At 65.5% G+C, this 54,268-nt stretch carries 60 protein-coding genes, 1 tRNA gene and 1 pseudogene (2 of these 62 running past the window's edge); 13 read left to right on the forward strand and 49 right to left on the reverse strand.

What is annotated here, in order from left to right; all coding sequences use genetic code 11:
* The 3 genes from SCLO_RS15235 to SCLO_RS15245 all read left to right on the forward strand — a co-directional run.
* Positions 1-2,166, forward strand: partial view of a TonB-dependent receptor gene (locus tag SCLO_RS15235; protein WP_066520298.1) — the 3' portion only. It extends 639 nt beyond the left edge of the window; the window shows 2,166 of its 2,805 coding nt (coding positions 640-2,805); the start codon falls outside the window, past its left edge; it ends in the stop codon at positions 2,164-2,166.
* Positions 2,167-2,399: 233 nt separating this feature from the next.
* Positions 2,400-5,174: a TonB-dependent receptor gene (locus SCLO_RS23595; RefSeq protein WP_231923253.1), complete on the forward strand. Its 2,775-nt coding sequence runs from the start codon at positions 2,400-2,402 to the stop codon at positions 5,172-5,174.
* Between the two features lie 231 nt (positions 5,175-5,405).
* Positions 5,406-5,732 (forward strand): antibiotic biosynthesis monooxygenase family protein, encoded by a 327-nt coding sequence (locus SCLO_RS15245; RefSeq protein WP_066520302.1) that lies wholly within the window; start codon positions 5,406-5,408, stop codon positions 5,730-5,732.
* Between the two features lie 3 nt (positions 5,733-5,735).
* Here the strand turns inward: SCLO_RS15245 and SCLO_RS15250 are convergent, their stop codons facing one another.
* The gene (locus SCLO_RS15250) at positions 5,736-6,413 is read right to left on the reverse strand and encodes a spermine/spermidine synthase domain-containing protein (protein WP_066520305.1); all 678 of its coding nucleotides are present in this window, start codon (positions 6,411-6,413) and stop codon (positions 5,736-5,738) included.
* Between the two features lie 152 nt (positions 6,414-6,565).
* On the opposite strand from SCLO_RS15250, the gene SCLO_RS15255 reads away from it, so the two are divergent.
* Entirely contained in the window at positions 6,566-7,018 is a 453-nt protein-coding gene (locus tag SCLO_RS15255) for a 3'-5' exoribonuclease (RefSeq protein ID WP_066520308.1), read from the forward strand.
* 10 nt (positions 7,019-7,028) lie between these two features.
* Here the strand turns inward: SCLO_RS15255 and SCLO_RS15260 are convergent, their stop codons facing one another.
* From SCLO_RS15260 to SCLO_RS15430, 34 genes are all read right to left on the reverse strand, one after another.
* Positions 7,029-8,351 (reverse strand): glycoside hydrolase family protein, encoded by a 1,323-nt coding sequence (locus SCLO_RS15260; RefSeq protein WP_231923254.1) that lies wholly within the window; start codon positions 8,349-8,351, stop codon positions 7,029-7,031.
* 101 nt (positions 8,352-8,452) lie between these two features.
* A complete protein-coding gene (locus SCLO_RS15265; RefSeq protein ID WP_066520313.1) occupies positions 8,453-11,209 on the reverse strand; it encodes a TonB-dependent receptor in 2,757 nt (918 codons plus the stop codon).
* Positions 11,210-11,340: 131 nt separating this feature from the next.
* Positions 11,341-12,501 carry a glycoside hydrolase family 32 protein gene (locus SCLO_RS15270; protein ID WP_231923255.1) on the reverse strand — a complete coding sequence of 387 codons (1,161 nt, stop codon included), beginning with the start codon at positions 12,499-12,501 and terminating at the stop codon, positions 11,341-11,343.
* Between the two features lie 170 nt (positions 12,502-12,671).
* Entirely contained in the window at positions 12,672-13,400 is a 729-nt protein-coding gene (istB, locus tag SCLO_RS15275; protein WP_096362194.1) for an IS21-like element helper ATPase IstB, read from the reverse strand.
* Positions 13,387-14,901 (reverse strand): IS21 family transposase, encoded by a 1,515-nt coding sequence (gene istA / locus SCLO_RS15280; protein WP_096362065.1) that lies wholly within the window; start codon positions 14,899-14,901, stop codon positions 13,387-13,389. The genes istB and istA overlap by 14 nt, the downstream gene beginning before the upstream one ends.
* 336 nt (positions 14,902-15,237) lie before the next feature.
* Positions 15,238-16,245, reverse strand: a complete 1,008-nt coding sequence (locus SCLO_RS15285; protein WP_096362169.1) for a contractile injection system protein, VgrG/Pvc8 family — start codon at positions 16,243-16,245, stop codon at positions 15,238-15,240.
* On the reverse strand, positions 16,242-16,652 hold the full coding sequence (locus SCLO_RS15290; protein WP_066519771.1) for a phage tail protein: 411 nt from the start codon (positions 16,650-16,652) through the stop codon (positions 16,242-16,244). Before SCLO_RS15290 ends, SCLO_RS15285 begins: the two co-directional genes overlap by 4 nt.
* A gap of 8 nt (positions 16,653-16,660) precedes the next feature.
* Positions 16,661-16,846, reverse strand: a complete 186-nt coding sequence (locus SCLO_RS15295) for a hypothetical protein (RefSeq protein WP_066519770.1) — start codon at positions 16,844-16,846, stop codon at positions 16,661-16,663.
* Between the two features lie 11 nt (positions 16,847-16,857).
* A complete protein-coding gene (locus SCLO_RS15300) occupies positions 16,858-19,311 on the reverse strand; it encodes a phage tail tape measure protein (protein WP_066519767.1) in 2,454 nt (817 codons plus the stop codon).
* Positions 19,311-19,451 carry a GpE family phage tail protein gene (locus SCLO_RS15305; protein ID WP_066519765.1) on the reverse strand — a complete coding sequence of 47 codons (141 nt, stop codon included), beginning with the start codon at positions 19,449-19,451 and terminating at the stop codon, positions 19,311-19,313. Before SCLO_RS15305 ends, SCLO_RS15300 begins: the two co-directional genes overlap by 1 nt.
* A gap of 8 nt (positions 19,452-19,459) precedes the next feature.
* Positions 19,460-19,765: a phage tail assembly protein gene (locus SCLO_RS15310; RefSeq protein ID WP_066519762.1), complete on the reverse strand. Its 306-nt coding sequence runs from the start codon at positions 19,763-19,765 to the stop codon at positions 19,460-19,462.
* 65 nt (positions 19,766-19,830) lie between these two features.
* Positions 19,831-20,346: a phage major tail tube protein gene (locus SCLO_RS15315; RefSeq protein WP_066519757.1), complete on the reverse strand. Its 516-nt coding sequence runs from the start codon at positions 20,344-20,346 to the stop codon at positions 19,831-19,833.
* Positions 20,347-20,376: 30 nt separating this feature from the next.
* A complete protein-coding gene (locus tag SCLO_RS15320; protein ID WP_066519751.1) occupies positions 20,377-21,546 on the reverse strand; it encodes a phage tail sheath subtilisin-like domain-containing protein in 1,170 nt (389 codons plus the stop codon).
* A gap of 15 nt (positions 21,547-21,561) precedes the next feature.
* Positions 21,562-21,909 (reverse strand): GPW/gp25 family protein, encoded by a 348-nt coding sequence (locus tag SCLO_RS15325; RefSeq protein WP_066519749.1) that lies wholly within the window; start codon positions 21,907-21,909, stop codon positions 21,562-21,564.
* On the reverse strand, positions 21,897-22,424 hold the full coding sequence (locus SCLO_RS15330; protein WP_231923256.1) for a phage baseplate assembly protein V: 528 nt from the start codon (positions 22,422-22,424) through the stop codon (positions 21,897-21,899). Before SCLO_RS15330 ends, SCLO_RS15325 begins: the two co-directional genes overlap by 13 nt.
* A gap of 61 nt (positions 22,425-22,485) precedes the next feature.
* Positions 22,486-22,767 (reverse strand): hypothetical protein, encoded by a 282-nt coding sequence (locus tag SCLO_RS15335; RefSeq protein ID WP_066519744.1) that lies wholly within the window; start codon positions 22,765-22,767, stop codon positions 22,486-22,488.
* Positions 22,764-23,393: a hypothetical protein gene (locus SCLO_RS23450; RefSeq protein ID WP_066519741.1), complete on the reverse strand. Its 630-nt coding sequence runs from the start codon at positions 23,391-23,393 to the stop codon at positions 22,764-22,766. Before SCLO_RS23450 ends, SCLO_RS15335 begins: the two co-directional genes overlap by 4 nt.
* Positions 23,390-24,049 (reverse strand): hypothetical protein, encoded by a 660-nt coding sequence (locus tag SCLO_RS15345; protein ID WP_123905529.1) that lies wholly within the window; start codon positions 24,047-24,049, stop codon positions 23,390-23,392. Before SCLO_RS15345 ends, SCLO_RS23450 begins: the two co-directional genes overlap by 4 nt.
* 9 nt (positions 24,050-24,058) lie before the next feature.
* Positions 24,059-24,874 carry a hypothetical protein gene (locus tag SCLO_RS15350; RefSeq protein ID WP_066519737.1) on the reverse strand — a complete coding sequence of 272 codons (816 nt, stop codon included), beginning with the start codon at positions 24,872-24,874 and terminating at the stop codon, positions 24,059-24,061.
* Positions 24,855-25,052 (reverse strand): hypothetical protein, encoded by a 198-nt coding sequence (locus tag SCLO_RS15355; protein WP_066519729.1) that lies wholly within the window; start codon positions 25,050-25,052, stop codon positions 24,855-24,857. Before SCLO_RS15355 ends, SCLO_RS15350 begins: the two co-directional genes overlap by 20 nt.
* A 15-nt stretch (positions 25,053-25,067) precedes the next feature.
* Complete coding sequence (locus SCLO_RS15360) at positions 25,068-27,323, reverse strand: hypothetical protein (protein ID WP_066519723.1); 2,256 nt, start codon at positions 27,321-27,323, stop codon at positions 25,068-25,070.
* Complete coding sequence (locus SCLO_RS15365) at positions 27,323-28,510, reverse strand: phage tail protein I (RefSeq protein ID WP_066519720.1); 1,188 nt, start codon at positions 28,508-28,510, stop codon at positions 27,323-27,325. The genes SCLO_RS15360 and SCLO_RS15365 overlap by 1 nt, the downstream gene beginning before the upstream one ends.
* On the reverse strand, positions 28,507-29,391 hold the full coding sequence (locus tag SCLO_RS15370; protein WP_066519718.1) for a baseplate assembly protein: 885 nt from the start codon (positions 29,389-29,391) through the stop codon (positions 28,507-28,509). The genes SCLO_RS15365 and SCLO_RS15370 overlap by 4 nt, the downstream gene beginning before the upstream one ends.
* A gap of 86 nt (positions 29,392-29,477) precedes the next feature.
* Positions 29,478-30,155, reverse strand: coding sequence for a phage virion morphogenesis protein (locus tag SCLO_RS15375; RefSeq protein WP_066519711.1), 678 nt, complete (start codon positions 30,153-30,155; stop codon positions 29,478-29,480).
* Positions 30,156-30,164: 9 nt separating this feature from the next.
* On the reverse strand, positions 30,165-30,683 hold the full coding sequence (locus SCLO_RS15380) for a phage tail protein (RefSeq protein WP_066519708.1): 519 nt from the start codon (positions 30,681-30,683) through the stop codon (positions 30,165-30,167).
* Between the two features lie 126 nt (positions 30,684-30,809).
* On the reverse strand, positions 30,810-31,208 hold the full coding sequence (locus SCLO_RS15390) for a hypothetical protein (protein ID WP_066519705.1): 399 nt from the start codon (positions 31,206-31,208) through the stop codon (positions 30,810-30,812).
* On the reverse strand, positions 31,205-31,657 hold the full coding sequence (locus tag SCLO_RS15395) for a D-Ala-D-Ala carboxypeptidase family metallohydrolase (RefSeq protein WP_066519702.1): 453 nt from the start codon (positions 31,655-31,657) through the stop codon (positions 31,205-31,207). The genes SCLO_RS15390 and SCLO_RS15395 overlap by 4 nt, the downstream gene beginning before the upstream one ends.
* A gap of 5 nt (positions 31,658-31,662) precedes the next feature.
* On the reverse strand, positions 31,663-31,995 hold the full coding sequence (locus SCLO_RS15400) for a hypothetical protein (protein ID WP_066519700.1): 333 nt from the start codon (positions 31,993-31,995) through the stop codon (positions 31,663-31,665).
* 3 nt (positions 31,996-31,998) lie between these two features.
* Complete coding sequence (locus SCLO_RS15405) at positions 31,999-32,211, reverse strand: tail protein X (RefSeq protein ID WP_231923257.1); 213 nt, start codon at positions 32,209-32,211, stop codon at positions 31,999-32,001.
* Between the two features lie 11 nt (positions 32,212-32,222).
* Positions 32,223-32,705: a head completion/stabilization protein gene (locus SCLO_RS15410; RefSeq protein ID WP_066519695.1), complete on the reverse strand. Its 483-nt coding sequence runs from the start codon at positions 32,703-32,705 to the stop codon at positions 32,223-32,225.
* Positions 32,702-32,962: a hypothetical protein gene (locus SCLO_RS15415; protein WP_066519693.1), complete on the reverse strand. Its 261-nt coding sequence runs from the start codon at positions 32,960-32,962 to the stop codon at positions 32,702-32,704. Before SCLO_RS15415 ends, SCLO_RS15410 begins: the two co-directional genes overlap by 4 nt.
* A 119-nt stretch (positions 32,963-33,081) precedes the next feature.
* Entirely contained in the window at positions 33,082-33,873 is a 792-nt protein-coding gene (gpM, locus tag SCLO_RS15420) for a phage terminase small subunit (protein ID WP_066519691.1), read from the reverse strand.
* A gap of 52 nt (positions 33,874-33,925) precedes the next feature.
* Positions 33,926-34,978, reverse strand: a complete 1,053-nt coding sequence (locus SCLO_RS15425) for a phage major capsid protein, P2 family (protein ID WP_066519689.1) — start codon at positions 34,976-34,978, stop codon at positions 33,926-33,928.
* Between the two features lie 39 nt (positions 34,979-35,017).
* Positions 35,018-35,860 (reverse strand): GPO family capsid scaffolding protein, encoded by an 843-nt coding sequence (locus SCLO_RS15430; protein ID WP_066519686.1) that lies wholly within the window; start codon positions 35,858-35,860, stop codon positions 35,018-35,020.
* Positions 35,861-36,021: 161 nt separating this feature from the next.
* Between SCLO_RS15430 and SCLO_RS15435 the strand changes: the two genes are divergently transcribed.
* The 3 genes from SCLO_RS15435 (at position 36,022) to SCLO_RS15445 (ending at position 39,880) form a co-directional block, all read left to right on the forward strand.
* Positions 36,022-37,875, forward strand: coding sequence for a terminase large subunit domain-containing protein (locus SCLO_RS15435; RefSeq protein ID WP_083949142.1), 1,854 nt, complete (start codon positions 36,022-36,024; stop codon positions 37,873-37,875).
* On the forward strand, positions 37,872-38,921 hold the full coding sequence (locus SCLO_RS15440) for a phage portal protein (protein ID WP_066519682.1): 1,050 nt from the start codon (positions 37,872-37,874) through the stop codon (positions 38,919-38,921). The genes SCLO_RS15435 and SCLO_RS15440 overlap by 4 nt, the downstream gene beginning before the upstream one ends.
* Positions 38,922-39,079: 158 nt before the next feature.
* Positions 39,080-39,880, forward strand: coding sequence for a DNA adenine methylase (locus tag SCLO_RS15445; RefSeq protein WP_083949141.1), 801 nt, complete (start codon positions 39,080-39,082; stop codon positions 39,878-39,880).
* A 19-nt stretch (positions 39,881-39,899) separates the two neighbouring features.
* Here the strand turns inward: SCLO_RS15445 and SCLO_RS15450 are convergent, their stop codons facing one another.
* From SCLO_RS15450 to SCLO_RS15470, 6 genes are all read right to left on the reverse strand, one after another.
* Positions 39,900-40,187, reverse strand: a complete 288-nt coding sequence (locus SCLO_RS15450) for an addiction module antidote protein (protein WP_066519673.1) — start codon at positions 40,185-40,187, stop codon at positions 39,900-39,902.
* 25 nt (positions 40,188-40,212) lie between these two features.
* Positions 40,213-40,503: a type II toxin-antitoxin system RelE/ParE family toxin gene (locus SCLO_RS15455; RefSeq protein WP_066519793.1), complete on the reverse strand. Its 291-nt coding sequence runs from the start codon at positions 40,501-40,503 to the stop codon at positions 40,213-40,215.
* 70 nt (positions 40,504-40,573) lie between these two features.
* A complete protein-coding gene (locus SCLO_RS15460) occupies positions 40,574-40,879 on the reverse strand; it encodes a hypothetical protein (protein WP_066519670.1) in 306 nt (101 codons plus the stop codon).
* On the reverse strand, positions 40,876-41,043 hold the full coding sequence (locus SCLO_RS23455; protein WP_169800571.1) for a hypothetical protein: 168 nt from the start codon (positions 41,041-41,043) through the stop codon (positions 40,876-40,878). The genes SCLO_RS15460 and SCLO_RS23455 overlap by 4 nt, the downstream gene beginning before the upstream one ends.
* Positions 41,044-41,595: 552 nt before the next feature.
* Positions 41,596-42,279, reverse strand: coding sequence for a hypothetical protein (locus tag SCLO_RS15465; protein ID WP_066519668.1), 684 nt, complete (start codon positions 42,277-42,279; stop codon positions 41,596-41,598).
* 103 nt (positions 42,280-42,382) lie between these two features.
* Positions 42,383-42,459 (reverse strand) — tRNA-Arg (locus SCLO_RS15470).
* Between the two features lie 86 nt (positions 42,460-42,545).
* On the opposite strand from SCLO_RS15470, the gene SCLO_RS15475 reads away from it, so the two are divergent.
* Positions 42,546-43,262, forward strand: a complete 717-nt coding sequence (locus SCLO_RS15475; protein ID WP_066519667.1) for a queuosine precursor transporter — start codon at positions 42,546-42,548, stop codon at positions 43,260-43,262.
* On the opposite strand, the gene truA is transcribed toward SCLO_RS15475, so the two are convergent.
* The 4 genes from truA to SCLO_RS15495 form a co-directional block, all read right to left on the reverse strand.
* Positions 43,259-43,999, reverse strand: a complete 741-nt coding sequence (gene truA / locus SCLO_RS15480) for a tRNA pseudouridine(38-40) synthase TruA (RefSeq protein ID WP_066519663.1) — start codon at positions 43,997-43,999, stop codon at positions 43,259-43,261. The two genes, SCLO_RS15475 and truA, sit on opposite strands and share 4 nt — an antisense overlap.
* Positions 43,996-44,913: a methionyl-tRNA formyltransferase gene (fmt, locus tag SCLO_RS15485; RefSeq protein ID WP_066519656.1), complete on the reverse strand. Its 918-nt coding sequence runs from the start codon at positions 44,911-44,913 to the stop codon at positions 43,996-43,998. The genes truA and fmt overlap by 4 nt, the downstream gene beginning before the upstream one ends.
* Positions 44,914-45,076: 163 nt before the next feature.
* Entirely contained in the window at positions 45,077-46,177 is a 1,101-nt protein-coding gene (gene lptG / locus SCLO_RS15490) for an LPS export ABC transporter permease LptG (RefSeq protein ID WP_083949140.1), read from the reverse strand.
* Complete coding sequence (locus SCLO_RS15495) at positions 46,174-47,358, reverse strand: LptF/LptG family permease (protein WP_066519784.1); 1,185 nt, start codon at positions 47,356-47,358, stop codon at positions 46,174-46,176. The genes lptG and SCLO_RS15495 overlap by 4 nt, the downstream gene beginning before the upstream one ends.
* A 180-nt stretch (positions 47,359-47,538) precedes the next feature.
* Here SCLO_RS15495 and SCLO_RS15500 point away from each other — a divergent pair, with 180 nt between their 5' ends.
* The 4 genes and pseudogenes from SCLO_RS15500 (at position 47,539) to SCLO_RS15515 (ending at position 51,195) form a co-directional block, all read left to right on the forward strand.
* Positions 47,539-48,027: a DUF2141 domain-containing protein gene (locus SCLO_RS15500; RefSeq protein ID WP_174521977.1), complete on the forward strand. Its 489-nt coding sequence runs from the start codon at positions 47,539-47,541 to the stop codon at positions 48,025-48,027.
* Positions 48,028-48,037: 10 nt separating this feature from the next.
* Positions 48,038-49,007, forward strand: a pseudogene (locus tag SCLO_RS15505) (diacylglycerol/lipid kinase family protein).
* Positions 49,008-49,285: 278 nt separating this feature from the next.
* Entirely contained in the window at positions 49,286-50,635 is a 1,350-nt protein-coding gene (locus SCLO_RS15510; RefSeq protein ID WP_066519643.1) for an amidohydrolase, read from the forward strand.
* A 134-nt stretch (positions 50,636-50,769) separates the two neighbouring features.
* Positions 50,770-51,195, forward strand: coding sequence for a UrcA family protein (locus SCLO_RS15515; protein WP_083949138.1), 426 nt, complete (start codon positions 50,770-50,772; stop codon positions 51,193-51,195).
* A gap of 71 nt (positions 51,196-51,266) precedes the next feature.
* On the opposite strand, the gene SCLO_RS15520 is transcribed toward SCLO_RS15515, so the two are convergent.
* The 4 genes from SCLO_RS15520 to SCLO_RS15535 form a co-directional block, all read right to left on the reverse strand.
* Positions 51,267-52,259 carry a nucleotidyltransferase domain-containing protein gene (locus SCLO_RS15520; RefSeq protein ID WP_066519637.1) on the reverse strand — a complete coding sequence of 331 codons (993 nt, stop codon included), beginning with the start codon at positions 52,257-52,259 and terminating at the stop codon, positions 51,267-51,269.
* Positions 52,256-53,119 carry an HprK-related kinase A gene (locus SCLO_RS15525; RefSeq protein ID WP_066519632.1) on the reverse strand — a complete coding sequence of 288 codons (864 nt, stop codon included), beginning with the start codon at positions 53,117-53,119 and terminating at the stop codon, positions 52,256-52,258. Before SCLO_RS15525 ends, SCLO_RS15520 begins: the two co-directional genes overlap by 4 nt.
* Positions 53,116-53,406 carry an HPr-rel-A system PqqD family peptide chaperone gene (locus SCLO_RS15530; RefSeq protein ID WP_066519630.1) on the reverse strand — a complete coding sequence of 97 codons (291 nt, stop codon included), beginning with the start codon at positions 53,404-53,406 and terminating at the stop codon, positions 53,116-53,118. The genes SCLO_RS15525 and SCLO_RS15530 overlap by 4 nt, the downstream gene beginning before the upstream one ends.
* A gap of 71 nt (positions 53,407-53,477) precedes the next feature.
* Positions 53,478-53,906: a hypothetical protein gene (locus SCLO_RS15535; protein WP_066519627.1), complete on the reverse strand. Its 429-nt coding sequence runs from the start codon at positions 53,904-53,906 to the stop codon at positions 53,478-53,480.
* A gap of 96 nt (positions 53,907-54,002) precedes the next feature.
* On the opposite strand from SCLO_RS15535, the gene SCLO_RS15540 reads away from it, so the two are divergent.
* Positions 54,003-54,268, forward strand: the beginning of a protein-coding gene (locus tag SCLO_RS15540; protein ID WP_066519625.1) for an ATP-binding protein. 997 nt of this gene lie beyond the right edge of the window; 266 of the gene's 1,263 nt are visible here — the first part of the coding sequence; the start codon lies at positions 54,003-54,005; the stop codon falls past the right edge of the window.

The following is a 54,268-nucleotide window of genomic DNA, read 5'->3' on the forward strand; positions in this document are numbered from 1 at the left end:
GGCTTCTACAAGCTGGTCGACGCGGCCGGGAACAAGGTGGGCGACACCAATGACCGCGACCGCTGGTTCCTGCGCGGGCAGGCATTGATCGAACCGAACGACGCGCTCTCCATCCGGCTGATCGGCGATTATACGAACCGCGACGAAAGCTGCTGCGGCGCGGCCACTATCGAAACGCGCGAGCGGGTGCCGCTGCCCGGCGGCGGATATGGGACCAACGATTTCAACCGCATCGCCGCCATCATGCAGGGGCAGGGCGCGGTGTTCCACGACGATCCCTATGACCGCAAGCTGACGATCAACCAGAACCGCAACTATGTCAGCAAGCTCAAGGACTGGGGCGTTTCGGGCGAGATCAACTATGATTTCGGCGGCGCGAAGCTGACCAGCATCACCGCCTATCGCGACTACAAGTCGAAGGATTATGGCGATTACGATTATAGCGCCGCCGACCTGCTCTATCGCGATCCGGGCACCTTCCGCCAGTTCAAGACCTTCACGCAGGAATTGCGCTTGCAGGGGTCGGCCTTCAACGACCGGCTCGACTGGCTGGTCGGCGGCTATTACGCCAATGAAAAGCTGACCTTGCAAGACAATATCCGCTTCGGCGCGGACTATGGCCGCTTCGCCGCCTGCCGCCTGATGGCGGGCGCGGGGCCGACCAGCAACCTGACGCAAGCGCAACTGATGGCGTGCGGCGCCAATCCGCTCGCCACCTCCGCGCTGATCGGGGGCACGCAGGCGCAGCTTAACGCGGGCCTGACCAGCGCCTTCATCAATGCGGGCATGGACCCCGCCATGGCGGCGGCGCAGGCGGGCGCGATCTCCACCGGCCTCGGCAACGGTCTGGGCGCGCTGGCTTCCATTCCCGAGGGAACGGGGGACGTGGCTTCCCGCTATTATCAGAAGAGCCGGAACTGGGCGCTCTTCACCCATAATATCGTGCACATCACGCCGCAGCTCGACCTGACGCTGGGCCTGCGCTACACGCATGAACGCAAGCGTTTCTCGGCGGATTTCAACAACAACAACGCCATCTGCTCCGCCTTGCAGGCGTCGGGGCTGCGCAACATCGCGATCAACCCGCAACTGGGCAGCGCCGCGGCGCTGGCGGGCGGCATCCTGACGCTGGGCTGCCTTGGCAACGGGTCCACGGGCCTCAACGCGCTGGACCTGCGCGACCGGATCAGCGACGGCGAGTTTTCCGGCACGGCCGTGCTGTCGTGGAAGCCGGTCGACGCACTGCTGGTCTATGGCAGCTATTCGCGCGGCTACAAGGCGGGCGGCTATAATCTGGACCGCTTCCAATTGGGATCGACCGGGCTCAATCCGGTTCCGGCGGTCTTTTCGCCGCGCAGCAACGCGGACGTGACATCGCTGCGCTTCGCGGCGGAGAAGGTGGACGCGTTCGAGGTGGGCCTGAAATACAGCCAGCCCAAATGGAGCGCGAACATCGCCGCCTTCCGGCAGGAGTTCAAGAATTTCCAGTTGAACACCTTCAACGGCACCAGCTTCATCGTCCAGAACATCAATGGCTGTGACGGGGACCTGTCCGCCGCCCGCACCTGCGACAAGGGCGACGTGTCGCCGGGCCTGGTCAGCCAGGGCGTCGAGCTGGAGCTGACGGCATCGCCGGTGCGCAATGTGCGTCTTTCGGGCGGCATGACCTATGCCCGCGCGAAGTTCGCCAACCGGCTGGTCGGCAGCAGCGACGGCAGCGTGCCGCTCGACCCGGCGCTGTTCCTGCTGCCCGGATCGATCAATTCGCAGGCGCCCAAGCTGGTGACGACCGCCAGCGCGGCCTGGACGCCGGCGATCGGCTCCGGCGGGATGTCGGCGCTCTTCTATGTCGACGCGCGCATGACAGGCGACTTCAACACCGGGTCGGACCTGTTCCCCGAAAAGCGGCAGGATGGCTTTTCGGTCGTGAACGCCCGCATCGGCCTGCGCGGGCCGCAGCAGAAATGGGCGATCGAATTCTGGGGCCAGAATGTCTTCAACGCGAAATATACGCAGGTGGCCTTCAGCAGCCCGCTCCAGTCGAGCAGCCCGGCGACATCGACGACCGGGCAATTCGCATCGGGCGGCGTGATGGCGAACCAGTTGATTTCCGCCTATCTGGCGGAACCGCGCACCTACGGCATCACGCTGCGCGGGTCTTTCTGATCCGGGGCGTCGGCCCGCGATCCGGCCGGGATGCCGGGTCGCGGGATCAGCCCGCTTCCCCGATCATTGCGATGTATCTGTAGCGAGCGCGGCCTTGCCCGGCCGGGACTGTCCGGCGCCGAAAATACAATTTGCGACAAATCTCCCTTTCCCCTGCGAGAGATTTGCGACAACTGGCCGCTAGGGAGAGGCCTGTCGAGGGTCTGTCCTGGGGGTTTTCCGTGCGTCGTTCCATGTCCTTTGCCTTGTTCGTCCTGCTGTCCGGCGCCGCGCCCGGCGCGCTGATGGCGCAGGAGGTCGAGCGCCGTCCGCCCGTGGAGATGGAGGAAGGGGACGAGATCGTCGTCACCGGCCAGCCCGAACGCGGGGCGGTGCCGGGCGATGTCCGGCCCGAACAGCAATTCCGCGCCGCCGACATCCGCGCGCTGGGTGTCGCGTCGATTTCGGAAATGGTGTCGGAACTGTCGGCGGAAACCAACGGCACGCCCATCATCCTGCTGAACGGCAAGCGCATCTCCAGTTTCTCGGAGATTCAGGACCTGCCCGCCGAAGCGGTGGCGCGGGTGGACGTGCTGCCCGAACAGGTGGCTTCATCCTATGGCTATGCGCCGACGCAGAAGGTCATGAACATCGTGCTGCGCCCGCGCTTCCGCGCCGAATCCGCCGATCTGCGCGGCGGCACGACGACCGATGGCGGGCGGGAGAGCGGATCGGGCGAAGTGGGCGTCATGCGCATCCGGGGCGACAACCGCTTCACGCTGAACCTCAAATACAGCCGCGCGGCGCATCTGCTGGAAAGTCAGCGGGACATCGATCCGACCGCGCCCTCCCGGCCCTATTCCCTGGGCGGCAACGTCGCCGCCATGACGCAGGACGGGGAAATCGACCCGGCGCTTTCGGCCCTTGCCGGGGAGGCGGTGACCGTCGCGGCCGTGCCGGAAAGCGCGGGGGCCTCCATCCCGTCCCTCGACGATTTCGTCGCGGGCGCGAACCGGGCGGGCGTCAGCGACCTGGGCCGCTATCGCACGCTCAGTCCCGCGACGGAAAGCTTCTCCGCCAACGCCACGCTGGCCCGCGCGCTGGGCGGCGTGTCCGCCACCGTCAACGGGCGGCTGGAACTGTCCGACAATGATTCGCTTCAGGGGCTGTCGGCGCTGGCGCTGGATCTGCCCGCGGGCCATCCCTTCTCCCCCTTCGCGAACGACGTGCGGCTTTATCGCTATCTCGCGCAGGCGGGGGCGCTGGGGCAGAATATCCGGGGCACGACCGGCCATGTCGGCATCACGCTGAACGGCGGGCTGGGCGGGGGATGGCAATGGTCCTTCACCGGGAACGGCGACATTTCGGACACGCGCACGCGCACGGACCGGGGCGTTTCGGCCGGGGCGATGCAGGCGCTTCTGGATGCGGGCGATCCGGGCTTCCATCCCTATGGCCCCATCGCGGACGATCTGCTCGCCACCCGCCTCACCGACCGGGCGCGGGCGAAGTCGCAGGCGATTTCGGGCGACCTGCTGCTGAGCGGCCCCCTGTTCGACCTGCCCGCCGGGGAGGTCACGACATCGGTCCGCCTGGGCGGATCGGCGAACGGCTTCGAAAGCTGGTCGATCCGGTCCGGCGTCGAACGCAATGCCGACTATAACCGCGAGATCGCGAGCGGGCAGGTCAGCCTGGACGTGCCGCTCACCAGCCGGTCGAAGGGCGTGCTGGGCGCGCTGGGCGACATCGGCGTCAACATGAACGCCGCCGCGCAGCGCCTGTCGGACTTCGGCACGCTTTCGACGCTGGGCTACGGCCTGCGCTGGAAGCCGGTGCGCGCCGTCCAGATCCTGATGTCCGCCAATCAGGACCGCGCCGCGCCCACCGGATCGCAGATCACCGACCCGCTGATCTCCACGCCCAACATGCCCGTCTTCGACTATGCGACCGGGCAGACGGTGTTCGTGACGCAATTGTCGGGCGGCAATGCCGCGCTCAAGGAAAGCGTGCGCGACCAGTTCCGCCTGAGCGCCACGGTCAAGCCCTTCGACAAGCCCAACCTGACGCTGACCGCGACCTATCTCAACAGCCGCACCCGCAATCCCATCGCGGCCTTCCCCACGCCCACGCCCGCGATCGAGGCCGCTTTCCAGGATCGCTTCCTGCGCGACGCGGACGGCAACCTGATGCAGATCGACGCGCGGCCGATCAATTTCCTGCGCTCGCAAAGCGAACAACTGCGCTGGGGCTTCAACCTGTCGATCCCGATCAAGTCGCGCGTGCAGAAGCTGGTCGAGGCATGGCGGGCGGCAGGCGCCAGGCCGGAGGACAGGCCCGCCGAACTGCGGTCGCTGTTCGGCAACCGCCGGCCCGGCGGCGCAGGCGGCGGTGATGGCGAAGGCGGCGGCCCGCCGCGCCGCGATGAGGGTCCTGGCGGGCCGGAGGGACCGGGCGACGCCAATGCAGGGCCGGGCGGCGGACGGCCGGGCGGCGGCTTCGGCGGTCCGGGCGGCTTTGGCGGGCGGCGCGGCGGCGGAGGCGGGGGCGGGCGCCTGAGCTTCGGCCTCTATCATACATGGCATCTGACCGAGAGCATCCTGATCGCGCCGGGCGTGCCGGAACTCAACCTGCTGAGCGGCGACGCGACCGGATCGTCGGGCGGGCAGCCGCGTCATGAAGTGCAGGCGCGGCTGGGCTATTCCAACAACGGCATCGGCGGCAGGCTGAGCGTCGACTGGGAAAGCGGCACGCATGTCGACGGCGCGCTGGGCGGCGCGTCGCGCCTGAACTTCGGCAGCCTCGCCACCGCCAATCTGCGCCTCTTCGCCAATCTGGGGCAGATGCCGGGGCTGGCGCGCGACCATCCCTTCCTGCGGGGGGCGCGGGTGTCGATCGGCATCGACAATATCTTCAACGCCCGCCGCCATGTGACGGACGCGACCGGCGCGACGCCGCTGCGCTATCAGCGGGACTATCTGGACCCGCTGGGCCGCACGGTGTCGATCAGCTTCCGCAAGCTGTTCTTCTGACGGATGGGCGCGGCTTTCTCCCCGGAATGATCATGCCGATGACGAACGGGGGTGCTGGTGTTTTTTGGGTGGGTTCCAGACATCTCAGCCCGAATGGAGATTGAATGTCCGCTCCTGCCCCAAACCCGCCAACGCAGGCAACCCGCATGCTCGCCTCGATGAATTGTGCGGGTGCCGGAAACCTCTCCGGCCCCCGGCCATTCTCCCTGTGTAACAAGGGAGAGGAAAGCCATGTTCATCGCGGTCTACTGGTGGCGCGTCCACCCCGGCAAGGAGGAGCAGTTCCGCGCGGCATGGCGCAAAGGCACCGACCTCATCCGCGAAAAATACGGCAGCTACGGCTCGCGCCTGCACCGCGACGCGGACGGGCGTTTCGTGGGCTATGCCGAATGGCCGGACGAGGCGACATGGCGCGCGGCCTTCGACCGGAAAATGGTCTATGACGATCCGGAAACCCGCGCCGCCTTCGTCGATGCCGTCGCCGAAGTCCCGCCCGACGCCGACCCCATCTTCACCATGACGGTGACGGACGACCTGCTGCTGCGCTCGCGCGGCTGACCGTCACCGCGTCCGCTTCTCGCCGAACCAGATGACGTGCTGCGGCCCCTTGCCGTTGCTGCGGGCGCGGACGCGGACTTCATCCACGGCAAGGCCGCTTTGCGACAGGCGGCGGGTGAAGGCGGCGTCCGGCCCGGCGGACCAGACCGCCAGCACGCCGCCGGGCTTTAGCGCCGCGATCGCCGCCGCCAGCCCCGACGCCGAATAGAGCCGGTCATTCTCCGGCCGCACCAGCCCGTCCGGCCCATTGTCCACATCGAGCAGGATGGCGTCATATCGCCCCTTCGCGGCGGCGATCACGTCCGCCACATCCTTCCCCAGCAGTTCGACGCGCGGATCGTCCAGGCATCCCGCCGCCAGTTCCGCCATCGGCCCCCGCGCCCATTGGATGATCTCCGGCACCAGTTCGGCAACGGTGATCCGCGCGTCCTGGCCCAGCGCGGCCAGCGCCGCGCGCAGCGTGAAGCCCATGCCATAACCGCCGATCAGGAAATGCGGCGCGGTGCGCCCGCGCAGCCTTTCGCAGCTCATGTTGGCCAGCGCTTCCTCCGACCCGCTCATGCGGCTGCTCATCAATTCGTTGCGGTCGAGCACGATCATGAAGTCCCCGCCGCGCCGGTAGAGCGTCAGTTCCGCTCCGCCCGGCACGATGGCCGATCCGATAAATTCGCGTGGCTGCATGGGAATCCTTCTGTTCTGGCGGGGTCGCTTCGCCTTCCCCCTATGGCATGTGGCCGCGCCGCTCCAGCCAAAGCTGCGACGAAGGGGTTTACGCCCAGCAAAGGCGGCGTCATAGCGGCCCCAACCCTCCATTACTGAAAAGCGTCCCTGTTTTGCGATATTTCCTCGATACAGAGTTCAACGGCTTTGGCGGCGAGTTGATCAGCCTCGCGCTCGTTCCTGAATATGGCGATCAGGATTTCTATGTATCGCTGCCGCTGCCGGACAGGGTCCATTCATGGGTCGAGCGCAACGTCATCCCCTATCTCCGCTCCGTTCCGCCGGGCGTCGACCATGTGCTGGGCCGCGAGGAGGCCGCGCGGCATATCGAAGCCTATCTGGCGAACGATCCCGATCCGGTGATCGTGGCGGACTGGCCGGACGACCTCGGCTATTTCTGCCATCTTCTCGTGACGGGGCCGGGCGAGATGATCACCATCGGCGGGCTGCGGCTGGAGCTGCTCAACTGCGCGGGTTTCAGCGCCTCGGCCAACAGCCGCACGCCGCACAACGCCCTGCACGACGCGCGCGCGCTCAAGGATTTCTGCCTCGGCCTGACCTATTGAGCCGCGCCCTTCAGCGCGTCGTCACGACGCCGCTGAGGGCCACAGGTTCCCCGTCCATGGTGAGCGAGAGCCGGCTGTTGCCGATATGGTAGAAGCGGAAGCTCAGCGCCCTGAAACCATTGATATAGGCGATACCCAGCCCCAGCTTCGGGTCCACCACAAGGTCGAGCGCATAGCGCCCGTCGGCCGAAGGCGGAAAGGCGACGCGCGGCGCTTGTGCGCTGTCCCGCCCGCGCAGCAGGAAGCGCGCCTCTCCCCTGGCCGTGTCGATCCTGATCCGGCTGGGTTCCTGCCCGGCTTCCCGCAACAATATGCCGAACGCGCTGCCCGGACGGACCTGTAGCGTCATCCGTGCGAGCAGCGGCTGCGCGGCGGAGCCGATCTCCAGCGCCTGCGGGGACAGCGTCCTGCGCTCCCGCCGGAATTGCGCCGCGACCGTCTCCGGCAGGCTGACCGCCAGGTCGCCCCGCGCATTCCGCCGCAGCGCATGGACGACCAGATCGCCACCCCAGTCGAAATCCATGGCGTCGTCATGCCGCTTCTTGTGCGCCAGCCATCCGAAAAGCAGCCGCCGGTCGCCCGACCCGGCGGACTTCCCCGCATAGAAAGCCCGCCCGTCCAGCGCGTCGAAGCGGCGATAGACATAAGGCCCGGCGCTCCGTGACGCGGCCAGATAACGCACCTGCCGCGACTCCTCGCGCTGGTCGGAATAGAGCAGATACCAGTCGCCGCCTTCCCGGAACAGGTCGGGCACTTCCAGGTTGAGCGGCGAATCCTCCTCATAAATGGGCGGCCGCGCCGTCCATTGCGTCAGGTCGGCCGAACTGTAGAGGCCGATGACGGCCTTGCCCCGCCGCCGCGTCGCCAGCAGCATCCACCAGGCTTTCGCCTCCGCGTTCCAGAACAGGAAGGGATCGCGGAAATCCCGCCGGTCATAGGCCGGCGAACCGGCAAAGGCGGTTTCGGGATGCTTGGTCCAGGGGCCGGTGAGGGCAGGGGCCCTTGCCTCCATCACCACCTCCTTCGGGTCGGCATGGGGATGGTGGCCCGTATAATAGAGGCGGTATCCGCCTTTGGGATCGGCGATGACGCTGCCGCTGCCGGTCCAGAAATCCGGCTCGTCCGCCTTGCCTGCCGGGATGGATTCGCTTGGCGGCGACCATGTGAGGCCGTCCCGGCTCTGCGTCAGCCAGAAAGGATGGCGTCCCTCATTCTTGAGGTAGAAGACGGAATAGACGCCATTTTCGTAAAAGGGATTGGGATCGCCGATCCCCGCTTGTTCATGGGCGAAATAGACGGGCGCGTCCGCCGCCGGCAGCAACGGGGCGCTCATCAACAAAAGGGCGATCGCGCGGCCGAACATGGCGTCCTTTCTCGCAACGAGAGGGGGTGGAAGCGGAAAGGCGGGTGCCTTTCCGCTTCCGGGGGGAAAGCTTACATCTTGAAGCGCACGCCCAGGCTGAAATAGCGGCCCTCGATCCTCAGATCGCGCGGGAAATACTGGGTTTCGTTATAATAACGATAATTGTTGAACGGCTTGCCCAATATGTTGCTGACATTGCCGACCAGGGTGATGCCCTTCACCATCTCATAGGATGCGGAGAAATCGAGGCGGGAAATGCCCCGCGTGATCTCGCCCGCATATTGGTCCTCATTGGCGTTGCGGTTGTAGCTGTTGATGAAGCTCGACCGGCGATTATAGGACAGCCGCGCCGAAATCGGGCCTTTCTCATAGAAGCCGGTCAGGTTGTAGGCCCATTTGGACAGGCCCGTGATCCGCACCTGACGCCCGCCCTCGCCCAGCGCCAGCGGCAGGGCGTTGGTGCCGTCCAGATAGGTGACGTTCGCCTGCACGCCAAAGCCCGACAGCCAACCGGGAAGGAAGTCGAAGAAGGTCTGGAAGGAGGCTTCCGCGCCCTTGATCCGGCCCTTGCCCGCATTTTCCGGGCGGTTGATCTGGATCAGGCCATATTCCGGGTCCACCACGTCGCGGGTGTAGTTGCTGATGAACCCGTTGAGGTCGCGATAGAAGATGGCGACCGTGGCCGACCCGGTGCGCGAGAAATAATATTCCAGCGTCGCGTCATAATTGTCGGATGTCAGCGGCTTGAGATTCGGGTTGCCGCCGCTGCCCGTCGCGCCGTAGCGGGGCGGGGAGCCGTCCGGCCCCGCGCCGTTCTGGACGAGGTTGAGCGATGGATTGAGCTGCCAGAAACCGGGCCGCGTGCGTGTCTGGTTGAAGGCGAGGCGCATCTGAAGCTGCGGCGTGAAGTGGATGCGCGTCTGGAAGGAAGGCAGCACGTCCAGATAATTCTGGCGGGTATCCTGCGGCACGATCTGCACCGTGCCGTCGGGGTCGACCACGCGGGAATTGCCAGAATAGCGGCCGTCCGTATTGACCACCCGCACGCCGAACGTGCCGTCGGCGCTGATGCCGCCCAGGTCGAATGCGAACTTGCCCTGCCCGTACATGGCATAGCTGGCTTCCTTCGCCCGGAAGCCGCCCAGCGGATTATAGGGGATGTCCGCCGTGGCGAAGCTGCCCGCCGCGCCGGGGTCGATCCGCCCCAGCGCGTCATAGGAAAGCTGGCGCAGCGCTTCGGCATTGTTCAGGATCGCGCCGCGTCCGGGAGCCAGCCAGTTCTGGAACCGCTGCGGATCGCCCCGGAAACCGTCATTGATGAGCGAAAGCTCGCCGGTCGGCAGGCTGGCGAGCGGCGTGCCCAGCGCGGCGACATAGGCATAGCGGTCGTCGCTCTGCGAGGATGCCGTGCGGTCGCTCGCCCGGATGCCGAACTGGAGGTGCGGCAGCCAGCCGATGTCGGTTTCCAGGTCCAGGTCCAGCCGGCCCTGAACGCCGTCGCCCTTGGTCACCAGATGCCGCTGGTAGAAGCCGCGCCAGACATAATTGGCCGGGTCCGCATTGTCGAAATCGCCCAGATCGAAGACCGCCGAACCCTTGACGTCCCAATCGACATTGATGGTCGGCGCATAGGCCAGTTGCCCGTCGATCTTGGTTTCATGGGCTTCATATCTGCTGTTGGTATAGGCGAAGTCGCCCGACAGGGTGGCGCGCCCGGTCGTCCATTTGAAGCCCGCCGCGAACTGATAGGTGTCGGTCTTGTCGTCCTGCGCCGCGCGGGAGAATTCGGGGACGTAGCCGCCCGTCTTGGTGAAGCTCGCCGCCTTGTCCGGCTCGCCATCCACCAGCACCACATTGCCGATGGTGGGTGGCACGCCATTGGCGTCGGGCCGCTCGAAATTGACGTTGAAGGAATCGCGCAGCACGTCGCCGCGATAGGCCTGCCACAGGCCTTCGGCATAGATTTCGAGGTCGGGGGTGGGCCGCCACTGGATCGTGCCGTTGATGGCCGGGCGGTGGCGGATGCCCTTTTCGTAGAAATTGCCCGCATTGGCCGGGAAGCGGAAATTGCCCACGCCCGGCGTCGTCACGGTCATGTCGTCGTCGGGGCTGCCTTCGTTGAAGCCCAGCGGGCTGATGATCGCGGAGTCGGCATAGCGGTCCGCATTGCGATAGGTCATGCGGGTGTAGCTGAAGTTGATGAGGGCGCCGATCTCGCCGATGCCGGTGTCCCAACGCTTGGTCAGCAGCAGGTTGCCCGACGGGTCGAACGCCCTCGACTGGTCGTTGTAGGAACCGCGCACCTCGCCCGCGATATTGGTGTCGTCGATCTCGAAGGGACGGCGCGAACGCAGGTTGATGAGGCCCGCGAGCCCCGGCTCGACCAGATCGGACGTGCCGGACTTGTAGACCTCGATCCCCGCCACGACGCCCGCCGGGAAATCCTGCAAGTGCAGCACGCGGTCGTCGGCGGTGAAGAATTCACGGTTGTTGAAGGTCGTGCCCACATTGGGCAGGCCGCGCACCAGCACGTCGCCCGCCTCGTCGTTATAGCGCAGCACCTGCACGCCCACGATGCGCGAAATGGCTTCGGACGCATTATTGTCGGGCAGCTTGCCGATGTCTTCCGAAACGATCGAATCGACGATGGCGTCGGACCGGCGCTTCATTTCCTGCGCCGATCCGATGGCGGCGCGATAGCCGGTGACCACGATGTCGCCCGCCTGCGCGGCTTCGGCGTCCTGCGCCGTCTGCGCGGCGACGGGCGCGGCGAGCAGCAGCGGCGCGAGCGATGTGGAGCCCAGTAAGGCGAATGTCCTGATGTTCATGGCTGTTATTCTCCCTGCATTCCTGATTATTCCGGCCGCAAGCCATCGCTCCCCGGATCTTTCCGATCGGGCGATGGCGGCCTGGGTGATGAAGATCGGTGGCGCCTATCGGGCGCGGGCGACGGTGATCGTCAGTGGGCGTCCTCCTGCCGCATCGGCCAGGCCGTGATGGTCATCGACGCCGGTCCGCCCAGCGCCGCCGCGCTCCAGCGCAGTTTGCCGCCGCCCCGGAAGAAGCGGTCGGTGATGGTCTGGGCGCCGTCATTGATGAAAAGCTCGATGATCGATTCGTCCACCAGCACCCGGAGCGAAACCTTGCCGCTCTTGAGGTCGACCGGCGCGACATGCCGGTTGGGGAAGCCGTCATGGAAATGCGGGCCGGACCGGGTGCGGTCGACGAACACCTCGTTCACCGCCGGATTGACGCCGATCACGGTCTGGTAGCCCTGCTCGTCGGTGAGGACGATGGCGACCTGATCCGCCTTGCCCGCGTCGAGGTCGATCTGGAGGTCGAGCGACTGGCCCTCCACCGGCAGCGCCACCGGCTGCTCGCCCAGGCGCAGCCCCTGCGCGGATCGCGGCGTTCCGCGCAGCGTCTCCACCTCCCGCACCGGCATCTGCGCGATGCGATAGCCCTGCGCCGTCCTGCGCAGCGTCACCGTGCGCGGCACCGTCATCAGCCCGCGCGCGGGCCAGGTCGGGATTGCTTCGGCATAGCGCCAGTCATTGGCCCAGCCGATCCAGATGCGGCGCGGATCGTCCTTGGGCAGGTCGTTCCACGAAACGGCGGCGTAGAAGTCCGCGCCATAATCCATCCACACCGGGTCGCTGCCCCAGCCGGCGGCGGGGGTGAAGCGCTTCCCGTCGAAATCGCCGACGAAATATTGCCCGCCCGATCCGCCGCCCACGGCATTGTCGCCCAGATTGATGCCCAGCACCCAGCGCTTCTCGCCCGGCGCGCCGCCTTCGACCGGCAGTTCGAACAGGTCGGGACATTCCCAGTTGCGCCCCTTGCCCCCGGCGGGACCGAAGCTGCTGGCGAAGGTCCATTGGCGGAGGTCGGGCGAGGTGAAGATCACCGCCCGGTTCTCCAGCGCCATCACCGCCACCATCACCCAGCGGTTCGATGGCGCGTGCCAGAATATCTTGGGATCGCGGAACTCGGGCGATCCGACGCTCAGCACTTCGCCATGGACGGTCCATGTCCGCCCCCGGTCGTTGCTGTAGGCCAGATATTGCGATTGCAGCTTCGCGCCCGGATTATGGCCGGTATAGATCGCGATCAGTGTCAAACGGCGTTCAAAAGGGACCCCCGATCGGCGTCGAAGAGGGACCCCCTTTTTCGGATATGATGTTGGTTTGTTGAAGATGGCCTTGCGCTGCGTGCGGCGGAGGGCGGGCGTAGCCCGACCGGAGGCGCGCGCAGCGCAAGATAGATTTTTGAAGGCGCCGAAGGTAGCGGTCAGCTGCGGTTTTTGAAGCGCCAGCTGTCGTTGCCCGTCTCGATGATATCGCAGTGGTGGGTGACGCGGTCGAGCAGCGCCGTAGTCATCTTGGGATCCCCGAAGACGGTAGGCCACTCGCCGAAGGCAAGGTTGGTGGTGATGATGACGCTGGTGCGCTCATAAAGCTTGCTGATGAGGTGGAACAGCAACTGCCCTCCCGAGCGTGCGAACGGCAGATATCCAAGCTCGTCGAGCACGATCAGATCGAGCCGCGACAGCTGCGCCGCCAGGGTCCCGCCTTTGCCGATCCGGGTCTCCTCTTCGAGGCGTGTCACCAGATCGACGGTGTTGAAGTAGCGGGCGCGAGCGCCCCTTCGCACGACATTGGCGGTGATCGCGATGGCGAGGTGGGTCTTGCCTGTCCCCGTGCCGCCGACCAGCACGATATTGCGGCGAGGCGGGAGGAAGGAGCCATCGTGAAGGGAGCGGATCATCTCCTCATTGATCGGTGTGCCCTCGAAGCTGAACCGCTCCAGGTCCTTCACCACGGGCAGCCTCGCAGCCGTCATCCGATAGCGGATGGAGGCTGCATCCCGGTGGGTCGCCTCAGCACGGAGCAGGTCGGTCAGTATCTCCATGGTGGTGCGCTTGCGCTGGAGGCCGGTGGTGACCGCCTCGTCGAACGCCGCCGCCATGCCCTTGAGTCCGAGGCCGCGCATCGTGTCGATCATATCATGCCGCTGCATCATAGCCTCGCAGCAGATCATAGCGGGCACAGTCGGCGAGCGGAGGATGCTGCAGCATCCGGTCTTCCGAAGTGACGATGCTGTGGGGTGTCGCCGGCTCGCGGCGCCGGGAGAGGATGTTGAGGATCAGCTCGTCGCTGGCCGTTCCGTTCGCCAACGCTTCGCGCACGGCAGCCTCTACCGGCTCCAGGCCATCGGTGAGCACCGCCGAGAGGACCCGCACGAACCTGCGATCGGCCTCGTCCCCGGTGCCGAGCCTTCGCCGTAATCGGTGCAGGGCGGGCGGCAGATCCCAGTCCTGGAACGGTGCGCCGTTACGCAGCGCGCCGGGCTTGTGCGCGAGGACCGGCAGATAATGCCAGGGATCGTATATCGTGCGGTTCCGACCGAAGTGGCGCTCATGCTCCCCGACGATCGCATCGCCGCAGCGTATGACGATGCGATCGGCATAGGAGCGCACCTGAACGGTCCGGCGTGCGGCCGTCGACATGACCGAGTAGCGGTTGCGATCGAAGCTGATGAGGCAGGTGCCGGTGACGGCATGCTCGCTCTCATGGAAGCCGTCGAACGGTGCCAGGATCGGCTGCAGGGCCGGTCGCTCCATATCCAGCGCCTCGGCGACGGTAATATCCCCGCGTTCGGGATGGGCATGATGCTCGGCCCAGCGCCGGCACTCGGCCTCCAGCCACCCGTTGAGCTCGGCCAGGCTGGCGAACCGGAGTCGCGGCTGGAAGAAGCGGCCTCGGATCGTCTGGACCTGCTGCTCGACCTGGCCCTTCTCCCATCCCGCCGCCGGCGAGCAGGCGGTCGGCTCGACCATGTAATGATCGGTCATGATCAGGAAGCGGCGGTTGAACACACGCTCCTTGCCGGTGAACACGGCCGTCACCGCCGTCTTCATATTATCGTAGATACCGCGTCGCGGCACACCGCCGAAGAACGCGAACGCCCGGGCATGGGCATCGAACAGCATCTCCTGGCCCTCGCGCGGATAGGCCCGGACATAGGGTGCGCGCGAGTCGCAGAGACGCATATGCGCCACCTTCACCCGCATCGGCTTGCCGGCGATCTCCACATCCTCGTGGCTCCAGTCGAACTGGTAGGCCTCACCCGGCTGGAAGGTCATCGGGATGAACGCCGGTGCGCCTTCGCCAGCATCCTTCCGCCGCGCAGCACGCCAGCGCGCCGCATAGCGGCGCACCGCATCATAGGATCCATCGAACCCCTCGCGCACCAGCAGGTCATGGATACGCGTCATCCGTAGCCGATCGCGGCGGCCGCGCCCCTCGTTCTCCTCAAGCAGCGCATCGAGACGATCCTGATAAGGACCGATCCGCGGCAGCGGCTGGACTTTGCGCTGATAGTTGAACGCCGCCTCCGGCGACCGGATCGCCTTGCGGACTACCTTCCGCGACAAACGAAGGTCGCGCGCGATCGCCTTGATCGCCTTCCCCCCTGCATGCTCACGCCGAATCCGAACCACTGTCTCCACGATCAACATCCCGTTCTCGCCAACTGATCAAAACCAGTCGGCCGACTAAATCCCCGGGATGAAGGGGTCCTTTTTGCACGCCGATCACCCCACGAAGGGGGTGCCTATTGCACGCTGATCCTCACCACTGGTCGACAATTACGGTAAGGAGGCGCACGGGAAAGTGATGGAATTTCGCATCAGGACTGCCGACCTGCGTCAAATCCAGTATGAGAATATCCCACCGGAAGGGGTTCTGGAGTTTGCTCAAGACATAGAGGTCCGCCCTGCGGCGCGGGACGGTGTTCGAAAATACTGTGCTGGCAATAGGACACAGAACATTATCTTTTGCGCTGCGGTGTCGCGCTAGGGCGCCATTTCCATCTTCAGGTCGGTTCCGAAGCCGCCGCCCTTGTCCAGCCGGTGCGTCACTTCGGTGATGAGCCAAGTCGCCGCGTCGATCTCCGGTTTGAAGCCGGTCACGGTCACGCGGGCTTCGGGATAGGCGTCGGGCCGCCCCAGCGCCAGTTTCATGTCCAGCGTGGCGGGCGCGCGCTTCAGCCGGTCGTTTTCGGCATGGGCGGCGCGATTCGCGGAATCCTCATCGGGATAGATTTTGCGCAGCTTCTTCGCGCCGTCCTGTTTCCCGGCGGTGGTGGTCTTGCGCTTCGCCGCGCCCTTGTCATGCCAGCTGGCGGTCACCCCTTCCTGCCCGTCGCGCTTCTGCCGCTGCCAGCTATGCCCGTCGCCCGCATGCCGCCGCAGCGTCAGCCGGGGAAGCGGCTTGCCGGTGGCGGACATGCCCGCGCCCTTGCGCGCGAAGATCAGGTGCCCGTCCTTCACCGTGGCGACCGCGTCATTCTCGCGGCCGAGACGGCGCAGGAAGGCGATGTCGCTTTCCCGGCTCTGGCTGACAGACGGCAGGGCGATGCCCGCCAGATCGTCGGCGATGCGCGGCATCAGCCCGTTGCGCCCCGCCACGTCCTGAAGCACCGCGCCCAGGGTGCTGTCATGCCAGCTTTGTTCGCGCCGGTTGCGGATTTCGCTGGTGAAATCGGCCGCGCGCGCCCTGATCCGGATGACATCGGGCGGGCCGCTATGGGTCACGTCATCGACCTTGAAGCTGCCCTTGTCGAACAGGCCCACCGTCACGTCGCGGCCCTGCCGCCAGCCCAGCTGGACGCGCAGCAATGCGCCTTCCTTGGGGATGGCAAGGCGGCCGTCGCTGTCCTGAAGGGCGATGTCCAGTTCGTCGGCCTCGTCCCCGCGCTTTTCGGAGAGGGACAGGGAAATGAGGCGCGGGCGCAGGCGGTCGGTCAGGTCCGTCCCGTCCATGGTGACGCGCCAGTCCGCGATATTGTTGATCCCGGTCATGCGAAGGCGGCGTCCTGGACGGTCGCGGGATCTTCGACGCGCAGGAGGTCGATGCCGAAGTCGATCCGCCGCGCGCGGCCGTCCGCCATCAGGCTGGCATGGCGTTCGTCGAGCGCGGTGATGACGAAATGCCCATAGACGCGCCCGGTGCCGTCCACCACAGGCCAGGCATCCCCCTGCGCCGCCATGGCTTCCAGATCGGCCAGCGAGACGCGCCCGTCCGCGATCTCCGCATAGACGGAGCCGGAGAGGGTGACCGTTTCATCCCCCGGCCCGACATATTGCGTCGCCGCCATGGTCCCGACCCGGTCGGAGCGGGCATGTTTCCAGTCCGTCTTCCGCTGAAGCTGGTCGAAGGCGAGAGTGCTCAGTTCGAAGACGAACATGCCGATAGCCAGAAGACGCATGATGGTCCCTAATCCGCCATCCACTGACGCTTGATGTCAACGGGCACATCGTCATCTGCCTTCGAAAACTGCCCATAGCGCGTTGCTTCGGGTAGCATATTGGCTATGTTCCTGCGATCGGCGAGCGTCAGTTCGACCGCAATGGGTCTGCCCGGTTCATCCGAAAACCATTCGTTACCAACCTTCACGCGCATTTTCCGTCCTCCTATAGATCGTCGCCAAAGCCGCGCCCGCGCTTCCTGCGCTCGATCTCCTCGATCGCGCGGCGGACCTGTTCGGCGATGTCCTCGCCATGGCCCGCGCCTTCCACCTTGATCGTGATGGAATAGCTGTTGTGGATCGAGGCGGGGCCTGCGGAGGCCCCCGACGCTGAGGCAGCGGCGGCAGGCGCGGCAACGGCCATGGCTGCGCCGCCCGCGCCCACGGCGAGCGCGCGCGTCATCTGGCCGGAAAGGTCGGTGATGCGCGACAGCGGCCCGGACGTGTTGGCGGCAAGGCCCTGATCCAGCCCTTCCATGACGAAGCCGCCCAGCCCCATGAAGACGCGCGATGGCGATTGGATGCCCAGCTTCGATTTGAACCAGTTGGCGACCGAACTGGCGGCATTGACGACGGTGGACTTGAGCGCGCCCAGCATGCCGGTGATGCCGCTTATCAGCCCTTGGATGAGGTTGCGGCCGATCTCCGTGAAGTTCAGCGAACGCAGATAGTTGAGCGCGGGCAGGAAGGCGCGGATCAGCAGCCCGAGCGGCGTGAAATTCAGGAACGTGTCGACGATGTAGCCGATGGCGCTGGCGACCGCGGATTTGATGCCCGACCACAGATTGCCGAACCATGCCGAAATCGCGCCCCAATTATCGTAGATCAGATAGGCGGCGGCCGCGACGGCGGCGATGGCTGCGACGATCAGCAGCAACGGACCCAGCGCGATGCCGAGCGGCGCGGCGGCGGCGGTCAGCGCCGCGAAGGCCAGTGCCAACCCGCCCAGCAGGATCAGCAGGCCCGATCCGGCGGCGAGGAAAATCATGATCCCCTTTGCGAGCTTCGGATGCTCCTGCGCCCATTGGCGCAACCCGCTGGCGGCGTTCCTGACCTTTTCCGACACCGCCACCACGGTGGGCAGCAGCGCCTTGCCCATGGTGATGTTGAGGCCGGAAAGGGCGTTGGTGGCAAGGCCGGTCGCGCCTTCGGTGGTGGCGATGCGGTTGAGGAATTCCCCGTGCATCGATCCCGCCACGCGACTTTCGTCCCCGACCAGCGCGAGCCGCTGTTTCAGCCCGTCCAGATTGGTGAGCATGGGCGCGATGGCCGCCACGCTTTCCGAACCGAACAGATTGGTCAGGATGCCCGATTGCTTGTCCGGGTCCAGCTTTCCGATGCGCTCCATCACGTCGACGATGGTCCCGGCCGCATCCGTCTGCATCCGCTTCGCGACATCGGTGGCGGACAGCCCCAGCGCCTCATAGGCGGCCTGTTGCGCCTTGGTCGCGGCTTCGCCCTTGGTCAGCGCCAGCATCGTGTTCTTGATGCCGGTGGCGGCGACTTCGCTGGGGATGCCGATGGAATCGAGTGTCGACCCCAGCGCCGCGATCTGGGGCGCGGCAAGGCCCGCCACGCGGCCAAGCGGGCCGATCCGGGTGATGATGTCCGTCACATTGGCCGCCTTGCCGCCGAATGTATTGGTCAGCGCGTTGACGCGGTCGCCCAGCGCGCGGACGCCCGCCTGCGGCATTTCGAAGGCGGTGCGCCATTTGGCCATGGTCTCGCCCGCAATGTCCGCCGTCATGTCGAAGGCCACGCCCATTTCGGCGGCGTCGTTGGTGAATTCCAGCAGCTGCTGCCGCTGGTCGCGCATCGGTCGGCCGAGCTTGTCCATGCCGACGCCGGCGGCCCCGGCGGCGGCGGCGATGGTCGCCAGTTCGGTCGCGGCCATGGGAATGCGCTCGCTCATATCGATGAAGTCGTTGGACATCTGCTCGATCTGCGCGGGAACCATGTTGGTGACCTTCGACACGTCCGCCATGGAGCTTTCCAGCGTCATGGCCTGTCTTGTCGCCAGCACAATGGGCGCGGCGGTCGCGGTCCCGGCCGCGATCATGCCAAGGCCCGCGCCGGTGGCCTTGGCGCTGATGTCGTTCATCTTTTCCGAATTGCGCTTGGCCGCGCCCATTTTTTCGAGCTGGGCCGTCTGGCGCTTCAAGGCCTGATTGGCATCATGCGTCTGCGTGGCAAGCCGATCTTCGTGCCGCGCCAGATCCGCAACATCGATCCCGGCCGCGCTCAGCTTCGCGGACATCTGCTGCAATTCCGCGCCGCCCGCGTCGAGGCGCGCGGTCAGCTGGGCGGTTTCCTTCTGGGCGCGCTCGAATTCGGTGCGCAGCTTCTTGGTGGGCTTTTCCGTCGCCTCCATCTGCGCGCCCAGCTGGGCCACCTTCTGGCGGTTTTCCTCCAGCCGGGCGATGTCGGCGGCATAGCGGCTTTCGGTCGCCTTATATTTGCCGACCTGTTTTTGCAGCGCGTCCAGCTGCTTCAGCTGCTTTTGCGTTTCGGCCAGGTCGCGCCGCGCGGCCGACGATGCGTTCGTGATGGACTTGAGGGGCGCGGTCACCCGGTCCAGCCCCTCAAGGATCAGTTTCAGGCGAAGATTCTTGTCAGCCATTACCGCTTTCCGCGTTTGCCGGGATTGTCAGGCGGCTTCGATCGCAGGGCCGCCTGCTCGCGCCAGTGCATCAGTTCGGACAGCGCCATGCCGTCCATCGCGGCGGGCGGCCAATGGAAGATGACCGCCACGTCCGCCATCGCGTCCTCTACTGCGCGAGGACATCCATGCGCTGCGACTTCTGCAACAAAAAACCGCCCACCTCTGCCCCGCAGGCCAGAAGGTCCGCCGGTTCGAGATTCGCCGCTTCCGCTTCGGTGAGGCTGGGCACCGTGATGCGCGGCAGGATTTTGAGCAGGGCGTCCACCTTCAGCTGCCCCAGATCGACCAGCGAAAGGCCGCGCAGTTCACCGGCTCCCGGCTTCCTGATCTGGACAAAGGCGATGACGGATTCGCCGCGCTGCACCGGGGTGTCGAGCGTGACGGGTTCGGAAAGGACAGGCCGGTCGGACATGGTGGGATTCCCCGTTCGATGGATGGCAGGAAAGCCGCCCGCCGCAATGGACGGACGGCGCAGGATCAGAACATGCCGAGCGCGGCGCGCTGGGCGGCGAGGCGGTCGACGCCGTCGACGGCCTCGATCATGTTGAGCCGGTCGATCTCGATCAGCACTTCGTTGTTCCATGACAGCTTGTAGTAGGAGAGCACGGACGAGACCTTGAATTCGCCCTGTCCGCCCTTCTCCTGATCGCCCATGTCGATTTCCTTGTGGCGGCCGCGCACCACGACTTCGATCGCATCGACCGCGTCGCTGTCCTGCTGCTGATAGGAACCGACAAAGCGCAGATAGACGCCGTTCACCTTGGTGATGCCATATTGGCTGAAAATCTGGCGCATGGGGCCGCCATAGCTGTGCGACATTTCCAGCAGGCCGTCTGCGCCCATGTCGATGCCGACCGCCCCGCCCATGCCGCCGCCGTCCCATTCCTCGATCTTGCGGGACAGGACAGGCAGGGTGATGGTCTTGGCCTCCCCGACATGGGAAAGGCCTTCATTGTAGAGCAGGAAGTTCATGAGGGTGCGGGGCAGTCCCATGGCGTGTCTCCGGGGAAAAAGGGAAAGGGATCAGGCGGCCGCCAGCTGCTTCGCGAAGTCCGCGAAATAGACATCCGTGATGCGCTGGTTGAAGCCGAGGTCTTCGAGCGGCGGCGGCACCGTATAGTCATAGTCGATGCGCAGCTTTCCGGCCTTCAGGCTGGCGATGCTGTTATGGGCGGAATCATACCATGCATTCGCGCCCAGGATGACGCCGGGGGTCTTCAGTTCGAGGAAGAAGCCGTTGATCGTCTCGGCGATGTCGCGCGCCAGCGCGGGCGACAGCGGCTTGTCGATCGCCCACATCATGCCGCGCGCGACGGTGTCCGCGATCAGCTGCCCCACGCGCACGGTGCTTTCGAAGGCGAACAGCGGTTCGTCGGACGTGGTTCGGTTGCCCCAGAAGCGGAAGCCATTGTCGGACCGGATCAGCGCGGTCACTTCCGACGCGTTGAGCAGACCCGCTTCGGTCGCCTGATCCTCGATATCCCACTGGATGTCCTTGCTGAGGCCGACGACGCCCTGCACCGCCATGTTCGACAGCGTCTTGTGCGGCCCCACCGTTTCATCGATCAGGGCGCGCAGTCCCATGGCGCGGGCGGCGGCGTAGCTGGTCACCGCCTCATCCTCTTCGGTGTCCCACGCAAGGAAATCGGGCATCAGCAGCATGATTTCCCGCGCGGCGAAATTGGCGCGATAGGCGGTGGCGGCGGCGACCGTGTCGCCGATCGCGCGGGCGTAGACGAAACCGCGCAGCTTCTTCGCCACCACTGCCAGCGCGGTGGTGACGGCCTGCGTCTCAAGGCCGGGGGTGCCCAGAATCTTGGGCTGGACACCCAACGCCGCCTTGGCCACCAGCAGCGCCTGCATCCCCGTCTTGTGCCCTTCGGCCGTGGTGGTGCCGATGACGTTGCTGGCGGTTTCGGCCGCATCATCGCCTTCCTCGACGCGCACGACGACCACGATGGGGCGGCACTGGTCGGCGATGGCGCGCAGCGACTTGGCAAGGGTGCCGGTGACGCCCGCCTTGCCGATCGCCGCTTCCACGTCCGTCACCAGCGCGGGGCGGTTCAGCGGGAAGGTGGCGGCATCCGCGTCGGCGGCGATGGCGACAAGGCCGATGATCGCGGTGGAGACCGCCGTCAGCGTCCGCGCGCCGCTGGTCACTTCGGTGATGGTGATGCCATGTTTGAACGCCATGGGAAGGCTCCTGCTCTAAAGGGAAAGGGGGATGGCGAGACGGAAAGGCTGGGCGGTGGGCAGGTCGATGCGGTCGCCTTCCGCGATCAGCACCGCGCCGCCCTGCGCCGTGGCGCTGTCGATCGAGACCCGGCGCAGGCGGACGCGGTCTTCCCAGCGGGAAATGGCGAGCGCTGTCGCGGCGTAGAGGCGCAGGACATTGGCCGGGATCAGCGGCCGGTCGATCATTTCGGGCAGCAGCGACCCATAGGTGCGCCGCGCCAGCCGCGACCCGACCGGCGTGGTCAATATATCGTGGATCGACTGGCGGATATCCTCGATCCCGTCGATCGGCGCGCCGTCATGCCGGTTCATTCCGACCATGGCAAAGGCGCTCCATGGCCGTGATGCTTCAGGCTGATATTTTCGGCCCAGACATCGTCGTCGGATTTGATGAGGCCGGTCGCGCGGATCGTCCCTTCCACGCTGACATCGCCCTTGATGCGGATGCCGCCGTCCGCCTCCAGATCGACCGTGCCGCCCTCTGGCAGCGTGGCGCTGAGGCCATGCGCGGCCATGTCGTAGGACAGGCGCGCCCCGTCCTCGAAGGCGATGACCACTTCGTCCGCGCTGTCGGAGGGGGCGGGATTATCGTCGGAATAGAGGCCGGGAAGGATAATTCCGGCCTCCGTGTCGCCTTCCGGGCAGATCAGCAGAACCTGTTCGCCCACGCTGGGCGGGGACCAGATCGTCATGCGACCCGCGCGCACCGCCATCCACGGCAGCGGGCCGGTCACGATGTCGCCGGTCTCCACCGTACAGGTGCGCGCGGCATGATCGACCGATGCGACGGTGCCGATGCGGGCCAGATCGCCCAGCTGCTGTTCGATGTCCGACATGGGCCGGACCATGCAACCGGATCAGGATGCAGGCGCGGGGTGCCTTGTGTAGAGCCGCGCCTTACACAAGCGGCAGTTTTTCTGGCGGCAGTTTTATGGGCGGGGTGAGGTCGGACGGATCGCGATAGGTCCGCTCGCCATCGGAGAAGAAGGCGCGCGCGCAATGGTTCGGCTGAAACCAGAACAGCCCGTCGATGATCCTGACGGCCCAGCGGCCCCACGGCCTGCCGAGCATGGCCGCTTCGAACGACCGGCTGCTGAAGGACTGGTCGCGATTTCCGCCCCAGAAGGCGTTCCAGAACTGCGACCATGCGCCAAGCAGGTTGAACGCCCATCGCCTCATGCCAGCAGTCCTTCCCAATCCACCCCGGCCGCCGCCGATTTCGCGGCGAAGCCGTGCGCCGCCTGCACGGCGCGCTTCGCGCCCATGCGCGCGCCCTCGATCCGCGCGGCGAGCGTCGTCCATTGCGCCGTGGTGGCGGCGATGATGGCGGCGACATCGGCCATCGCCATGCCGCAGGCCGATGCCTCCGCCGACAGGAACGGGAAATCTTCTGTCCGGGGATCGATCGCGGCGACCCACGCGGCCGCCTCGCGGGCTTTGGCGTCATAGGTCTGCGCCTGACCGGGGACGGCGGTGATGAAGCGTTGGCGGAATTCGCCAGCCTCCCGGTCGATGCCCGCCAGAAGGTCCGCCTGATGCGCGGCCAGTTCATCGGCCGACCGCTCGACGATCGCCCATGCTTGCAACCATCTCCCGTCCTGAAGAACCGGCGCGGATTCCTCGACGCGATATTCGGCATCGCATGCGGGCGGATCGACAGGATCGATGATCGCCGCACCGAAGTCCGACAGGTCGATGTCCGCCAGATCGTCGGGGAAGCTGGTGCCGGGATGGTCGGCGCGCAACTGCCAGGCGAAATAGGGATAGGCGGCGATCGCGCCGTTTTCGATCTTTGCGAGGATCATGACAGAGCTTTCAGGTAGAGGAGAGAGGCTGCTTGTGTCGCCGTTTCACTCGACAGGAAGGTGCGGGCGCCTGATGCCCCTGCGCCCCGCTTTTCGCAGAAAATGGACAGCGACGGTCCGAGGTTTTCATTCGTGTTGGGCGCGCCGCTTGCGATCAGTTCCATCCCCGCCGGGGGAGAATGGGTAGTGACGCGCCGGATCGACCCTGCAAAGCCGATGAGATAGCCCGGATCGGACATGGGCAGCGATCCGGTCGTGAGGGAATTGACGTTCACGCCGGTCGCGAAGGCGGTTCCGTTGATATATCCTGCGTTTCGGAAACAAAGGATAATGACGCCAATGGTGCGAGCGGTTGAGAATGAGAAAGTATATGTCGCAGGTTCGGAAGCGGTCGCCGTCTTCCAAAAATTGAAGGGATATGGCGTGGCATTATTGCCGCTGTAGGAGAACCACCCGGCGGGCGGCGTGTATGACCCGGAGGATCCGTTCAGCAGGAGATATGCGACAAGCTGATCGCCGGGTTGCATATTCGCCGGGCGCGGCGCGACTACCGATGTCGCCGCAGTGCTGTTGGTGTCCCCCCATGACGACGAAATAAACCCTACCGCTGTTGCCCCAGCCGCCCCCATGAGCATCGTGCGCGTGATCTCATCCATGGCCGACCCTCAGCTATTATAATTGGGCAGGGCCGCGCCGCGCCATGTCGCGCCGCCGTCATCCGTGTGGAACACGAACAGATGGACCTTGCCGGTCGTCAGGCTGGGCGCTGTTCCGTTCGGCCATTGGACCCCGGCAAACCATGTCACGGTGCCGGACGTGTGCGTCAGCTCCAGCGTGAAGCCATAGGAGCGCGAAACGGGGGCGTTCGCCACGGTGAAGGTCGCATTTCCGGCGATCGTCTTGGTGAAATAATTCCCGGCCGCGCAGTCGATGGCGAGGGCGTCCAGCGCGGTCACATTGCCCCGCTGCGATCCGTTCGCGTAGATCGCGCCGGTCAGGATGGGATCGGTGGCGGAGGCTTTCGTCGCCAGCGCCGCCGCCGTGTCGGCGGCGGACGCCCTGGCGTCGAGCGCGCCTTGCAGGCCCTCCACATCGGCGATGGCGTGACCGTGGCCGGTGGCCGATTTGCCAGCGAGCGCGGCCGCCAGTAGCGCGACATCCTCCGCAGCGGCGAAGCGCCCGTCCACATCGGCCAGCACGATCGCCGCGACGGCCGCCGCGAAGCCATCGTCCTGCCAACGCTCCTGAATGGCGGTCAGGTTCGACTGGATCGCCTCGACCTGCTGATAGGCCGGGATCAGCACTTCGCTCATCCGGTCGAGGATCAGGCGGCGCAGCTGCTCCACGGCGGACGTGAATTCAGGCTGGCTCGATTCCAGCGCGCGGATGCGGGCGACGAGGTAGCTCATCGCCCGGTTCATCCGGTCCGGCGTCCCGGCCCTGTCCTTGTCGAAATCGAGTTCAGAGGGCAGGCTGGGCATCGTCGACCGCCTCCGCTTCCTCCAGCCGCGCGCGCAGGATGGCGTTCACCCTGATCCGCATCCCGCGCCGGAACTGCGGCCCCAGCAGGTCGGGCGGCACGTGGCGCAGCGTCACCATGGTGTCACCGTCCTCCGCGATGGGGGCGGGCTTGCGGGCGCGTGTCGTCTTGCCGGTCATCGGCCTTCCTTTCGGTTAGAGGGCGAAATCCTTGCGCGCGGCGACGTGAAAGCCGCGCAGCACATTGTCGGTCGTTCCCGACAATTTGATGCGGTAGCTCGCGACGGCCGCGCCCAGCGTGAAGGTCCACGTCCGCTCGATCGCGCCATCTTCGGTCGGAGCATCGACCGTGGCGGACGGCGCGGTTTCGGTGGCATAGCCCCCGCCGGTGCGCAGATGGCAGGCGGCGCTGTGATGCGCGGTATCGAATCCTTCCAGCCGCGCCGTCACATGGATGCTGGTCGAGGTGCCCGGCAGGTTCCGAATGGCGGAAAAATGGGTGAAGGCCGTTTTCGGCCGCGACACCTTCACCTGCGAATCGGTCAGGCTGACGGCGGGCATCACGTCCGTGGTGCCGCTGAACACCGCGCGGAAGGGCAACAGCGGCGGAATGGCGCCGCCCGCGCCCAGCGCCAGTTCCTCCGCGCTGGCCAGCGGATGCCAGGCCCCGCCGATCTGCACTTCATAGGTCAGCTGCGCCGCGCCGGGAACGATCGTGGGGGCCAGCACGTCGATATCGACGATGCCGCCGTTCAACTGGATCGGGCTGAGGTCGATGACGGTGCGCGGCGATTCAAACTCGGCCGCATAGAGCGAGAAGGCGATGTCCTTCGTCCCGTCGCCCTGCTGATAAGCGCCGTCCAGCACATAGAACATCGTGCCCTGCGGATAGACGCTGCCCTGCACCGTGCCGATCCAGTGATCCGCCGCCGTCAGGATGACGATGGCATAGCGGACGCCGCCGGTCAGGAAGGTCGGCTGCAACGGGATGACGGTTTCCTCATTGAGCTTCAGCGCGGCGCGGTCGACGGTCGCGCGGGCAATGACCTTGTCGAGCAGCGGCGCGCCCCGGTCGGTTTCGCAGATCGCGACGGTGACCGCGCCGTCAGCCGCAAGGCGCGTGAAATTGAGGCCCACGGCATCGAGCCACATATCGTTGGCCTGAAGGAAGGTTTCCGCCGCCTGCGTCCCGTTGACGCTATGTTCGGTGGTGACGTCTTCCCAATAGCTTTCCTCATAGCTGTCGACCCAGCAATAAGGCGCGCGCACATAATGGTGCCACAGGCGCGACAGGCCGATGCTGCCGGGGAAGGCTGGCCAGACTTCCCCTTCGCGGCCGAAGATCAGCGCCGTGGTGTCGAACAGGCCCGATTTCCACCATGCGATGGACGAACTGACCAGCCGCGTCCCGCCATATCGGACGCGGCTGCGGCTGACCGTCTTCTGCACCATTTCATGGGTGGCGTAGCTGAACGAGGACAGCTGGGTTTCGCCGGTCGCGCGGCCGACGGCGAACCGCTTCACCCGCTTATAGGCGGGCAGCAGCATCCCGCCCACCACCTTGGCGCGGGGATTCAAGGGATCGAACACCTGCAAGGGCGCGATCCCGGCCGCGTCGTCGGCGAAGCGAAGCCCTTCGTCCAGCTTCACCGACGATCCGGCAAAGGCGAGGTCCGACGCGGACGCGTCAAGGAAGAAGTCGGCCGCCGAATCGAGCGCGTTGCCGGGGATGTCCATCTTCTTTTCCATGACCGCGAGGCGGCCCAGCATCCGCCCGTACATGTCGAGGCTGACGACGCCCGACTGTCCCTTGGTCAGCGCGGCGATGTCGGAGGCGAGCGAAGCCACCTGCGGTTCGACGCGGGCGCGGAAGGTTTCGAGCGCGGCCGATCGCAGGGCGACGGCCTGAACGCTGTCGAGCCGGTTCGCCGTCATCATGGTGACGGACTGGATGCCGACGGGCGTCAGGACGATGCGCGCCACTTCCAGCACGGCGGCGTCGAGGATGGGCGGCAGCGGATCGGCATTTTCCTGACCCGACGCGACATTGACGATGCACAGGCGCGCCGTCTCCATCGCCAGCGCGCGCGCCTCCGACGATCCGGTTTCGACATCGAGCAGGATTTCACGCGGCCGCACATCGGTTTCGACCTGGTCGCCATAGATGACAAGGCTGACGATCTTCTTGGTGGCGACGGGGAGCGAGGTGGTGAAATCCTTCACGAACGCCGTATCGCGCTTGTAGGCGCGCCCGCCCACATAGAGGCGGCCCGGTTGGACGGTCAGTTCCGCCACCCCGGTCGCGACCGCGTCGAAGCCCGCATATTTGCGTTCGGCGGCGATGCCGTCCGCCACGATGTCATCCATGGATGCCTGCGCGAACGCCTGCATAGTGTTCAGATCGGCATGGCTGAGGTCCATGCGATCGTAAAAATTCACGCGGCGCTGCATTAGACGATCTCCCTATTTTCTCCGAAAGTGAATTCCCCGAACTTCAGGCCCGCGCCGAACCGGACGGGCGCGCGGGTGGCCGTGTCGATCAGGATGGTGTCGCGCAGGGCCTTCGAAACGCGGACGGCTTCCATGGCGCGATGAAGCGGGGCGAGGTCCGCCGCCATGACATGCCCTTGCCCCAGCCAGCGGGCCGCGCGCTGGCGCGGGCGGCGCATCGGGACGCGGACCTTGAGTTCCGCGCTGTAGGGCGACATGCCGAGACGAGAAACGCCATACCAGCTGCGCGCCTTGCGCATGGCGGGCGCGCGGTCGGGCGCGTGGAGATAGACGCAATCGAACAGCATCAATGGGCCGTGGGATTGCGCCAGATACCCCCCGAAGCGTCCGCCAAAGGCAAGGGAACGCGGCGCGAAGCGCCCTTCCGAGACGCGCAGCGGACGGATGTCGATCGGCTCCATCCCCGCAGGCGCCGCGAAATCCGGCGCGGCATCGTCCAGGCGGAGCGTCACGACCTGCCGCGCGGCCATGCTGGCCTGAAGCCATGCCGCCCCGACGAAGCGGCCGCGCCGCGCATGGCGCTTCAGGAAGATGCGCGACACCAGCCCATCGTCCAGCCGCTCGATGCGAACCGGCACGTCGACGCCGCCATCGTGAAAGGCCGCGCGCTCGCCCAGCAGGACAGCCCCGCGCGATGGCCGGAGCCAGCCCGCATCGAGCCATCCGCCACGGCGCGCCATATAGAACCGGCGATCGGCCGTGGAAGGGAGGCGAAAGGGATAAATCCTGATCTGGGGCAGGCGCGCGCGCCATGCCGCGAGTTCCTTGGCGGTCAGCGCGCCATGCAGCCAGCTTTTCGCGGGCGGCCGCGTCACGCGCAGAAGGTCCGCGTCGACCAGCTCCAGATGCGCGCGGATGCCCGCGACCGTGGTTTTCAGGCGATGCAGGCGCAGGGCGTTGCGGCACACTTCCCGCTTGCGGCTTTCGCTCCAGCCATCCTGCCAGATATCCACGGACAATTGCCACGCCAGATGCCCCAGCATCGGCAGCGGGCAGAGGTCCGCATTCCAGAAATGCGCGATCTCGTCGGCCGACAGCCGGGAAAAGGGCAAGGCGGCGGCCGCCGCCATCGCCCGTTCAAAGGCCGTGCTGCCGACCGGCAAAAGAAGATCGCGCGCCGCGCTCATCCGCCGATAACCTGCACGTCGACGGTCAGATCGCGCAGCCATGCCGCGCCATAGGGACCGGGATCGATGTCGGCCGACCCGATGCCGACATGCTCGACCCCGCCGACCGAAGCGGCGGAACTGAGCATCTGCGCGAAAACGACCGCCCCCACGCGATGACGCAGCGCGGCATAGCGGCGCACCGCTTCTTCGGCCGCCACGCGCAACAGCGACTGGTCGGGACCGGGGCGGACATGCAGGGTCAGCGCGATGTCATAGGGCAGGATCTGGGCGGCCCGGATCGTGACGATGTCCGTCAGCTGCACCGCGTCTTCCTCCAGAAAGGATCGCGTCACCAGCTGCACGATGTCCGGCGGCACCGTGCCGTCGCCCTCGCGGCCGAGCAGGACCACGTCCACCCGCCCGCCCTCGCGCTTGATCGTCGCGACATCCTTGATCGCGGGCGAGAGCCGCAGAGCGCGCGAGCGATAGCCCGCGCCGGTGATGCCCGCATAAGGCAGTTCTTCGGGCGCAAGCTGGATGCGGGCGCGGAAGCTGTCGTCATCTTCCAGCACTTCCGGTTCAAGGTCCGTCGCGGGCCGGATCAACAGGCGATCCACGCCATAGAAGGCCGCCAGATGATCCAGATCGGCATCATGGCCGAAGGCGAGCATGATCGACCGGCCGACATCGTTGAAGCGCTGGCGCAGCAGCATTTCGCGATAGGCGAAAATCTCCAGCAGCTTCATCGCGGGCGAGCTTTCGCGCGGCGCGAAACCGGGCATCCTGTCCTTCGCCTCCGCGATCAGGTCGGCAAGGATCGCCTCATAATCCAGCGTCTCCACGAAGGCGGGAGGCGGCAGCTTGGACAGGTCGAGCGCGGCGGAGGAAGTAAGGGCCATGGCGCGCGATGGTCTGCACGGCGGGACCGGACGTGCCATTGCCCGCTTGTGTAAGGCGCGGCTCTACACAAGCCCTTGCCCGGCCGTCAGTCCAGATCGTCGGCCAGATGCAGATAGAGCATGTCCAGCATCCGTTCGCGATCGGCGGCGGTATCGCCCAGCAGTTCGCGGACGGGATAGCGAACGGCGGCGGCGCGGACGGACGGCTTGTCGCGCAGGCCGAAATGATGGGTGCTGGCGATCTGGGACACCTTGCCGGAAAATCCGACCCAGAAGCCCTGATCCTCGACGCCGCTGCGCAGATAGCGGGCGCTGGCGAGGCGGCGGAACATGGCGCGCCGCTTGACGCCGCCCCGCCGCCGCAGCCGTCCCGCGTTCGCATTGCGATATTGGGCAGGGACAGGAAGCCATTTGACCACCTTGTCGAATTCGAACGAACGGATGCCGCCCGCCTCGATGTCGAAGCCGGTCATCATCCGGCCCGTCGCCCATGTGAAGCTCTTCATGATGACGCGGCGCGGCGCGCCTCCGCCGCCTGAAGGGTAGAGGAAGCAGGCCGCGCCCCGTCCCGACACCGGCGGCTGTTTCGCCTTGCGCGGGGCGAAGGCCGATCCGTCCGGTTGCCGCTGCGCCGCGATGCGCTGGCGCTGGCTGGCCGCCAGTTCGCGGGCCATGCGGCGCATCAGGGACCGGCGCTGACCCGGCGACAGGTCGCGCAGCAGCGCGCCCGCTATCCGTTCGACTTCTTCCAGTTCGTTCGTCATGCGCGGGGATCAGGCATCGGGCGGTATGGCGTCCGTCAGGACGGCATGGGGATCGCGGCTCTCCACAAGGCGCTCGATGTTGCCGAAGCCCTGAAGGAAGCGGGCGTCGACGCCTTCGAAACGGTCCGCCAGATCGGGTTCGGGCGGATGCTCCAGATCATAGCCGCTGCCGTCGCCCCGGATTTTGACCAATACCCGTTCGGTAAGATCGATCGACAGCAACAGGTCGCATTTGTCGCCGTCGAGCAGATCGGGTTCGAAGGTGAAGGGCGCTCCGTCCTCACGATCGAGGAGGAGCGGCTGTTCCTTCTCGATCCATGCCAGCACCGGCACCATGACATGATCGGGATCGCCCGCGAAATCCCACAGGCCGACCTTTGCCGTATAGCCGTAGAGGAAAGAGAGCGAGCGCGACTGTTTCGACAGGACGCGCCCCTCTTCGGCCCAGATTTCCAGCAGATCGGGGTGCTTCGCATAATCGGGCAGGCATTGCGTGAGCCATGCGCGCAGGGATCGCAGCTTGCGCATCAACGCGATCCGCAGGCCATCCGGGCCTGACGCTGCAACTCGATCAACGTCGCGCGGATCTGGCCCGCCACGTCATAAAGGTCCGTCAGGCTGCCGTGGCATTGCGCGCCGGTCATGTCGCCGGCCTCAGTCCTCCGGACGTTCGGCAATCGGGCGGGTGTCGCCAGCAAGCCCCCAGATATCGTCGCTGTTGGCGGTGGCGGCGGCGCGGTCGAGCAGGCCGACGCCGTCAGCATCGACGCACAGATTGCGATAGACCGGGCGTTCAATGACCTTCTGGCTTTCATGGCGGATTTCCCTGACCGCGCCCTGACGGGCAAATTCATTCTCCGCAAACCGCTCCGACGATGCGTCGATCCGGGCTTGCAGCTTTTTGCGTTCGGCCTCGGCCGCGTCATTGGCGCGCTTCTGCGCCGCCTGTTCCTGCGCCGCGCCGACGCTGACGCCTTGGAAATAGCCGCCGATGCCCGCCACGCAGGCCGCGAGCGCGCCCGCAAGGGCGAGTTGGGGCAGGCCGATGGTCATGGCAGAAGCCCCCTGAAATAGGTGCGGCGCGAATAGGTCAGCACGTCCTTGCGCAGGCGGCCTTCCCGGTAGCTGACATGAATCCAGCCGCTGTTGGGCTGGCCCCGGACGTAGTTTTCCAGAATGAGCTGGTCGAATGCCAGGCGGTCGCGGATGAAGGTGGCGACCGACACATTGTCGATGCCGGGAATTTCCAAGTCTGCGGCTTCGCCCTGCGCGTGCTGACTGGCCGAGGATGAACCGACCGCCAGACATAGCTTGACGGACCGAAAGCCGGAGGTGACGCGGATCGGCCTGCCGAAATGGGCGCGCAGCGGCTCCAGCACTTTCGCGCAAAGCAGCTGCATCGCGGCGATCGAGCGGGCACCGGGCGTGTTGTCGATCCGCTGGGCCGTGGCGGTCGCGGACGCGGTGAATTCAGCCAGGCTGAAATGGGGCGAAAGCTGCATGGCGATCAGTCCTTTTCGGGCAGGAAGCGGTCGGCGATGCGCCCCGGCACGCTGGTCAGCGTGTCGATGACGGCGCGAGCGATGCGTGGCGTGGCGTCGAAGGCGAGAAGGGCGATGCCGAAGGCGATGGACTGCGCGACGAAATCGCCCCAGCCCGTGGCCGAGACGATCGCGCGCGTGGCGTAGAAACTGACGGTCGATCCCACCACCCATTGCAGGAAGCGCTGGCGCCATGGCAGCGCGGGTTTCCATGCCTGCGCGACGGCCGAACCGATCAGCGACGGCGAAAGCGAACCGGCGATGTCGGCGGCGTTCTGAAGAAAGGTGCGAAGGTCCATGGATCAGTCCCAGAGTTGGATGAGGGGCAGCGTCCTGGGGGCGGACGCATTGATGGCGGCGGGAACGAGGATGACGGTGCCCAGCGGCAACACCGGGCCGTGGCGCGACAGGCCGGGATTGGCTTCCAGAACGCGGCCGACATGCAACGGCCCAAGCCCCGCGTCGCGGAACAGCAGCAGTTCGATGGTGTCGCCCTGCTTGGCCATCAATGTCATCGCGGCGGCCATCAGATCAGGTCAACCGTGGTGCGGGTGCGGCCCAGCATGTCGCGGATCGCATGCTGGGCATCGCGGCGAAGATCGCCGATCGACTGTTCCAGTTCGTCGGACTGGTTGACCCCGGCGGCCGTCAGGTCGAAATCGCGGTGACGCTCGATCAGTTCGGCCTTGGCGAACAACGCGATGGCGCGCCGGTAGCGGATGACCTGAACGCTCTCTCCGTCCAGATCCGGGGCGGGCACATTCGCCAGCTTGTCATGACCCTCCGCGATGGCATCGATCGCGAAGGCGCGCAGATCGATTTCCACGCGCATGATCGCGCCGATGATCGCGGCGCGCAGGCGCGCGGGCGTGATGCTGGTCGAAATGCGCGCGTCATCCCGCACCCGCGCCGGGTCGATGTCGGGGAAGAAACCGTCATTGACGACGACCGTTTCCGCTGGCGGCGGCTCGGACGCGGCAGAGGGCGGGAGAGCCACGAAGCTGCTCATGACAGGAGCAGCCGCGCGAGGAAGACCAGACAGGCGAAGGTGGCGAAAGCCCAGAAGGCGACCGCGGCGATCTCGAAGATCATCAGCAGGGGCAGGACGATCCGCAAGTCCTTGCGATGACGAAAGCGCGGCGGCACCGCGTCGGCGAGCATGTGCGGAAGCCGGACCACGTTCCCAATCCGGTCGAAACAGAACATGGCGGACAACAGCGCGCACATGGCGACGGTGGCGATCAGCGCGAGAGGGGCATGGGGCATGATTTCCTCCTGTGTCGGCCCCCGGTTTACGTGGGTGGGGATCGGGTCAGAGGACGGCCCTTCGGCCCGAAGGCCTCCCGCCTCGCGCGATCCGCCCACGAGCGCCGGGGGCGAGCGTGTCAGGCGGCGGTATCGCCGCCCTGTTCGGTTGCGGGCGCGGCGGCGGCGCAGGCCGCCAGCAGCTTTTCCGCCCGCTTGATGCGATCCTTGACGCCCACGCGGTCATTCAGCCGATGGGCTTCGCGCAGGGCGGTCAGGGCGAGATTCAGTGCCGTGGGCGCTTCCTGCGCATCCGCATCTTCCGCGCGAAGCAGCAATTCGATGCCCAGCGCCTTCATCAGCTTGGCGCGGGCCTCGTCATGCATATCGACCGTTTCGGTCAGGTCATCGACCCGCGACAGGATAGCGAGGTCAAAGGCTTCGCCTGCATTCTGCGCCTTGATGGCCGCGTCCGCGATCTCCTCGACCAGCACGGTCGCGACATCGCGATTGTAGCGCGATGGCATCGGCACATCATGGCGCATCAGGAAATCGGCGATCCGAAGCGCGGCGTCATAATCGCCCACGTCGATCAGCCAGACCATGACGGTCGGCGCGACTTCGGCCGCCGTGCCGGTGCCGACGCCCTGATCGGCTTCCAGCAGGCCGAGCAGCCAATCGCGATATTCGGGCAGCATCTGCCGCTTGGCATCCACCTTCATGTCGATGGACTTGATTTCCTTCAGGCGGCGAAGATCGTGCGTCAGGCGCAGGCCGATCTGGGCGGCCGCGCGCTGCTCCGGCGTGGCGTTGGTCGCCCCCGCCGCCGGGGGAAAATCGGCGGCGGGGACGTGTTCCGCTCCACCTTCGGGAGCGGACGCGACGGATTTGGCGGCGAGAACGCGTTCCCGGTGCTGGCGAGCGAGGCTCATGTGCGTGTCCTGTCAGATGGAGGGGATGGAAGAGCGATGGAGCCGAGCCGGATCAGTCCGGCTTCGGCCCCATCACGATGTTTTCGACCAGCGCGCACTTGCCATAGTCTTCGACGACGAAGGCCTCATTGACGCTTTCATAGTTCGCGATCTGCGTCAGTTCCGGCTCATCCTTCACGTAGCGACGGCGCGATTCCTCCTGTTCGTAGATCGCCAGATTCTTGTAGCTGGTGATCAGCAAGGTGGCGGTCGGGAAGTCGGGGACGCGCTCGGCATAAAGCCCGCCGACCTGATTGCCCGCGCGCAGGATGGTATCACGCGCGACGATTTCCGTTGCCGTATTGGCGGCCGCGTTGATGATCGGCATATATTTGTCGCTGACCAGGTTGCGACCGATCATGACGACGAGGTCATCGGCGTCCTGATGCCATTCATCGAGCAACGAACTGGCGACATCCTTCACAAGGGCGTCGAGGTTCACATAGTCGCGCTTGGCGACGGTGGGCGTGTCGGACACATAGATGGCCTTTCCCGCTGCCGTCAGCGCGCCATCGTCCAGCACACGTTCGGGCGCGAAGGTCCGAATCTTGTGCAACCAGCCCTTGTTCACGTCCTGAAGGCGCGGGTTCGCAACGCGGTCAGTCGTCGACGCTACGGACGTGCCGTGGAACCCGATGGTGATGCGGTCGAGGCCCTGACGCTTCACGATGACATCGCGCACCAGCGTCTGGAATTCAGGCTTGTGCCGCCATGCGTCGAGTCGTTCCCATGCCAGGGCATGGTCATAGAAAGTCTGTTCGCAGCGATAGGTGCCGCCATCGCTGGTGTCGGTCGGATCGGTGGGCGCGCGCGCCGTTCCGCCGCGCGTATTGACCCGACCCGCGAGGGGCCGCGTAACGCCTACGCCGACCTTCTGGCCTTCCTGATTGGGGACGGTCTCGAAGGCGATTTTGCTGAGGAAGGCGCTGGATTTCTGGATCAGTTCATTCAACCGCTGCTGGATAGTGGGGGCGACCGAGAAGGATTCGCCTGCGTTTTCGACGCCGTTCAGGCGGGCCAGCTGGGCCATGTAGCGGTTGAACTGGATGCGGGTTTCACGAAGCATGGATTTCTCCGGGGCGTGGGGGAGATGGAAGGGCGGCGATCAGCAGTCAGTCTGGACGGATGCGCCCGCTCCGGTCGCGGTCGAGCGGGAAAAGCTGCCCTGTTCGGAATGGGCCAGCTTCGTTTCCAGCCTCTCGAACCGGGCGTCGAGCGTGTCCATCCGATCGAAGGCGGGCTTCATCGCGGCCGTGACCTGTTCGGCCATGACCGTCGCGAAACGGGCAACGTCGAAACTGTTGTCATTGGCGGGCGGCGGTGCCTGCTGAGGTTCTTCCTTGGGCTTGTCATTGCCCTTGAGAAGGCTGGCGAAGGCGCTGAGGAAGCCGGACTTCGTGCCTTCCGCGATGGCGGCGGCATCCATCTTCTCGACCTCCAGCACGATTTCCGTCTCGATAGCGGCGGAAAACAGGTTGTTGGGATGCTGCTTGCGCGCGTCGAACATGGGTTTCAGCCCGGAGAAGCTGAGGGCTTCGGTCCCCAAGGATGCGGGATTGTCCGTCACCGCCAGACCGATCAGTCCGACCTTGCCGGTGCCGCCAAAATCAGGCGTGATCTCGACAGAGGTGAATAGCTTCTGGTCTGCCTTGTTGATCTTGAGCAGCTGTTCGTTCGGATCGATCTGGGCATAAAGCGCGCGTCGGCGCTGCTTCTGGCCGTCAATTTCGAGTTCGTCGGTCTGGGCCTTCACGGCCGTCACGCTGCCATAGGCGTTGAACGGCGGTTCCGGGCTGAAGCCCTTGATATGCTCGCAGCTGATGCGGGGCGTGTAGGTGGCGGGATTGAAATTCGCCACGATTTCATCGATCCACGCGGCCTCGATCTTGCGGCCGTCGCTCGCGGTGAAGCCTTCAACGAAGACGCGGAAAAACTTGCTCTTGGCCATGGCGCGGGTCCGGTTCCTGTGTTGGCGGGGGGCTGTCCCTGATTGCAGGGGGCAGAAAGGAACCGAAGGGGCACTGTCTCAAGTCCGCCCTTGTGTAAGGCGCGGCTCTACACAAGCGGCGCGGTGCGGGCGGGCGGAACGGCGCGGCATGGTCCGGCGCGATGTCGACGCCTGTCCCCCCGCAACCCGGCGCACCGTCTGCCATGTGGCAGTTCGATCCGCGCCGCCATGCGCGCAGCCTGTATTGGCGCGGATGGGGCATTACGCAGATCGCCGAAGAATTCGATCTGCATGGCGTGGTGGGCGACAAGGGCAAGCCCATCCCGCGCGCCACCATCGAAAGCTGGAAACAGCGCGACCGCTGGGATGACGCGCCGTCGATCAGGAAAATCGAAGACGGGCTGGAAATCCGCCTGCTGACGCTGATCGCCAAGGAGAAGAAAACCCCCGGCGATCTCGTCGAAATGGACGCCCTGTCCCGGCAGATCGAAAGCCTCGCCCGCGTCCGCCGTTACGATGCACCGGGCGGCCATGCCGGTGACCTGAACGAAAAGGTCAACAACCGGAACGCGGGGCCACGGAAAAAGCCGAAGAAGAACCATTTCACCGCCGAACAGGCGGCCGAACTGAAGCGCATCTTCCTCGACGGCCTTTACGATTATCAGCATCGCTGGTGGCAGGCGAAGGATCAGCGGACCCGCATGATCCTGAAATCGCGCCAGATCGGTGCGACCTATTATTTCGCCTTCGAAGCCCTGATCGACGCGATCGAGACGGGCCGGAACCAGATATTCCTGTCGGCTTCGAAGGCGCAGGCGCACCAGTTCCGATCCTACATCGTCAGTTTCGCGAAACTGGTCGGGGTGTCGCTGACCGGCGATCCCATGCTGATCACGTCCGACCTTCGCCCAGCGGAGGAAGCGGCGGCCGAACTGCATTTTCTGGGCACCAATTTCCGCACCGCGCAGGGCCGCCACGGCAATTTCTACTTTGACGAATTTTTCTGGGTCCATTCGTTCGAAGAATTGAACAAGGTCGCCTCTGGCATGGCGACCCACAAGAAGTGGCGCAAAACCTACTTTTCGACGCCGTCCAGCATCGCGCATCCCGCCTATCCCTATTGGACCGGCGAGCGGCGCAACCGGCGGCGCAAAAAGGCCGACCGTATCGAAATCGACGTCAGCCATGCCGCGTTGGCGATCGGCATGGTCGGGCCGGATCGTATCTGGCGCAACATCGTCAATATCCGCGATGCCGAAGCGGGCGGCTGCGACCTGTTCGACATCGAGGAGCTGGAAGACGAATATGCGCCCGACGAGTTCGCCAACCTGTTCCTATGCGAATTTGTCGACGACAGCCTGTCGGCCTTCAAGTTCAACGACCTGATCGCCTGCGGGTGCGACAGCCTGGTCGAATGGACCGATTTCAACATCGAGGCGGCGCGGCCATACGGCAATCGCTCAGTCTGGGCCGGTTACGATCCGCAGGAAAGCGAGGAGGGCGACAACGCCGCCCTTGTCATCGCCGCGCCGCCGCTGGTCGAGGGCGGACAGTTCCGCATCCTTGAGCGCCACCAGCTGCGCGGCCTCGATTTCGAGCAGCAGGTTGAATTCATCAAGGCCGTGCTGTCCCGATACAACTGCACCTATCTGGGCATCGACGCGCAGGGCGTCGGGGCTGGCGTCTATCAGCTGCTCGCCAAACCGGGAGCCATCCCCGGCTGTTCGGTCGTGAAGATCGAATATTCGCTCGATGTCAAAGCCCAGATGATCATGAAGGCGCAGAACGTCATCCGCCGCGCGCGCATCGCGTTCGATGCCGGAATGCTCGACATCGTTTCGGCCTTCGTGTCGATCAAGAAGACGCTGACCACCAGCGGCCGCAACGTCACGTTCAAGGCGGGGCGCGGCGGCAATGACGGCCATGCCGATCTGGCGTGGGCCACCATGCACATCCTGATGAACGAGCCGCTGGACGGCAAGGAAAAGCCCAAAGGGACAATGGAGATTCTATGAGCAAGCGCGCCCGCAAAATGAACCGCCGCGAAAGCCGCGAGGCCGCCGGCGGCGCGATCGTCGCGGCGAACGGCAATCGGTCGCATGTCGAAGCCTTCACCTTCGGCGACCCGGAACCCGTGCTGGATCGGGCGACCGTGCTGGATATGCTGGAATGCTGGCACAACCAGCGCTGGTATGAGCCGCCGCTGTCGCTGGACGGCCTCGCGCGGGCTTATCGCGTCAGCCCGCACCATTCGAGCGCGATCATGCTGAAGCGCAACATGCTGGCCGCCAGCCTCGACCCGACGCCCTACCTGTCGCGCCGCGCCTTCATGGCGGCGGTGCAGGATTATCTGGTGTTCGGCAATTTCTATTTCGAGGTGAAGCACAACCGCCTAGGCGATCCGCTGCGGCTCGATCATGCGCTTGCGAAATATGTGCGGCGCGGGGTGGAGGAGGGCAGCTATTGGTGGGTGCCGGGATATAAGAACGAAGTCGAATTTCCGCGCGGCCGCGTCATTCAGGTGGCGGCTCCTGATGTCAATCAGGAGATTTATGGCCTGCCCGAATATCTATCCGCCCTGCAATCGGCGCTGCTCAATGAAAGCGCGACCCTGTTCCGCCGCCGCTATTATCTGAACGGCAGTCATGCCGGTTTCATCCTCCATGCGACCGGGCAATTCACCGACGGCGACGTGGACGCGATCCGCGAAGCCATGCGGAAGTCCAAGGGACCGGGCAATTTCCGAAACCTGTTCGTCCACCAGCCGGAAGGGAAGGAAGGCGGCATCAAGGTCGTTCCGATCGCGGAGGTCGGCGCGAAGGATGAATTTCTGGGGATCAAGAACACGACGCGGGACGATGTTCTGGCCGCGCACCGGGTGCCGCCCCAGCTGCTGGGCATCATCCCCGCGAATGCAGGCGGCTTCGGCGATCCGGCCAAGGCGCTGGACAGCTTCCACGAACTGGAAATCGAACCGTTGCAGGCCGTCTGTCTCGAAGTGAACGAAAAGCTGGGCGTCGAAGCCGTCCGCTTCAAGGAGCGGGTGAAAGCCGCCGCCTGATCCATCGCCCGCCGACCGGCGTCAGGCCGGGAAGCGGGGGTGCGCCGCGCTGTCACGCGGTTCACCGGCGAAGCCTAAATTCGCCACGACCAAAGGCCACCCCGGCCTGTCCCGCCCCTCATCCGGGGTGGGCGATCAATGGAAGGCAAATGGTAAACATGACCCTAACCGCAGTTCGTTCTGTGTCCCCCGCCGCTGGCTATATCGGCGGCAAGCGCAATCTGGCGCGTCGGATCTGTGCGATCATCGATCGCATTCCCCATCTCAGCTATGCCGAGCCGTTCGTGGGCATGGGCGGCATTTTCCTGCGCCGCAGCCGCAAGCCGCAGGCCGAAGCGATCAATGACGTTTCGGGCGACGTGGCGACCCTCTTCCGTGTCCTTCAGGAGCATTATGCCTATTTCATCGACATGCTGCGCTTTCGCGTGGCGAGCAGGGCGGAATTCGATCGGCTGAAGGCGTTGCCGCCGGACCGGCTGACCGATCTGCAACGGGCGGCGCGGTTCCTCTATCTCCAGCGGCTTGCCTTCGGGGGGAAGGTCGAGGGGCGGAATTTCGGCGTGGATCGCAGGGCGGGCGCTCGATTCAACGTGACGAAGCTGGAACCGATGCTGGCCGACATTCATGAGCGGCTTTCGGGCGTCGTCATCGAGCAGCTGCCCTATGGCGAATTCATCCGGCGCTATGACGGCGAGGGCGCGCTGTTCTATCTCGATCCGCCCTATTGGGGCTGCGAAACCGATTATGGGCAGGATGTCTTCGCGCGCGAGGATTTCGAGCGACTGGCGGCCCAGCTGCGCGGCATCAAGGGCCGGTTCCTGATGTCGATCAACGACACGTCCGGAGTGCGCGAGACGTTCGCGGCCTTTCCCATGGTCGAAGCTTCGACCACCTACACGATCGGGCCGAAGGCCAAGGAAGTCGGCGAATTGATCGTCAGCAATTTCGCCATCGCATAGGCGAGGCGCGGGCGGCGGCTCAGGCCGCCGCCTCTATCCGCATCCGCAGGCCAAGCGCGGGCAGCACCTTCAGCATGGTCGCCAGCGTCGGATTGCCTTCCGGCCCCAGCGCGCGATAAAGCTGCTGCCGGTTGAGGCCGGTTTCCTTGGACAGTTCCACCATGCCATGCGCGCGGGCGACGATGCCGATAGCCTTGGCGATGATCTGGGCATCGCCGGTCGCGACGGCATCGGCCAGCAGTTCGGCCTGGTCCTCCGGTTCGGTCAGATATTGAGCCGCGTCGAAGCGGCTGAGTTCGATAGTCATGTGTCTGCCCTTCTCATATGGCGGCTCAGGGTATCTGGGCCGCCATGTCCTTTGCCCTTGCTATGTCCCGCTGCTGGGTGGACTTGTCGCCGCCCACCAGCAGGACGATCAGCCTGTTGCCCCGGCGGGTGAAATAGAGGCGGTATCCGGGGCCGAAGTCGATACGCGCTTCCGAAACGCCATCGCCCACCGATTTCACGTCGCCCATCAGGCCGAGTTCGAAGCGGGCGATGCGCCCCGCGATCTTCGACTTGGCCTTGCGGTCGCGAAGGCCGTCGAACCAGTCGGCGAAAGCGGGGGTTTGCTGCGTTTCCATGCTGTCGCTTATATGCGACGTATATCCGGATGTCAACATATAAACGACATATCGGAAGACGCATCGAGCATCAGTCGATGACCTGATCGGCGTTCGGAATAGACGCGATCAGGTCGGCCGTGCTGATGCTCCACGCGCGGGCCAGCGCATCCACTTCGGCGCGGGACACAGGGCCGCCATATTCGATCGCACTAAAGCGCTGGATCGGGATGCCCGTCAGGCGCGACAGCTTGGCCAGGGGCATGCATGCCTGCCGCTGCCACGCGCCGAACCAGCAGTCTCCGGTTCGGATCGCATGGGCCACCGGATGACCCTCCGACCAGCTGTCCAGATGGCGGACGAGGGGCCGTGCCCCCTTGTGACGGGATCGGCTCATCGCGCCTGCTCCTTCAGCTGTTGATCCCACGCCAGCGCGCCCAGCATATAGGGGCCTTCGTCGCGCCGCCCTTCGCGAATATCGCGCAGGAATTCCCGGTTATTGAGACCGCGCGTTTCCAGCGCCGTCGCCACGGCCTCCCGAATGTCGTCGATGCGTTCCATACTACCTCCGATAGATATGGAACATATGATGAACATACTTCGATTCGGTCAATCGGAAATCGGTGGCCGGACGACGCGGCCGCCGCCGTCGCGCAATAATCTTACAGGCCCAGCCAACCCCTGCCGGGCCGATCGGGCAGGCCGCGCCCATCCCCCCGGCCCCGACCCACGCCGATCCGGGCCTGCGCGCCGGGGCCGCCGCCGCCACCCCTCGCCGCGCGCTTTTCCCCCCGCCTCGCCCGCGCGCATTTTATGTCGGTTTTGATGCAGTGTTGAGATGTGGAGCCTGCCGGCTCAACGGCTGGGCCGAAAGCGCATCTCTAGGCGCAAAGGTTTGATGCAATTCGATGCAGCTACGGTGCCGCTGATGCGACAGGAGAGGGGAAGCGCGATCCCAACCTATGGTTCCCTCTGGGAAGCCATCGGTGACGCGCAAGCGGCACCGCTCCCCAACGGTGCGTCGGGAGTGCTTCGTGCCCTTTTCAGGCGGCGGTGGTGGCGGTCCCCTCAAATTGACGTCTGCCGAAGGCAGTCCATTCCCCCTTTTAATTTTTATACCGGGATAGTGTCGGAATTTCCGACTAGCGCTCGCTCGTTAAGATCGAACGTCTTTTCGAGAGCGTTAAGGGCATTGGATAAGGCGGGATCGTCAGGTGCCTTTTGGGGCTTGTTGAGGCTCTGTGGCGCCTTTCCATGCTTTTTGATAGCACGACGCTTGATTGCCGCCTTGAACGCCTCCCAGACGCGGCGTGGGGCCGATGGCAGATCAAAGTGGAATGCGTTGCTGATCTGCTCACGCTGGGGACCGGCCCGTCCGGCTGTTTCCGCCTTCACCGTGCGACGGACCCACTTGAGGCCGAGCCATTTGGCGAACCGCTTGCACGCTTCTATGGCCGTATCACGGTGGCATCCTGCGCGGTCGGCGATCTCCTGATAGCTGGGGTCGAGTCGGCCGGTCTTGAAGTCGATCAGCTTGAGGAAGTTCCAGAGGATGCGCCTGTCGCCGTCCTGCAGCCGATCCGACTCCTTGTATTTGGTGACGCGTTGATGGTGCAGAAGTTCGTCGAATGCCTGCATGACCGAACCGATCCAGTCCCATCCGTCGCGGACGGGCCGGAAAACATCCGCCCGGCGATCGTCAATGTCGTAGCTGTTGCGGCGTGGAGTGCGTTGACGGTCGGGGTTTTTGTGACCCGCGAAGGTGGAGGCGATGTTGCCAATCGAACGCGCGCTCATGCGTGCGCTCCAAGGAAATCGCAGAAATTGCTGGATTGTGTCTTGCGTTCGGCGAGCACATTATGCCCCTTAGAAACGCAAAGTCCCTGAGTTATCTTTTCGTTGGCGACCCCGACAGGATTCGAACCTGTGACCATTCGCTTAGAAGGCGAATGCTCTATCCAGCTGAGCTACGGGGCCGTCGCCGCGTTCGATAGCCGCGCTTGCGCCCGCGCGCAATCGCCTGCGGCATTTGCAATCCGCCGCCGGAACGATATGCATCCTGCATGAGCGACGGGATCAGGAAAATCGACGCGGCGGCGCTGGGCCAGCGGCCGCTGCGCTATTTCGATTTCTTCATGGCGGCCTTCGTCGCGATCCTCCTCCTCTCCAACCTCATCGGCGCGGCCAAGCTGTCGTCGCTGGGCGGCGTCACCTTCGGCGCGGGCATCCTCTTCTTTCCGCTGGGCTATGTGATCGGCGACGTGCTGACCGAAGTCTATGGCTATGCTCGCGCGCGCCGCTGCGTCTGGGCGGGGTTCGGCGCGATGCTGTTCATGGCGCTGATGAGCTGGGTCGTCGTCGCCCTCCCGCCGGCGCAGGGCTGGCCCGACCAGCAGGCTTATGAAGCCGTGTTCGGCAGCACATGGCGCATCGTCTTCGCCTCGCTCGCCGCTTTCTGGGCAGGCGAACTGGCGAACAGCTTCGTCCTCGCCAAGATGAAGGTCTGGACCAGGGGCAGGCATTTGTGGACCCGCACCATCGGATCGACCGTGGTGGGGCAGGGGGTGGACAGCCTGCTTTTCTACCCGCTCGCCTTCTACGGCCATTGGAGCACGGATCAGGTGCTGACGGTGATGGTCACCAACTGGGCGATGAAGGTCACATGGGAAGCCGTGCTCACCCCCGTCACCTATCTGGCCGTCAACACGCTGAAGCGTCGCGAAGGGCTCGATGTCTATGACGAGGGCACCGACTTCACCCCCTTCCGAACGCGCCTCTAGGGATAATCCGCCCGCACGAAATACAACCCGTCCGGCGGTGCATTGAGTCCCAGCGCCGCCCGGTCCCGCGCCTCCAGCGCGTCGCGCAGGTCGCCCACGCGCCACCGCCCCATGCCCACCATGGCCAGGCACCCCACCATCGATCGCACCTGATGATGCAGGAAGGACCGCGCCGCCGCATGGATCGCGATCCGGTCGCCGTCGCGCTCGACATCCAGCCGGTCCAGCGTCTTGACCGGACTCCCCGCCTGGCAATGGACCGACCGGAACGTCGTGAAGTCATGCCGCCCCAACAGAATCCGCGCCGCCTCCCGCATCGCGACTTCATCCAAGGGCTGGATCACCCGCCAGGCCAGCCCGCGCTCCCATGTCAGCGGCGCCCGCCGGTTGGCGATCCGATAGACATAGGACCGCCCCACGCAGGAAAAGCGCGCATGCCAATCCTCCGCCACCGCCTCGCACGCCAGCACCGCCACCGGATGAGGCCGCATCCGCGCATTCAAGGCTTCCATCAGCCGAAAGGGCATGATGTCCTTCGCGACATCGGCATGGCACCGCATCGCCAGCCCATGCACGCCCGCATCGGTCCGCCCCGCCGCATGGATCACGGCCCGCTCCCCCGTCACCGCAAGGATCGCCTCCTCGATCGTCTGCTGCACGCTCGGCCCATGCGCCTGCCGCTGCCACCCCATGAAGGGCCGCCCATCAAACTCCACGGTGAAGGCGAAGCGGGTCATGCGCCCGGGGGAGCAATCCGTTCGCCCGCGGGCATGTCGAACCCGCGCAGCAATTCTCCCGCCGACATCGCGCCCTTGCCCGCCCGCTGGATCAGCGTCGGCCGGATCGCGCCATGGCCGCAGCCGATCAGCAGGCTGTGGTCCAGCAGTTCGCCAGCCGCCCCGTCATGCTCCTCCACCTGTGCCGCCAGCACCCGGAACCGCTCCCCGCGATATTCGAAATATGCCCCTGGAAAGGGATTGAACGCCCGCACCTGCCGCTCGACCCGATGTGCGTCCTGCGAAAAGTCGATCCGTGCCTCCGCCTTGTCGATCTTCGCCGCATAGGTGATGCCCTCTTCCGGCTGGGCCACCGGTGGATGCAGCGACAGGTCGTCCAGCACCTCCACCATCAATTCCCCGCCCGCCAGCGCCAGTTCGTCAGTCAATTCCCCGGCGGTCTTGTCCTCGATCGGCGTCACATGCTTGGCGCGCATCGGCCCGGTATCCAGCCCCGCCTCCATGTCCATGATGGTAACGCCGCTCAGATTGTCGCCCGCCAATATCGCCCGCTGGATCGGCGCCGCCCCCCGCCAGCGCGGCAGCAGCGAGGCATGGATATTGAGGCATCCGAAACGCGGCGCCGCCAGCACCGCCTTGGGCAATATCAGCCCATAGGCCGCCACCACCGCCACATCGGCGTCGAGCGCCGAGAAAGCCTCCTGCACCGCCGCATCCTTCAGGCTCGCCGGCGTCCGCACCTCGATCTCCAACGCCTCGGCGCGGCTGTGCACGGGGGAGGGGCGCAGGGCCTTGCCCCGTCCGGCGGGACGCGGCGGCTGGCTATAGACCGCGACGATGTCATGCCCCGCCTGCCGCAGCGCATCCAGCGCCGGAACCGCGAAATTGGGAGTGCCCATATAGACGATACGCATGGCGGCCTTTTCATCTGGAGATTATGGATTTGCAAACCCGATGCGGCGGGCGGTCAAAGGGGTGGGGTCCAGATACCCACATCCGTTCGGGCCGAGCGAAGTCGAAGGGTCGGCCCGAACGGACGTGGCAATGTCCGCTCCCGCCGAAACCAGCCTTCGCCCCCTATTCCTCGGTCCGGAACAACACCGTCTCGCCCACCAGCAGGAACAGCAGGAACGGCGCCCATGCCGCGAGGAAGGGCGGATAGGCTCCCAGATTCCCCATGGCGAGCGAGAAATTATCCGCCACGAAATAGGCGAAGCCCAGCGCCATGCCCATGACCGCGCGGATGAACAACTGCCCCGAACGCGCCAGCCCGAATGCCGCCACGGACCCCAATATCGGCATCAATATGGCGGAAAGCGGCCCCGACAGCTTGTGCCACAAACTACCCTCCAGTTCCGCCGTGGGCCGCCCCGCATCGTGCAGGTCCGCGATGGCCGAGCGCAATTCGGTGAAGGTCAGCGCGTCGGGATCGACCTTGGCCAGCGTGAACTGCTCGGGCCGGATGTCGCGGCCGAAATGGACCGTGCCCAGTTCCTGCACCGTGCCCCGCGCCACGTCGAACTGCTGCGCGCCTTCCAGCACCCAATCCTTCGCGCGCGCGTCATAACGTCCCTTGGGCGCGCGCACGATGGTCGTCAGGCTGTTGCCCAGCCGGTTGTAGATATGGACGTTGCGCAGTTGCGTCGCCGTTCCCCGTCCCGCCACGATGGCCGCGTTGACGAGGTTGTTGCCGTCCAGCACCCAGGGGTTGGCCTTCACTCCGCTATCCTGCGGGATCGGGCCGTAATCGACGGCCTGCCACGCACTGAGCGCCGCCGTCGAGCGCGCCACCACCCGTTCGTTGAAGGCATAGCTGATGAGCGCCACGCCCAGCGCCGACGCGATCAGCGGCGCCAGGATCTGGTGCGCGGACAGGCCCGCGGCCTTCATCGAGATGATCTCGCTGTTCTGGTTGAGCGTCGCCAGCATGATGAGCGTGCCCAGCAGCACGGAAAATGGCAGGAATCGGGCAATGATCTGCGGCGCGCGCAGGCCGACATAATGCCAGAGCTGCGCGTCGCCATTGCCCGCATAGGCGAGGATGTCGCCCGATTCGCCCAGCAGGTCGAGCATCTGGAGCACCACCACCAGCATCGCCAGCACGGCGAGGGTGCGGGTGAAGAACAGCCGCGCCATGTAGAGGCTGATCTGGCGCGACGGGAAGAAATCGAACATCACGCCGCTCCCTCCGCTTCTGCGTCTTGTGACGTGGACCCGCCGTTGCGCCGGGTGCCCGTCGGCAGGATGCTCCGCAGCTTCTTGCCGATCTTGGCGAAGGCAAATTCCAGCGCGCCGATAGGCTGGCCGCCGGGCCGGTGCGCAATCACATGATACATCCAGAAGATCAGGGCCGCCGTCAACAGGAACGGCCCCCACAATGCGATGATCGGGTCGACCCGGCCCAGCGCCCCGACGCTTTCGCCATATTGGTTGATCTTGTGATAGGTCACGATGAACACGATGGAGAGGAACACGCCCAGCGCCGAAGTCGATCGCTTGGGCGGAATCGCGAAGGCCAGCGCGGCGAGCGGCAGGAGCATCATCATCACCACCTCCACCACGCGGAAATGGAAATTGGCGCGTACCTCGTTCCGCAGCTTTTGCGGCGTGGCGGGGTCATGGGCGATCTGGACCAGTTCGATGATCGTCTTTTCCCGGTCCACGTCGCGCCCGCGGAAACTCTCTATCTGGGGCAGGTCGATGGGCAGGTCGTGGCTGGAGAAGGAGAGGATTCGCGGCGTCTTATATTGGGGCGCATTGTTGACCAGCACGCCGTCGCGCAGGCGGAAGATGATGGTGTCCGGATCGTCCGTCGCCAGGAAGCTGCCCTGCGCCGCCGTCACCGCCAGCGATTGCCCGTTCTTCCCTTCGGCCCGCACGAATATGCCCTGGAGGTTGCGCCCTTCGTCCAGGCTGCGCTCGATCCGCATGGTCATGCGCTTGCCCAGGCTCGTGAACTCGCCGACCTTGATCGACGCGCCCAGAGCGCCCGAGCGCAACTCGAACCGCAGCGCCTCATAGGCATGGCGCGACAGCGGCTGGACGAAGCCGACGATGCCCAGGTTCAGCACCGCCATGCCCATCGCGAACAGATAGGGCACCCGCAGCAGCCGCCCGTAGGACAGGCCCACCGCCCGCATCACGTCCAGTTCCGATGTCTGCGCCAGCTTGCGGAAAGCCAGCAATATCCCCAGCATCAACCCGATCGGAATGCCGAGCGAAAGATATTCCGGCAGCATGTTGGCCAGCATCCGCCACACGACGCTGACCGGCCCGCCTTCCGCCGCGACGAAGTCGAACAGGCTCAGCATCTTGTCCAGCACCAGCAGCATGGCGGCCACGACCAGCGTGCCCAGCATGGGCAGGGCGATCAGGCGGGCAAGGTATCGGTCGATGGCGGTCAGTTTCAATATGTCGTCGTCCCATCACCATGTTTTGGCCGCAAAGCCGGGCCATATCCGATTCAAGGAAAGTGGGGCGAACAGGGGCTCGCCGTCCGATCCGTTCGGGCGGCTATAGCTGCCAGGAGTGTATTGGTCATGTTGAAAGTTGTTGCAGGCCTGATGTCGGTGGGGGCCTTGTTCGCCGCTGCCCCGGCATGGGCCGGACATGGCGAGATCGGAAACGACATGGATTTGTGCGCCGCTTCGGCCAAGGGGCCCGCGGTGCTGATCGACGTGCGCGGCTTTGCCGCCGCGACCGGCAATGTGCGGCTGCAATCCTATCGGGCCACCCGCAATGCGTGGCTGACCAAGGGCGCGTGGATCAATCGCATCGAAACCGCGGCAAAGCCCAGCAACGGCGCCATGCGCTTCTGCATGCCGGTGCCGGAACCGGGCAGATATGGCATCGCCGTGCGCCACGACCGCGACGGAAACGGAAAGACCGACATCTCCCGCGACGGCGGCGGCTTTTCCAACAATCCGGGCATCAACATCTTCAACCTGGGCAAGCCCTCGGTCGACAAGGTGGCCTTCCAGGCCGGCCCGGGCGTGACCCGGATCACGATCAACCTCAAATATATGTGACGATATAGCCATGGTCCGCGTCGCGCTCCTGTCCAATCCCAAATCCACGGGCAACCGGCAGACCCTGCCGCGCGTGCGCAGCTATTGCGCCAGCAATCCCGACATCTTCCATTATGAGGTGGAGCATGTCGACCAGATCGGCCGGGCGTTGCAGACCATCGCCCGCGTCGATCCCGCCGTCATCGTCATCAACGGCGGTGACGGCACCGTGCAGACGGCGCTGACCGAACTCTATCAGGGCGCGCATTTCCAGGGCCGGGTGCCCCCCCATCGCGGTGCTGCCCAATGGCAAGACCAACCTGATCGCGCTCGACCTCGGCATCCATGGCGATCCGATCAAGGCGCTCGAAAGGATCGTGCAGATCGCGAAATCCGGCGTCGACGATCATGTCGTCGCGCGCGAGTTGATCGCGCTGTCGGACGGGCGGGCCGAAACGCGGCCGGTGCTGGGCATGTTCCTGGGCGGCGCGGGGCTGGCCGATTCGATCCTTTATTGCCGCAACCAGATCTATCCGCTGGGCCTGTCCAACGGGCTCAGCCATTTCCTGACGGCCATCGCCGTGCTGGTGTCGCTGCTGTTCGGCATCCGCGCCCGCTTCCTGCCGCCGTCGAGCAATCCTGTCCGCATCTCCCTCATCCGCGACGGCGAACTGGCGGGGCGCTTCTCCGTGCTGATCGTCACCACGCTGGAAAAGCTGCTGCTGGGCACCCGCACCGGCGAAAGCCAGCGCGGCAACATGAAGCTGATGGCCGTGGACCAGAGCCTTTCCGCCCTGCTCCGCCTCGGCTGGGCCAGCCTGTTTCGCCGTATGGGCAAGACCAAGATGCAGGGCATCCATCTGGAACAGGGCGACACCATCCGCATCGAAGGCGACCATAGCAGCGTCATCCTGGACGGCGAACTGTTCGAAGCCTCGGAGGGTCATCCCATCGTCCTGCGCTCGACCCAGCCGGTGCCGTTCCTGCGGCTGGCGGCATAAGAATCGCTCCGCTGGCGAACAGCGGAACGGCGGATTTGGGTGGGTTGCGGACGATCTGCTTTCCTCATTCCGTTCGCCCTGAGCGAAGTCGAAGGGCACGGCCGACCGTAGGGAGGCCCCTTCGCTCCGCTCAGTGGAGGGCTTCGGCAAGCTCCGCCCGAACGGGGTGAAGGAACGGCAACAACTGCCCGAAACCGCTCCCGGCCAACCCAACAAACCCCTTTTCCATCCGGCCGCCTTCCCCTTATGCTGCCCGCCTCATCAAGGGAGTTCCATTCATGCGTCATATGCTGACGGCCGTTCTGGCCGCGGTGAGCCTGCCCTCCGTCGCCAGCGCGCAAACGCCCGCGCCCGCCGCCGCCACGCCGCAACAAAGCGAGCTGGGCGCGGCGATTGCCGGTGACATGGACGGCCTCATGACGCTGTATCGCGACCTCCACGCCAATCCCGAACTGTCGGGGCAGGAAACCGCCACCGCGGCCAAACTCGCCCGCCGCCTCAAGGCGATGAAGTTCGACGTCACCGAAAAGGTCGGCGGCACCGGCGTCGTCGCGGTGATGAAGAACGGCTCCGGCCCGGTGCTGCTGATCCGCGCCGACATGGACGGCCTGCCCGTCACCGAGCAGACCGGCCTCCCCTTCGCGTCGAAGGTCCGCGCGAAGACGGCCGAAGGCACCGACACCGGCGTCATGCACGCCTGCGGCCACGACACGCACATGACCGCCTTCATCGAAACGGCCAAGCTCCTCTCCACCCGCAAGGACCAGTGGAAAGGCACGCTGGTCATGATCCTCCAGCCCGCCGAGGAAACCGGCAAGGGTGCGCGCGCGATGCTGGAGGACGGCCTCTACAACCGCTTCCCGCGCCCGACCCATGCCATCGCCTTCCACGACGCGGCCAATCTGGAAGCGGGGAAGATCGGCTATACGCCTGGCTACGCGCTCGCCAATGTGGACAGCATCGACATCACCGTGAAGGGCGTGGGCGGCCACGGCGCCTATCCGCAGACGACGAGGGACCCCATCGTGCTGGGCGCGCGCATCGTCACCACGCTGCAAACGCTGATCAGCCGCGAGCAGGACCCGCAGGACCCCGCCGTCGTCACCGTGGGCAGCTTCGAGGGCGGGACCAAGCACAATATCATTCCCGACGAGGCGAAGCTGCAACTCACCGTCCGCAGCTATTCCGACGAAACGCGCGCGAAGCTCATCAAGGGCATAGAGCGCATCGCGCGCGGCGAGGCGATCGCGGCGGGCATCCCGGACGACCGGATGCCGGCGGTTGCGGTGCAGGACGAATTTACCCCTTCCACCTACAATCCGCCCGAGTTCGCCGAACGGATGGCCGGCTTGCTGCAAGGTCATTTCCCGCAAGGCCAGGTGGTGAAGACCCCGGCGGTGATGGGCGGCGAGGATTTCGGCCGCTATTACCGGGCGGACAAGACGATCGACAGCTTCATCTTCTGGGTCGGCGGCGTCCCCGCCGACCGGATGACGCAGGCGGCGGCGGGCCAGCTTTCCCTCCCCTCGCTCCACAGCCCCTTCTGGGCCCCGCAAGCCGACAAGGTCGTCGCCACCGCCAGCGAGGCGCTGACCGTGATGGCGCTCGACATATTGAAGCGGGATTGAAGGGGGCAGGCGGCCGGTCCGCTCGCAACGCACCCCTCAGGAACGAATGGGCGTCCGTCTCGTTTAAGGAACGGCTGCGCGCCATGCAGAGCCGTCAGGCCGGCGTGCGGTGATCTGGAGAGAAAGGATGCCACATGATGAAACCCGCAACGATGGCGGGAGCGATGGCCTGCGCCATGCTTCTGGCCCCCCTGTCATTTCCCGCGTCTGCCCAGACGACGGAGGAAATCATCGTCACCGGGCGTTACGGAAAGGTGCCCGATAGCGTCCAGTCGCTTTCGCAGAATATCAGCTATGCCGATCTCGACCTCAGCACGAAGGCGGGCAAGGCGGAGCTGCGTCATCGTGTCGCGCTGACCGCCCGTTTTCTCTGCGACAGGCTGGGTGAACCGGAAGTGGCCTCACCTCCTGTACCTTCGTGCCGGGATGCGGCCACCAAGGATGCCCTGGAGCGGGTCGGAACGCTGGAAGCAGGGTTCGCGCCGCGGGGAACCGGCTGGGTCGCGCCCTCGCCGTGGGAAGCGCCTTATCCGGCCGAGTGGACCACCCGCTACCCCTGACGCGGCTTGACCCGTCGCAAGGGCTTCCCTCGCCGGAATGATGATCGCGCGAGGACGGCATGGGGCGCCGGCTAGACCGGCCGGTGCCCCATGCGCCATTTGGTGAAGAGATGCCGCATCAGCATCGCCGGGGGCATCCGCAGCCAGTGCGAGCGAAGATAGAAGGCAAAACGCAGCCCTTTGCGGGTCTCCCTCCCCCAACCGTCCCGTGCCAGCAACCGGGCGATGACGACCCGGTCCCACGCCGTCAGCCGCGCCCGCCTCTCCCCATAGAGCGCATCGGCCAACCGCCGCGCCTGCCGCACATGGCGCGAAAGGCCATGCCGCTCCGCCCGCGCCTCCAATGCCGCCGGATCGGCTTCGGCCAGCAGGCAATGCACGTCCCACAGGTTCCGCAAGCCTCCCGCCAGATCGCCGTCCGCCAGCAGATGCGCGACCGCATGGCACAGCCGGTCCTCCGCCGACAAAATATATAACCCATCGGCTATGGGAACGGCGTCCGCGACCATCGCCCCGGCATCCGGCGTCTGCCGCGCCGTCAGCGGCAGGACGGTATGATGCACGTCGATCATCCGGTCCCGCTCCCGGTGGATCATCGGCGGCAGTTCATGCATCCACTGGCGATAATAGGAATCGTCATAGGGGTCGGACTTCACCCACTCCCACCCCGCCAACATCAATCGCTTCTCCACCTCGTTCATGGAATCGCGCGGCACCAATATGTCGAGGTCGCCGATGAAGCGCCCTTCGCCCGCCTTCAGCCCCGCCGCCGCATAGGCGGTGCCCTTGAGCAACACGACCCGTATCCCCAACGGCTTCAACGCCGCCGCCGCCCGATCCGCTTCCCACAGCGCCTGCCGTGCCTCCCGCTCCGCGTCCAGCCGCACGTCGGCCAGCACCGGCCGCACCGCATCGGGCACCCGCCCGCCGCCGATCCGCAAGGCCAGGGTGCCGATCAGGCGCTCCGCCCGCGCCATGGCGATCAGCGCATTCCATGGCTCCGTCCCCAGCGCCTCCACGCTGCCCGGATCGCGCAAGGCTCGGACCAATAGCAGGGCGTTCACCGGCCCTTCTCCCACAAGCGCTCGACCATGGCGATGGCTTCGTCGCCGGAGGGGAAGTCCATGGCCAGCGCGGGCACCTGCGCCACGAATCGGGTCAGCGCGGCAAAGGCCGGCTCGCCTAGCGCCACATAATTGGTCGACGCCTGCGTCAGGCGCATGAACGTCTCGCCCTGTCCCACCGGACGAATGGCGGGCGCATGGCCAAAGCGCGGGAACAGCAGCAGCGCGGGCTGCCCTCCTTCCTCCATCCGTGCCACGGCATCGGATCGGGGCACCAGATGGCGGATGTCGCCCTTGGCCGTGCCCGCGAGCAGCGGCCCCATGCGCGCGAGGGGCACCTCTGCCGCGATGACATGGACAGCCCGGTTCTTGAGCGACACGAGGCGGGGGAAAGGCAATACGGCGCCCGTCTCCAGATCGAGCAGCGCGAACTCATCCCCCATCAGCCGCCAGCCACGCTCGCCCAGTTGCGCCGCCAGCGTGGACTTGCCCGACCCGGACTCGCCTGTCATGACGAGGATGCGCCCGTCCTTCTCCACGCTGGACGCATGCAGCAGCAGGTGCCGCCGCCAGCCCAGCGCCATTTGCAGGTTCATTCCCATTTCCGCCGCCAGCAAGCCATGGGCAAGGCTCATCGGCGCGGCGTCGGCCAGTCCATGATCGCCGGTGATGAAGATGGACGGACGCAGCCAGCGGCGCAGAAAGCGGACCGGCTCCAGCCGGACGGTGAAGTCGGCGATGGCGTCGGCGGGCGCAGGGTAGTCCGCATAAAGCTGCCCCAGCAATCGGATCGGCTCCGGCCAGGCCGACCCGATGCGGAATGTCGCGGGACCGATGCGAAGGGTGATGCGATGTTTCATGAAGCGAGGCGGATCAAGCCCAACGCGGCCATGCTGCTCAGATGCGCCGCGATTTCCGGCAGCGCGGCGTCGGCCGCTCCCAGATCGTAAACTCGTGAAAGGCGTCGAAGCACATCCCGCGCCGAAGCCGGATCGCCATCCTCCAGCGCCTCCAATATTTCCGGCACGGGGCTGATGACCATATGCGTCTGGCCGGAGGGACGGTGATAGAGCAGCACCATGTCGTCAAGGACGCGGGACAGGATGTTCCCTTTCCCTTCCCGGCGATATTGTTGGTCGACCGTCAAACCCTGTCCCCGATGATTGTCGCGCCGTCATAGCGCAAAGGGGTAAGCAGGTGCCTAACGCATATCGCCGGTCAGCGCGGCATCTGAAGCGAGGCGTAGCAGGTAAATCCGCTCGTCCCCGATTGCAGGCGGCGGATATAGTTCAGATATGCCTGATTCTGCTCATAGCCGGTGCCGGGCAAGGGCCTTCCGCGCAACGCCTGCTTCACCTGTTCCCCGGTATAGCTGCGCCCCGCCGCCGGAAAGGCTCCGGGCGTTCCGGCAGGCACTACCTGTCCGTTGGGGGCGATATAATTGCCCGCCCGCGCCTGATCCGGCACGGGAATGGTGCAGTTGAGCACGGACGCGGCCGTATTGGCGAGCGCGGGACGAATCGACACGATGGCGGATGCCGCGACCGCGCCGCCCATCAGCAATTGTCGCCGGGAGGCCATCGCTTCATCGGCTGCCGCTTCCCGCTCCTGCCGGGGATCGTCCTGTCCGCTCATGGGCTCGCTCATTCCGTCATGATCCGCTATCGCGCTTGCCAAAGCGTAAATTTTACGCGCTATGCCTAGCCATCGCAGCAAAAGCCCGAAGAATCCAGCGCGGTAACCATGAATCGACTGAGCATATCGCAGACCACGGCCTCCATCGCCATGCTGTTGCTGGGGACGGGCGGCGCGCTCCTGCTGGGCGCGTCGGCGCTGGCGATCGCCTTGCCCGTGCTGGCGGGGGTGATCGTCCTGCTGATCTGCGCCCGGGGAAGCGATCATGAAGTGGCCGGGGAAGATGCCGGAGCCCCCTCGCCATCGGCCGGGATGATCGGCGAGCCCGATTTTGCCGACCTGATGGAGGGAATCGCCGATCCGGTCCTGCTGCT

Origin of the sequence: Sphingobium cloacae, assembly GCF_002355855.1 — a bacterium.
Taxonomy (GTDB): domain Bacteria; phylum Pseudomonadota; class Alphaproteobacteria; order Sphingomonadales; family Sphingomonadaceae; genus Sphingobium; species Sphingobium cloacae.

What these genes read in the sequence shown, in the direction of transcription:
- SCLO_RS15405 (WP_231923257.1), bottom strand. Translation starts at nt 32,211, where the DNA reads ATGACATTGATGGCCAAGCAGGGCGACACCATCGAACTGCTGCTGTTC.
- SCLO_RS15450 (WP_066519673.1), bottom strand. Translation starts at nt 40,187, where the DNA reads ATGACTATCGAACTCAGCCGCTTCGACGCGGCTCAATATCTGACCGAA.
- SCLO_RS15310 (WP_066519762.1), bottom strand. Translation starts at nt 19,765, where the DNA reads ATGTCCGACCGGCCTGTCCTTTCCGAACCCGTCACGCTCGACACCCCG.
- SCLO_RS15455 (WP_066519793.1), bottom strand. Translation starts at nt 40,503, where the DNA reads ATGGAAACGCAGCAAACCCCCGCTTTCGCCGACTGGTTCGACGGCCTT.
- SCLO_RS15295 (WP_066519770.1), bottom strand. Translation starts at nt 16,846, where the DNA reads ATGCGCGTGAAGGTTGGTAACGAATGGTTTTCGGATGAACCGGGCAGA.
- SCLO_RS15245 (WP_066520302.1), top strand. Translation starts at nt 5,406, where the DNA reads ATGTTCATCGCGGTCTACTGGTGGCGCGTCCACCCCGGCAAGGAGGAG.
- SCLO_RS15435 (WP_083949142.1), top strand. Translation starts at nt 36,022, where the DNA reads ATGTCGACGCCTGTCCCCCCGCAACCCGGCGCACCGTCTGCCATGTGG.
- truA (WP_066519663.1), bottom strand. Translation starts at nt 43,999, where the DNA reads ATGACCCGCTTCGCCTTCACCGTGGAGTTTGATGGGCGGCCCTTCATG.
- SCLO_RS15370 (WP_066519718.1), bottom strand. Translation starts at nt 29,391, where the DNA reads ATGGCCCTTACTTCCTCCGCCGCGCTCGACCTGTCCAAGCTGCCGCCT.
- SCLO_RS15415 (WP_066519693.1), bottom strand. Translation starts at nt 32,962, where the DNA reads ATGCCCCATGCCCCTCTCGCGCTGATCGCCACCGTCGCCATGTGCGCG.
- SCLO_RS15360 (WP_066519723.1), bottom strand. Translation starts at nt 27,323, where the DNA reads ATGCAGCGCCGCGTGAATTTTTACGATCGCATGGACCTCAGCCATGCC.
- SCLO_RS15440 (WP_066519682.1), top strand. Translation starts at nt 37,872, where the DNA reads ATGAGCAAGCGCGCCCGCAAAATGAACCGCCGCGAAAGCCGCGAGGCC.
- SCLO_RS15365 (WP_066519720.1), bottom strand. Translation starts at nt 28,510, where the DNA reads ATGAGCGCGGCGCGCGATCTTCTTTTGCCGGTCGGCAGCACGGCCTTT.
- SCLO_RS15305 (WP_066519765.1), bottom strand. Translation starts at nt 19,451, where the DNA reads ATGGCGGACGTGGCGGTCATCTTCCATTGGCCGCCCGCCGCGATGGAC.
- SCLO_RS23450 (WP_066519741.1), bottom strand. Translation starts at nt 23,393, where the DNA reads ATGATCCTCGCAAAGATCGAAAACGGCGCGATCGCCGCCTATCCCTAT.
- SCLO_RS15495 (WP_066519784.1), bottom strand. Translation starts at nt 47,358, where the DNA reads ATGCTGGGCACGCTGGTCGTGGCCGCCATGCTGCTGGTGCTGGACAAG.
- SCLO_RS15335 (WP_066519744.1), bottom strand. Translation starts at nt 22,767, where the DNA reads ATGAGGCGATGGGCGTTCAACCTGCTTGGCGCATGGTCGCAGTTCTGG.
- SCLO_RS15330 (WP_231923256.1), bottom strand. Translation starts at nt 22,424, where the DNA reads ATGTCGGACATCGAACAGCAGCTGGGCGATCTGGCCCGCATCGGCACC.
- SCLO_RS15395 (WP_066519702.1), bottom strand. Translation starts at nt 31,657, where the DNA reads ATGCAGCTTTCGCCCCATTTCAGCCTGGCTGAATTCACCGCGTCCGCG.
- SCLO_RS15350 (WP_066519737.1), bottom strand. Translation starts at nt 24,874, where the DNA reads ATGCCCAGCCTGCCCTCTGAACTCGATTTCGACAAGGACAGGGCCGGG.
- SCLO_RS15430 (WP_066519686.1), bottom strand. Translation starts at nt 35,860, where the DNA reads ATGGCCAAGAGCAAGTTTTTCCGCGTCTTCGTTGAAGGCTTCACCGCG.
- SCLO_RS15290 (WP_066519771.1), bottom strand. Translation starts at nt 16,652, where the DNA reads ATGCGTCTTCTGGCTATCGGCATGTTCGTCTTCGAACTGAGCACTCTC.
- SCLO_RS15325 (WP_066519749.1), bottom strand. Translation starts at nt 21,909, where the DNA reads ATGGTCGGAATGAACCGGCATGACGGCGCGCCGATCGACGGGATCGAG.
- SCLO_RS15300 (WP_066519767.1), bottom strand. Translation starts at nt 19,311, where the DNA reads ATGGCTGACAAGAATCTTCGCCTGAAACTGATCCTTGAGGGGCTGGAC.
- SCLO_RS15475 (WP_066519667.1), top strand. Translation starts at nt 42,546, where the DNA reads ATGAGCGACGGGATCAGGAAAATCGACGCGGCGGCGCTGGGCCAGCGG.
- SCLO_RS15410 (WP_066519695.1), bottom strand. Translation starts at nt 32,705, where the DNA reads ATGAGCAGCTTCGTGGCTCTCCCGCCCTCTGCCGCGTCCGAGCCGCCG.
- istB (WP_096362194.1), bottom strand. Translation starts at nt 13,400, where the DNA reads ATGCAGCGGCATGATATGATCGACACGATGCGCGGCCTCGGACTCAAG.
- SCLO_RS15465 (WP_066519668.1), bottom strand. Translation starts at nt 42,279, where the DNA reads ATGAGCGCGCGTTCGATTGGCAACATCGCCTCCACCTTCGCGGGTCAC.
- SCLO_RS15250 (WP_066520305.1), bottom strand. Translation starts at nt 6,413, where the DNA reads ATGCAGCCACGCGAATTTATCGGATCGGCCATCGTGCCGGGCGGAGCG.
- SCLO_RS15315 (WP_066519757.1), bottom strand. Translation starts at nt 20,346, where the DNA reads ATGGGACTGCCCCGCACCCTCATGAACTTCCTGCTCTACAATGAAGGC.
- SCLO_RS15355 (WP_066519729.1), bottom strand. Translation starts at nt 25,052, where the DNA reads ATGACCGGCAAGACGACACGCGCCCGCAAGCCCGCCCCCATCGCGGAG.
- SCLO_RS15285 (WP_096362169.1), bottom strand. Translation starts at nt 16,245, where the DNA reads ATGACCGGGATCAACAATATCGCGGACTGGCGCGTCACCATGGACGGG.
- SCLO_RS15260 (WP_231923254.1), bottom strand. Translation starts at nt 8,351, where the DNA reads ATGAGCGCCCCGTTGCTGCCGGCGGCGGACGCGCCCGTCTATTTCGCC.
- SCLO_RS15425 (WP_066519689.1), bottom strand. Translation starts at nt 34,978, where the DNA reads ATGCTTCGTGAAACCCGCATCCAGTTCAACCGCTACATGGCCCAGCTG.
- SCLO_RS15460 (WP_066519670.1), bottom strand. Translation starts at nt 40,879, where the DNA reads ATGAGCCGATCCCGTCACAAGGGGGCACGGCCCCTCGTCCGCCATCTG.
- SCLO_RS15345 (WP_123905529.1), bottom strand. Translation starts at nt 24,049, where the DNA reads ATGGATGAGATCACGCGCACGATGCTCATGGGGGCGGCTGGGGCAACA.
- SCLO_RS15535 (WP_066519627.1), bottom strand. Translation starts at nt 53,906, where the DNA reads ATGAGCGAGCCCATGAGCGGACAGGACGATCCCCGGCAGGAGCGGGAA.
- fmt (WP_066519656.1), bottom strand. Translation starts at nt 44,913, where the DNA reads ATGCGTATCGTCTATATGGGCACTCCCAATTTCGCGGTTCCGGCGCTG.
- istA (WP_096362065.1), bottom strand. Translation starts at nt 14,901, where the DNA reads ATGTTGATCGTGGAGACAGTGGTTCGGATTCGGCGTGAGCATGCAGGG.
- SCLO_RS15510 (WP_066519643.1), top strand. Translation starts at nt 49,286, where the DNA reads ATGCGTCATATGCTGACGGCCGTTCTGGCCGCGGTGAGCCTGCCCTCC.
- SCLO_RS15500 (WP_174521977.1), top strand. Translation starts at nt 47,539, where the DNA reads ATGTTGAAAGTTGTTGCAGGCCTGATGTCGGTGGGGGCCTTGTTCGCC.
- SCLO_RS15320 (WP_066519751.1), bottom strand. Translation starts at nt 21,546, where the DNA reads ATGGCGTTCAAACATGGCATCACCATCACCGAAGTGACCAGCGGCGCG.
- SCLO_RS15375 (WP_066519711.1), bottom strand. Translation starts at nt 30,155, where the DNA reads ATGACGAACGAACTGGAAGAAGTCGAACGGATAGCGGGCGCGCTGCTG.
- SCLO_RS15380 (WP_066519708.1), bottom strand. Translation starts at nt 30,683, where the DNA reads ATGCGCAAGCTGCGATCCCTGCGCGCATGGCTCACGCAATGCCTGCCC.
- SCLO_RS23595 (WP_231923253.1), top strand. Translation starts at nt 2,400, where the DNA reads ATGTCCTTTGCCTTGTTCGTCCTGCTGTCCGGCGCCGCGCCCGGCGCG.
- SCLO_RS15390 (WP_066519705.1), bottom strand. Translation starts at nt 31,208, where the DNA reads ATGACCATCGGCCTGCCCCAACTCGCCCTTGCGGGCGCGCTCGCGGCC.
- SCLO_RS15515 (WP_083949138.1), top strand. Translation starts at nt 50,770, where the DNA reads ATGATGAAACCCGCAACGATGGCGGGAGCGATGGCCTGCGCCATGCTT.
- SCLO_RS15265 (WP_066520313.1), bottom strand. Translation starts at nt 11,209, where the DNA reads ATGAACATCAGGACATTCGCCTTACTGGGCTCCACATCGCTCGCGCCG.
- SCLO_RS15445 (WP_083949141.1), top strand. Translation starts at nt 39,080, where the DNA reads ATGACCCTAACCGCAGTTCGTTCTGTGTCCCCCGCCGCTGGCTATATC.
- SCLO_RS15400 (WP_066519700.1), bottom strand. Translation starts at nt 31,995, where the DNA reads ATGGACCTTCGCACCTTTCTTCAGAACGCCGCCGACATCGCCGGTTCG.
- SCLO_RS15525 (WP_066519632.1), bottom strand. Translation starts at nt 53,119, where the DNA reads ATGAAACATCGCATCACCCTTCGCATCGGTCCCGCGACATTCCGCATC.
- gpM (WP_066519691.1), bottom strand. Translation starts at nt 33,873, where the DNA reads ATGAGCCTCGCTCGCCAGCACCGGGAACGCGTTCTCGCCGCCAAATCC.
- SCLO_RS23455 (WP_169800571.1), bottom strand. Translation starts at nt 41,043, where the DNA reads ATGGAACGCATCGACGACATTCGGGAGGCCGTGGCGACGGCGCTGGAA.